This window comes from Micromonospora sp. NPDC127501 (genome assembly GCF_040302185.1).
Taxonomy (GTDB): Bacteria; Actinomycetota; Actinomycetes; order Mycobacteriales; family Micromonosporaceae; genus Micromonospora.
Genome location: NZ_JBEORJ010000004.1, coordinates 396,949 through 453,368, shown reverse-complemented (window position 1 = coordinate 453,368; position 56,420 = coordinate 396,949). Strand labels below are relative to the sequence as shown.

Annotated in this window: 52 protein-coding genes and 2 pseudogenes (2 of these 54 only partly in view); 20 read left to right on the top strand and 34 right to left on the bottom strand. The window is 70.6% G+C overall.

Translation table 11 applies throughout. The features are described 5' to 3' along the window. From ABTW72_RS12240 to ABTW72_RS12195, 10 genes are all read right to left on the bottom strand, one after another. Positions 1-1,161, bottom strand: partial view of a replication initiator gene (locus tag ABTW72_RS12240; protein WP_350857696.1) — the 5' portion only. The gene continues 639 nt to the left of window position 1, outside the view; only the first 1,161 of its 1,800 coding nucleotides appear in the window; the start codon lies at positions 1,159-1,161; the stop codon falls past the left edge of the window. Beyond that, the gene (locus tag ABTW72_RS12235) at positions 1,161-1,427 is read right to left on the bottom strand and encodes a hypothetical protein (RefSeq protein ID WP_350857693.1); all 267 of its coding nucleotides are present in this window, start codon (positions 1,425-1,427) and stop codon (positions 1,161-1,163) included. Before ABTW72_RS12235 ends, ABTW72_RS12240 begins: the two co-directional genes overlap by 1 nt. Continuing rightward, positions 1,424-2,143, bottom strand: coding sequence for a hypothetical protein (locus ABTW72_RS12230; protein ID WP_350857691.1), 720 nt, complete (start codon positions 2,141-2,143; stop codon positions 1,424-1,426). Before ABTW72_RS12230 ends, ABTW72_RS12235 begins: the two co-directional genes overlap by 4 nt. A 70-nt stretch (positions 2,144-2,213) precedes the next feature. Continuing rightward, a complete protein-coding gene (locus tag ABTW72_RS12225) occupies positions 2,214-2,594 on the bottom strand; it encodes an RRQRL motif-containing zinc-binding protein (RefSeq protein ID WP_350857901.1) in 381 nt (126 codons plus the stop codon). Between the two features lie 20 nt (positions 2,595-2,614). Further along, positions 2,615-2,917, bottom strand: a complete 303-nt coding sequence (locus ABTW72_RS12220) for a hypothetical protein (RefSeq protein WP_350857688.1) — start codon at positions 2,915-2,917, stop codon at positions 2,615-2,617. Further along, a complete protein-coding gene (locus ABTW72_RS12215; protein ID WP_350857685.1) occupies positions 2,914-3,354 on the bottom strand; it encodes a DUF6197 family protein in 441 nt (146 codons plus the stop codon). Before ABTW72_RS12215 ends, ABTW72_RS12220 begins: the two co-directional genes overlap by 4 nt. An 85-nt stretch (positions 3,355-3,439) precedes the next feature. After that, positions 3,440-3,649, bottom strand: a complete 210-nt coding sequence (locus ABTW72_RS12210) for a hypothetical protein (protein ID WP_350857682.1) — start codon at positions 3,647-3,649, stop codon at positions 3,440-3,442. Beyond that, complete coding sequence (locus ABTW72_RS12205) at positions 3,646-4,518, bottom strand: FtsK/SpoIIIE domain-containing protein (protein ID WP_350857679.1); 873 nt, start codon at positions 4,516-4,518, stop codon at positions 3,646-3,648. The genes ABTW72_RS12210 and ABTW72_RS12205 overlap by 4 nt, the downstream gene beginning before the upstream one ends. An 82-nt stretch (positions 4,519-4,600) precedes the next feature. Further along, the gene (locus tag ABTW72_RS12200) at positions 4,601-5,536 is read right to left on the bottom strand and encodes a hypothetical protein (protein WP_350857898.1); all 936 of its coding nucleotides are present in this window, start codon (positions 5,534-5,536) and stop codon (positions 4,601-4,603) included. 232 nt (positions 5,537-5,768) lie between these two features. Beyond that, complete coding sequence (locus tag ABTW72_RS12195) at positions 5,769-6,089, bottom strand: hypothetical protein (RefSeq protein WP_112681382.1); 321 nt, start codon at positions 6,087-6,089, stop codon at positions 5,769-5,771. A gap of 284 nt (positions 6,090-6,373) precedes the next feature. Between ABTW72_RS12195 and ABTW72_RS12190 the strand changes: the two genes are divergently transcribed. From ABTW72_RS12190 to ABTW72_RS12175, 4 genes are all read left to right on the top strand, one after another. Beyond that, positions 6,374-7,471 (top strand): NsdA family TPR-like regulatory protein, encoded by a 1,098-nt coding sequence (locus tag ABTW72_RS12190; RefSeq protein WP_350857676.1) that lies wholly within the window; start codon positions 6,374-6,376, stop codon positions 7,469-7,471. 18 nt (positions 7,472-7,489) lie between these two features. Beyond that, entirely contained in the window at positions 7,490-8,200 is a 711-nt protein-coding gene (locus tag ABTW72_RS12185) for a creatininase family protein (protein ID WP_350857895.1), read from the top strand. A 369-nt stretch (positions 8,201-8,569) separates the two neighbouring features. Further along, complete coding sequence (locus tag ABTW72_RS12180) at positions 8,570-9,088, top strand: hypothetical protein (protein WP_350857674.1); 519 nt, start codon at positions 8,570-8,572, stop codon at positions 9,086-9,088. Between the two features lie 832 nt (positions 9,089-9,920). Beyond that, complete coding sequence (locus ABTW72_RS12175) at positions 9,921-10,445, top strand: hypothetical protein (protein ID WP_350857671.1); 525 nt, start codon at positions 9,921-9,923, stop codon at positions 10,443-10,445. Positions 10,446-11,340: 895 nt separating this feature from the next. Here the strand turns inward: ABTW72_RS12175 and ABTW72_RS12170 are convergent. Next, positions 11,341-12,705, bottom strand: a complete 1,365-nt coding sequence (locus ABTW72_RS12170) for a TIR domain-containing protein (protein ID WP_350857668.1) — start codon at positions 12,703-12,705, stop codon at positions 11,341-11,343. A 183-nt stretch (positions 12,706-12,888) separates the two neighbouring features. On the opposite strand from ABTW72_RS12170, the gene ABTW72_RS12165 reads away from it, so the two are divergent. Then, a complete protein-coding gene (locus tag ABTW72_RS12165; protein WP_350857666.1) occupies positions 12,889-13,059 on the top strand; it encodes a hypothetical protein in 171 nt (56 codons plus the stop codon). Positions 13,060-13,429: 370 nt separating this feature from the next. Here the strand turns inward: ABTW72_RS12165 and ABTW72_RS12160 are convergent, their stop codons facing one another. The 3 genes from ABTW72_RS12160 to ABTW72_RS12150 form a co-directional block, all read right to left on the bottom strand. After that, entirely contained in the window at positions 13,430-13,684 is a 255-nt protein-coding gene (locus tag ABTW72_RS12160) for a Smr/MutS family protein (RefSeq protein WP_007465523.1), read from the bottom strand. 122 nt (positions 13,685-13,806) lie between these two features. Continuing rightward, on the bottom strand, positions 13,807-14,175 hold the full coding sequence (locus ABTW72_RS12155) for a tetratricopeptide repeat protein (protein ID WP_112584722.1): 369 nt from the start codon (positions 14,173-14,175) through the stop codon (positions 13,807-13,809). A gap of 139 nt (positions 14,176-14,314) precedes the next feature. Then, complete coding sequence (locus ABTW72_RS12150; RefSeq protein ID WP_350857661.1) at positions 14,315-15,085, bottom strand: ROK family protein; 771 nt, start codon at positions 15,083-15,085, stop codon at positions 14,315-14,317. A gap of 62 nt (positions 15,086-15,147) precedes the next feature. Here ABTW72_RS12150 and ABTW72_RS12145 point away from each other — a divergent pair, with 62 nt between their 5' ends. From ABTW72_RS12145 to ABTW72_RS12135, 3 genes are all read left to right on the top strand, one after another. Next, a complete protein-coding gene (locus ABTW72_RS12145; protein WP_350857658.1) occupies positions 15,148-16,785 on the top strand; it encodes an ABC-F family ATP-binding cassette domain-containing protein in 1,638 nt (545 codons plus the stop codon). Between the two features lie 38 nt (positions 16,786-16,823). Further along, on the top strand, positions 16,824-17,132 hold the full coding sequence (locus ABTW72_RS12140) for a hypothetical protein (RefSeq protein WP_091402668.1): 309 nt from the start codon (positions 16,824-16,826) through the stop codon (positions 17,130-17,132). A gap of 298 nt (positions 17,133-17,430) precedes the next feature. Beyond that, a complete protein-coding gene (locus ABTW72_RS12135) occupies positions 17,431-18,156 on the top strand; it encodes a methyltransferase domain-containing protein (protein ID WP_151497530.1) in 726 nt (241 codons plus the stop codon). On the opposite strand, the gene ABTW72_RS12130 is transcribed toward ABTW72_RS12135, so the two are convergent. Next, positions 18,153-19,160: a LacI family DNA-binding transcriptional regulator gene (locus tag ABTW72_RS12130; protein WP_350857654.1), complete on the bottom strand. Its 1,008-nt coding sequence runs from the start codon at positions 19,158-19,160 to the stop codon at positions 18,153-18,155. The genes ABTW72_RS12135 and ABTW72_RS12130 overlap by 4 nt on opposite strands. Positions 19,161-19,272: 112 nt before the next feature. Further along, entirely contained in the window at positions 19,273-20,775 is a 1,503-nt protein-coding gene (locus ABTW72_RS12125; protein WP_350857651.1) for an amino acid permease, read from the bottom strand. A gap of 202 nt (positions 20,776-20,977) precedes the next feature. On the opposite strand from ABTW72_RS12125, the gene ABTW72_RS12120 reads away from it, so the two are divergent. Both ABTW72_RS12120 and ABTW72_RS12115 read left to right on the top strand, forming a co-directional pair. Then, entirely contained in the window at positions 20,978-22,639 is a 1,662-nt protein-coding gene (locus ABTW72_RS12120) for a glycoside hydrolase family 10-like protein (RefSeq protein ID WP_350857648.1), read from the top strand. 179 nt (positions 22,640-22,818) lie between these two features. Continuing rightward, complete coding sequence (locus ABTW72_RS12115; RefSeq protein WP_350857646.1) at positions 22,819-23,358, top strand: phospholipase; 540 nt, start codon at positions 22,819-22,821, stop codon at positions 23,356-23,358. A gap of 152 nt (positions 23,359-23,510) precedes the next feature. Here ABTW72_RS12115 and ABTW72_RS12110 read toward each other — a convergent pair whose 3' ends face one another. Together ABTW72_RS12110 and ABTW72_RS12105 are read right to left on the bottom strand one after the other, a co-directional pair. Next, positions 23,511-26,351 carry an ATP-binding protein gene (locus ABTW72_RS12110; protein WP_350857643.1) on the bottom strand — a complete coding sequence of 947 codons (2,841 nt, stop codon included), beginning with the start codon at positions 26,349-26,351 and terminating at the stop codon, positions 23,511-23,513. 152 nt (positions 26,352-26,503) lie between these two features. Next, complete coding sequence (locus ABTW72_RS12105; protein ID WP_112674337.1) at positions 26,504-26,716, bottom strand: FmdB family zinc ribbon protein; 213 nt, start codon at positions 26,714-26,716, stop codon at positions 26,504-26,506. Positions 26,717-27,186: 470 nt separating this feature from the next. Between ABTW72_RS12105 and ABTW72_RS12100 the strand changes: the two are divergent. The 5 genes and pseudogenes from ABTW72_RS12100 to ABTW72_RS12080 all read left to right on the top strand — a co-directional run bounded on the left by ABTW72_RS12100 (position 27,187) and on the right by ABTW72_RS12080 (position 34,551). Beyond that, positions 27,187-28,418: pseudogene (locus ABTW72_RS12100) on the top strand (lytic transglycosylase domain-containing protein). A gap of 72 nt (positions 28,419-28,490) precedes the next feature. Beyond that, positions 28,491-29,507: a GNAT family N-acetyltransferase gene (locus ABTW72_RS12095; RefSeq protein ID WP_350857890.1), complete on the top strand. Its 1,017-nt coding sequence runs from the start codon at positions 28,491-28,493 to the stop codon at positions 29,505-29,507. 92 nt (positions 29,508-29,599) lie between these two features. Further along, positions 29,600-32,878 carry a lamin tail domain-containing protein gene (locus ABTW72_RS12090; protein WP_350857640.1) on the top strand — a complete coding sequence of 1,093 codons (3,279 nt, stop codon included), beginning with the start codon at positions 29,600-29,602 and terminating at the stop codon, positions 32,876-32,878. Positions 32,879-33,034: 156 nt separating this feature from the next. Next, positions 33,035-33,604, top strand: a complete 570-nt coding sequence (locus ABTW72_RS12085; RefSeq protein ID WP_220090045.1) for an RNA polymerase sigma factor — start codon at positions 33,035-33,037, stop codon at positions 33,602-33,604. Between the two features lie 17 nt (positions 33,605-33,621). Continuing rightward, positions 33,622-34,551, top strand: coding sequence for a CU044_5270 family protein (locus ABTW72_RS12080; protein WP_350857637.1), 930 nt, complete (start codon positions 33,622-33,624; stop codon positions 34,549-34,551). A gap of 123 nt (positions 34,552-34,674) precedes the next feature. On the opposite strand, the gene hemB is transcribed toward ABTW72_RS12080, so the two are convergent. From hemB to ABTW72_RS12055, 5 genes are read right to left on the bottom strand one after another with little or no spacing between them, the layout of a single operon-like run. Beyond that, on the bottom strand, positions 34,675-35,658 hold the full coding sequence (hemB, locus tag ABTW72_RS12075) for a porphobilinogen synthase (protein WP_196919917.1): 984 nt from the start codon (positions 35,656-35,658) through the stop codon (positions 34,675-34,677). Between the two features lie 20 nt (positions 35,659-35,678). Continuing rightward, the gene (locus ABTW72_RS12070) at positions 35,679-37,259 is read right to left on the bottom strand and encodes a bifunctional uroporphyrinogen-III C-methyltransferase/uroporphyrinogen-III synthase (protein ID WP_112584249.1); all 1,581 of its coding nucleotides are present in this window, start codon (positions 37,257-37,259) and stop codon (positions 35,679-35,681) included. After that, positions 37,256-38,224, bottom strand: coding sequence for a hydroxymethylbilane synthase (gene hemC, locus ABTW72_RS12065; protein ID WP_350857633.1), 969 nt, complete (start codon positions 38,222-38,224; stop codon positions 37,256-37,258). The genes ABTW72_RS12070 and hemC overlap by 4 nt, the downstream gene beginning before the upstream one ends. Then, positions 38,221-39,618 carry a glutamyl-tRNA reductase gene (locus tag ABTW72_RS12060; protein WP_350857630.1) on the bottom strand — a complete coding sequence of 466 codons (1,398 nt, stop codon included), beginning with the start codon at positions 39,616-39,618 and terminating at the stop codon, positions 38,221-38,223. The genes hemC and ABTW72_RS12060 overlap by 4 nt, the downstream gene beginning before the upstream one ends. Further along, positions 39,615-40,385 carry a redox-sensing transcriptional repressor Rex gene (locus ABTW72_RS12055; protein ID WP_350857627.1) on the bottom strand — a complete coding sequence of 257 codons (771 nt, stop codon included), beginning with the start codon at positions 40,383-40,385 and terminating at the stop codon, positions 39,615-39,617. The genes ABTW72_RS12060 and ABTW72_RS12055 overlap by 4 nt, the downstream gene beginning before the upstream one ends. A 391-nt stretch (positions 40,386-40,776) precedes the next feature. Here ABTW72_RS12055 and ABTW72_RS12050 point away from each other — a divergent pair, with 391 nt between their 5' ends. Both ABTW72_RS12050 and ABTW72_RS12045 read left to right on the top strand, forming a co-directional pair. Next, positions 40,777-42,081, top strand: a complete 1,305-nt coding sequence (locus tag ABTW72_RS12050; RefSeq protein ID WP_350857624.1) for a sensor histidine kinase — start codon at positions 40,777-40,779, stop codon at positions 42,079-42,081. A 58-nt stretch (positions 42,082-42,139) separates the two neighbouring features. Next, positions 42,140-42,793, top strand: coding sequence for a response regulator transcription factor (locus ABTW72_RS12045; protein WP_350857621.1), 654 nt, complete (start codon positions 42,140-42,142; stop codon positions 42,791-42,793). On the opposite strand, the gene ABTW72_RS12040 is transcribed toward ABTW72_RS12045, so the two are convergent. Genes ABTW72_RS12040 through ABTW72_RS12030 form a run of 3 tightly spaced genes read right to left on the bottom strand, consistent with a single transcriptional unit; the run spans position 42,774 to position 45,308 of the window. After that, positions 42,774-43,436, bottom strand: a complete 663-nt coding sequence (locus tag ABTW72_RS12040) for an HAD family hydrolase (protein ID WP_350857618.1) — start codon at positions 43,434-43,436, stop codon at positions 42,774-42,776. The genes ABTW72_RS12045 and ABTW72_RS12040 overlap by 20 nt on opposite strands. Before the next feature lie 20 nt (positions 43,437-43,456). Next, positions 43,457-43,711: a glutaredoxin family protein gene (locus ABTW72_RS12035; RefSeq protein ID WP_350857615.1), complete on the bottom strand. Its 255-nt coding sequence runs from the start codon at positions 43,709-43,711 to the stop codon at positions 43,457-43,459. After that, the gene (locus tag ABTW72_RS12030) at positions 43,701-45,308 is read right to left on the bottom strand and encodes an AMP-binding protein (protein WP_350857612.1); all 1,608 of its coding nucleotides are present in this window, start codon (positions 45,306-45,308) and stop codon (positions 43,701-43,703) included. The genes ABTW72_RS12035 and ABTW72_RS12030 overlap by 11 nt, the downstream gene beginning before the upstream one ends. 586 nt (positions 45,309-45,894) lie before the next feature. Between ABTW72_RS12030 and ABTW72_RS12025 the strand changes: the two genes are divergently transcribed. The 3 genes from ABTW72_RS12025 (at position 45,895) to ABTW72_RS12015 (ending at position 49,007) form a co-directional block, all read left to right on the top strand. After that, positions 45,895-46,851 (top strand): ECF subfamily RNA polymerase sigma factor, BldN family, encoded by a 957-nt coding sequence (locus ABTW72_RS12025; protein ID WP_350857609.1) that lies wholly within the window; start codon positions 45,895-45,897, stop codon positions 46,849-46,851. A 289-nt stretch (positions 46,852-47,140) separates the two neighbouring features. After that, positions 47,141-48,010: a DUF5667 domain-containing protein gene (locus tag ABTW72_RS12020; protein WP_350857606.1), complete on the top strand. Its 870-nt coding sequence runs from the start codon at positions 47,141-47,143 to the stop codon at positions 48,008-48,010. A gap of 127 nt (positions 48,011-48,137) precedes the next feature. Next, positions 48,138-49,007 carry an HAD family hydrolase gene (locus tag ABTW72_RS12015; protein ID WP_350857603.1) on the top strand — a complete coding sequence of 290 codons (870 nt, stop codon included), beginning with the start codon at positions 48,138-48,140 and terminating at the stop codon, positions 49,005-49,007. A 6-nt stretch (positions 49,008-49,013) separates the two neighbouring features. Here ABTW72_RS12015 and ABTW72_RS12010 read toward each other — a convergent pair whose 3' ends face one another. From ABTW72_RS12010 to ABTW72_RS11975, 8 genes and pseudogenes are all read right to left on the bottom strand, one after another. Then, on the bottom strand, positions 49,014-49,895 hold the full coding sequence (locus ABTW72_RS12010) for a lysophospholipid acyltransferase family protein (RefSeq protein WP_350857887.1): 882 nt from the start codon (positions 49,893-49,895) through the stop codon (positions 49,014-49,016). 274 nt (positions 49,896-50,169) lie between these two features. Then, on the bottom strand, positions 50,170-51,246 hold the full coding sequence (locus ABTW72_RS12005) for an NAD-dependent epimerase/dehydratase family protein (RefSeq protein ID WP_350857600.1): 1,077 nt from the start codon (positions 51,244-51,246) through the stop codon (positions 50,170-50,172). Between the two features lie 122 nt (positions 51,247-51,368). Continuing rightward, the gene (locus ABTW72_RS12000) at positions 51,369-51,470 is read right to left on the bottom strand and encodes a 30S ribosomal protein bS22 (protein ID WP_007465623.1); all 102 of its coding nucleotides are present in this window, start codon (positions 51,468-51,470) and stop codon (positions 51,369-51,371) included. Positions 51,471-51,740: 270 nt separating this feature from the next. Next, positions 51,741-51,950: a helix-turn-helix domain-containing protein gene (locus tag ABTW72_RS11995; protein WP_007465625.1), complete on the bottom strand. Its 210-nt coding sequence runs from the start codon at positions 51,948-51,950 to the stop codon at positions 51,741-51,743. Positions 51,951-52,162: 212 nt separating this feature from the next. After that, complete coding sequence (locus ABTW72_RS11990) at positions 52,163-53,347, bottom strand: ABC transporter permease (protein WP_091402733.1); 1,185 nt, start codon at positions 53,345-53,347, stop codon at positions 52,163-52,165. Positions 53,348-53,439: 92 nt separating this feature from the next. Continuing rightward, a pseudogene (locus ABTW72_RS11985) lies at positions 53,440-54,351 on the bottom strand (ABC transporter ATP-binding protein); the annotation flags it as partial. After that, on the bottom strand, positions 54,348-55,706 hold the full coding sequence (locus ABTW72_RS11980; RefSeq protein ID WP_350857884.1) for an efflux RND transporter periplasmic adaptor subunit: 1,359 nt from the start codon (positions 55,704-55,706) through the stop codon (positions 54,348-54,350). The pseudogene ABTW72_RS11985 and the gene ABTW72_RS11980, both read right to left, overlap by 4 nt. A gap of 79 nt (positions 55,707-55,785) precedes the next feature. Then, a protein-coding gene (locus ABTW72_RS11975) for a hypothetical protein (protein ID WP_350857597.1) crosses the window boundary here: on the bottom strand, positions 55,786-56,420 show its 3' portion. Its footprint extends 655 nt past the window's final position; only the last 635 of its 1,290 coding nucleotides appear in the window; its start codon lies beyond the right edge, outside the window; its stop codon occupies positions 55,786-55,788.

The window sequence follows — 56,420 nt, the reverse complement described above, 5'->3', positions numbered from 1 at the left end:
GAGCCTGACGGAGCGGTGCCCGGTTACCTCGGTGCTCTTGGTGGCGTACTTGGCAAGGTAACCCGCGACCATGCTGTCAGTGACCTCACCGTCTCCGGTCAGGCTGATGGGTCGAATGTCGAGGCCCTTACCCAGGTCACCCCACGCGATCGACCAACCACCGGCCCGGTCGGGGTGGGCCGGGGTGGTGAAGGCGACCTGCTCGACGGCGGCCCGGATCGCGTCGTCCAGGTCCGCGACGGTGAAGCCGGCCGGTGGTGGGATGACGGCGGTGGGGTCGTCGGGGTGGACGCCGTCGAGGCGCACCAGGGCGTGGAAGTGCACCGCCCCGCGTGCCTGAAACTCGGCCACCTTCCCGTGTGACAGCCGAACCGGCGGAACCTTGCGGGTGTTGCCGGAGGTGGTAACGACGTGGACGCGGGGGATCCCCCGGCGGCGGGCGAGTTTGGCGAGCCATCGTTCCGCGGCTTGCTTCGTGCGGTGCCACAGCTCCCCGGAGAACAGGTTCCACACGACTTGGTGGGTGTGGTCGTAGCAGTCCAGGCACAGCGGCTGCCCGAGCACCGCATCACCCGGTTCGTGTCGTGCCCAGCAGACGGCGGGTCGGCCGTGTTCGCAGAGTCCGGTGTCGCGGCGGGCGTGGCACGGGTCAGGCCGGCAGTCGCAGCGTTTGCGGTTGCCACAGGTGTGCCGCTTGACCGCGCGGGTGTGCACGGTCCCGAAGGACGGTGCGGTGAAGGTGGCGAACACCGCCGGATGCTGGGTGACCGTCTCGGGGACGCCTTTGCCGCCGATAAGGCCGGCGCGCAGGAGTTGGAAGGCATCGCGTTGGTAGGTGTGGGCGCAGGCCGGGCAGACCGTGGCGCGGCGGTTGCCGCACGCGGTGTAAATCGCCGCATCCGGCATCGCATCGGTGTGCCGTTGTTCCAACACGCGGCCGGTGGACTGCTCGACGGTGAGGAGTTGGCCGGCGAGGCGGATGGGTCGGGTGCAGCCGGCGGCGGCGCGGACGTGTTCCAGCCACCCGAAGTAGTCGGGCTTCGTGGCGCGGGTGAAGGCGGAACCAGTGGCGGTGTAGTCGTGGACGGGGATGGTGTCGGCGTTCGAGCCCACACCCCGGGCCAGAGCGGTCCGGGGTGTGAGGTCCAGCGTCGAGGCCATCAGCCGCCAACCTCGGTGAGGTGGCGGGTGGTGATGGTGTGTTCGGTGACGATGACCCGGCAGGCGCCGCACTGGCGCTTGACCGGTTCGTGCCGGCGGCACGGGATCAGGGCGGTGGTGTCACCGCAGCGGATGGTGACCGGTGCCCGGCAAGGGCCGCCGGGGATGACGTCGATGAGGGCTCGGCGGATGTCGAACGGGTGGGCGTCTGGGTAGGCGGGGCAGGTGTGGGTGACCTGCTCGATGTCGACCAAGACGATGGTCATCGCGCACCCCCGGGAATCGTGGCGAGCAGCTTCCCGGCGACGACCGTGCTGACGTCGAGTCGGTCGGCCAGCTCGGCGGGCGTGATGGGTGCTCCGGTGGCTTGTTCGTGCTGCACGGCCGCGAAACGGGCGGTAGGCAGCAGGTGGGCGGGGACATCGACCGGCTCCGAGGCCGGCACGGTGAGGGGTTCCGGCTGAACGGCCGGGGTCGGCTCGGGAGCCGGGGTGATGGCGGCCGGTGGTGCCGGCTCGGTGGCGACCTGCTCGGCCACCTGGACGCGGATCGGCTGCCCCGGCTCTGAGGGAGCCGTCATGGGTTGCGCGTTGGGTGCGGGGGCGAGGACGAGTTTGACCAGGGCCATGAACGCCAGCGCGGGGACCGCCGAGAGGAGCCACCCGGACGGGCCGGGCTTGGCAACCGCCAACTGTGCGGCGAGGGAGAGGCCGGCGGCGGCAATGAGCAGGACCATCGGGTAGCCGATGGGAGCGCCGGTGCGGCGACGTCGGCGGATGGTCAGGAGGGCGGCGATGGGGACAAGTTCGGAAATGACGGCGTTGGCCCAGCCGAACCATCCCGGGGTGTTGTCGGGGCTGTTGGCCATGGTCCAGTCGTGGACGTGGGTGAAGGACGCGGCTCCGGCGGAGCCGCCGACCGCGATGAGGATGAGGACCAGGACCAGGCCCTCAAGGCGGGTGCCGGCCGGTTCGCGGTTCATCGGATGCCGCCCAGGTAGGCCATGGCGATGCCGATGAGCAGGATGACGGCGAAGGTGATCAGGGCAGCCATTAGTGGCCTCCGTGGCAGTCGAGGCAGCAGCCGTAGCGGCGGGGGATGTAGTAGGGCTTCACCTGCCCGCAGCGCCGGCAGGTCCGGCGAGCGAGCAGGGCTTTGGCGATGGCCTCCCGCTGCGCGGGCGTAGCGACGCGCTTGGGTGCGGCGAGGTCGGTGCGGTAGAGGTAGGCGACCCGCCGGTTGGTGCGGTGTCGCCAATAGATTTGGGCAACCGGGTCGTGCCCTCCCGGGCGTAGGCCGGCGGCGCGGAGTTGCCGCAGGGTGGCCAGGCCAGTGGGGGCGCAGTGGTAGGGGAAGGTGGGGAACCCGTAGCGGGTGCCGAGCGGGTCGTAGAACTCGACCCGGATACCGGTGCGCTCGGCCAGGTTGTCCAAATCGACGGCGCGGAGGTCGGTCATGGCATGTCACCACCCCAGCGCTGTTGGGCGGCCTGGCGGGAGATGCCGAGGCGGGAGCCGATCTCGGCCCAGGAGTAGCCGAAGGCCCGCAGGCCGACCACGGCTTCCCCGATGGCGTCGTCGATGACGGAGGACAGGGCGACGAGGTCCCGGAGTGCTTCGACGTCTCCAGTAGCGACGCGGCGGCCGTGGGCGCGGATGATGCGCCGAGCGAACGAGGCGAAGGCGTCGTTCTCGACGACGTCCCGACGCCGCTGCCGGGGCAGGTTCGGAGTCAAGGACGCCTTGACGGTGTTCATGCGTTCTCACCTCCGGTGGTGCGGAGGTAGTCCCATTCGCTGGCAGCCGCTGTGAGGGCGGTGATGACCTGCTCGGCGGTGCGGGCCGGGTCGTCGTTCCACGAGTACGGGGACGTGTGCTCGTCGAGCAGATAGCCGTCCTCGTCGATGTGGAAGACCGGGGCGGTGGTGTCGAGGTAGTCGACGAACACGCCCAGGGCGGCGAGGTAGTCGGCGAGGGCGTCGGGGTCGAGCTGGGAGAAGTGCTCGACGGTGTATCCGGCGCAGGCGATGCCGATGGCCCCGGCGGCGCAGGCCGGCGGAGTCGGGTTGTCGGTGGTGTGGGCGTAGTAGGTGCCCTGGTGCCAGCCGTGCCGGCGCAGGTAGAGGGCAGCCATCCGCAGCAGATCAGCAGGTGTGGCCTGGATCTGTGTGGGTGGGTTTTGGGTAGCCTTCATGGCAACCACGTCCTTTCGGGGGCTGTTGGTGGAGGTCGGCAGGGCCAGCTCTGCTGGCAGGCGGTCGTCTGGTCCTGTCGGCCGATTAGTGGGTGCGCAGCCGCAGGTAACGGCGGTGGCGGGTGTCGTCGCCGCCCATCGGGCGCGGGGCGGAGACGTAGACGAGTCGCCCGGTCTGGCCGGCGGCGTGGAGCATCACGGCCAGGTCCTCGGGTGAGCCGACGATCCACATCTCGGTGAATTGCGCGGCGCGTTGGTTGTTGGCCTTGGCGTAGGTGCGCTCGCGGGTGGTCATGCCGCCATCTCCCACTCGGTGGGGTTGACCGTGGGGGTGCTGGTGCCGTTGGTAGGGCGGCGGGTCCAGGCGGCGTAGTCGGCGATGTTGTAGATGTCGGTGTCGGTGAGGTAGGCGGCCTTGATGCGGCGGGGAACGCCGCCTTCGGCCAGGAGGTAGGCCGCGCCCTGGTTGGTGGGTGAGATGTCGGAGGCGGTGTAGCCCTGCTCGGCCCAGCCCTGACCGAGGATGATGTTCGAGCTGTTCAGCGAGGTGCACCGGAACGCGGCCCGGTAGCCGAACAGGTCCCGCAGGCTGGCGGGGATGATGTCCCACGACGGGCGCTGAGTCGCGGCAACGACGGGCATGCCGCAGGCCCGGCCGAGGGAGACGAGCCCTCGCAGGAGGGTGGAGAACTCTTCCTGCTGTGCCTTGGTGCCGAGCACGGTGGAGAACATGGCGAGTTCGTCGATGATGGTGACGATGACGGACATGCCGTCGCCGTCGGCGAGCTTGCGGCGCCGGTTGGCCAGCAGCCAGGCGTAGCGGTTCGTGGCGACGACCAGGAGGCGACGCAGCACCTCGATGCCCTGGTCGATGTCGGGGCCGATGAACGCGTCGGCGAGGTCGCGCCAGGGGCCGAGTTCGACAAGTTTGGCGTCGAAGAGCACCAGGCGGGTGCTGTCGCACAGGGCGGCGTGGCCGCAGATGTTGTTGATCAGGCCGGACTTACCGCCGCCGGGTTCGCCTGCGGTAAGCAGGTTGCGGTAGACGACGTCCAGGTAGACGGGCTGGCCGAACTCGTCGATCCCGATGAAGATCGGGTCGAACATCGACAGGCCAGGACCCACCGGAACCGCCTCAGCAGTGGTGGGAATCGTGGTGGTCATCAGGTGCCCTCCTGGGCGTCGTGGGCGCGAGAAGCCACACGAACGAGCCGCCATGGCTCCTCGCGTCCGAGTTGGGATTGGGTCAGATCCAGTCGGAGACGTCGTCCGCTTCGGGCGACGCGGAAGCCGCGGGCTTGCTGCCGTTGGCCGTCGTTGCGGCCGGCTTCTTGCTGTCGGGCTTGCCCTGGGCGGGGATCCTGATCGTCGGAGCCTCGACGTCCGGCAGGTCCAGGGCGGTGGGGACCGTCAGCGGCGATGCCGAGACGGGGGCGGCAGGGTCGATCACGTCGACCAGTGGGGAACTCACGTGGGCGGTCAGCACCTCACGCCGCTTGATGTCGAACCGCAGATAGGCGGCGTTGTTCTCCGAAGCGTGCTCGATGAGCACCGTCGAGGCATGGCAGGTCACCGCGATCTTGTCGAGGCGGCCTTCCAGGTCCTTGGCGGACAGGCCGGGGCGCAGGTAGACCCAGACGCGTTCGCCGACCGGGGTGGGCTTGGCCCAGAGGATCAGCGGCAGGCTGCCGGACTGGTTGGCGATGATGAACTGCGCGAAGCACACGCGCAGCCGGTGCCGAACGATCAGGCACCACGTCCAGGCAATAACCTGACGGCGGACCGGGCGGATGGCGGCGGGAACGCCGACGACCAGGGCGACCACGAGCAGGGTCACCAGGGTCGGGGTGTGGTTGGCCAGCTGCACCCACGCGGTGAGCAGCAGGACACCGAGGATGGTTTCCGGGGTCCACCACCACAGCAGCCGGATCACCGGCCAGATCCGCACGAGCAGCCAGACGAGCCCGCCAACCGGAACGCCAATCAGCGCGCCGACGAAGACGGCGAGGATGGGGTGGATGTAGGAAGCGGCCACCACGGCCGCCAACAGGCCGACGATGACCGCCGTGAGGATGAACGCCATCTTGGCGTTGCGTGCGGAGGAGCGGTGGACTTTGGCCTCGATGACCGTCACCGTTCCGGTTGACCTGCCGCCGAAGCGGCGGGGGCTAGACTTGGACATGACGAGTCCTCCCAAGCACATTGGGTTGGATGAGTTGGAGGGCACGGGGTCGGCAGATGTAGGAGTCGGACCGACCCCGCGCCAGCTCTTGCGGGGATGCCACCACCACAGGTGATGACCAGGCCGGGAATGTAGGAGTCGGAACCACTCCCGGACCATGAATCTCAGCGGACCATCAGGCCGCTTTCCTGCGTCAGACACCAGGGCTCACACAGCGCGGTGAGCGAGGAACCTACTTAGCCGCCGAGTTACCAGCCTTCGGCTTCAACGTGATCGCACGGAACGCGACGCCGTTACGCCCGTTGGTCGCCCACGGAATAGCCTCCAACTGCTCGACAGCGACGAGCTGCCCCACCGTCACGCCCGGCTTCTCACCCGCCGTGGTGATGGTGATGATCTCGCCGCCAGTCTCGTCGAGCACGAAGACCTGGGTCGACCACATGAGCCGGCCAGTGTTCTTCTCCGACCGCTGATTGCCGTTCTGGTCGTTCTTCGGCTCCGGGTCCTTCGTCACCTGAACCTGCTTGCTCTGGGTGTCCACGTACAGCTTCACGAAGATCTCCTTCGTCTAGAGGATCCAAGGATCCTTTTCTTGTCTGGACCGATCGGCCCGTGACTCAAGGAGACGATGCGCCGGCTTCAGATGCCAGATGAGGCAAGTTAACAAGGCAACAGCAGGTGGTATTAACTTCTTCAAGTTGTCGCATCGACCAGACATAATGGCTTCCAAGTAGGTGTTACCAATCTTCGGGGAGAGCCATGACGGCTAGGCGAGTCGAGGAAGCAGCGACGCTGTTGCAACGAGTACGGCTCGACTTGGGCTGGAAGCAGTCAAAGGTGGTCGCGGCGCTGCTGGCGGCAGCCCGGAGGGAGGGCGTAACGATCGCTGGCCAGGCCAGCCTCAAGACCATGCTGTCTCGCTGGGAAAACGGCACCGGAAAACCCGACGTGGTCTACCGACAGCTCTTCTGCACTGTCTACGAGCGAGACGAGGACGAGCTGGGCTTCACCGAGGCGGGCCGGGGGAACCCGAGAGTGGCACCGTCCGTCGATCGGGAGACGATTGACTACTTCCGGTCAGTCTTCGACCAACACGTCAGGGCCGACAATCTGATGGGTCCGCATCATCTCGTCGATGTTGTCCGCGCGCAGGCAGCGCTTATCGACGACATCCTTCCCGGAGCTAAGAACGACGTGAGGAACGACTTGCTCTTGTGGGCATGCCGCTACAACGAATTCGCCGGGTGGCTCTACCAGGACGCGGGCGACCCCAAGAGCGCGATGCATTACTCTGATCGTGCCATGGATTACGCCATGGCCATTGGTGAGCCGACCGAGACGGCATACCTGCTCATGCGAAAATCGAACATCGCGAACGACCTTGGCGGGTTCGACCGTGCCATCGGCCTTGGCTCCGCAGCTCTACGCGAAGCCCGGCATGTCTCGCCGAGGGTTCGCGCTTTGGTACTTGCGCAGCAAGCACGGGCGTACTCGTTGCGCGGACTCGCGGAGGACGCCCGTCGGGCAATCGACGCTGCGACGCACGAGCTTGAGCGACCAGGAGCCGACGCCGACGATCTGGCGTCCTACTGCACCCCGGCATACATCGAGATGCAGGCAGCCAGTTGCTGGGCCGACCTTGACGCTCCGGACAGGGCGATTCCGGTATTCCGGCAAGCTCTGGCAACCATGCCTACCGGGATGCGCCGTGATCAAGGCTTGTGCGAGACGCGGCTTGCGCTGGCTCACGCGGCGGCAGGCGACAAGGCCACAGCCTGTCGAGTGGGACACCACGCGGTCCGTACCGTTCGGACGGCCACCTCAGCCCGCGCACTGTCGGAGCTGCGTCGGCTACGCGAGCGCCTGGCGCCATGGCGGCGCGATGAGGAAGTATCTGAACTGAGCCTTGCCATCAAGCAGTTGACGACAGCGTGAAGGAGCCAAACTCTGGTGATGGAGCTGGTTACGGCTGCCACGGCAGCCGACGAGAAGGAGCGAAACGCCAAGGTCGCGCTGCTGCCAGTCGGCAGCTTCGAACAACACGGCGACTTCCTGCCGCTGGTCACAGACACCGTCGTCGCTGCGGCGATAGCTCGCGATATCGCGACAGTCCACACGGTCATGCTTCTCCCGCCCATCACCATCTCCTGCTCCCACGAACACTCAAGCTGGCGGGGAACAGTGAGCATCAGCTCCCGTACCCTCTCCGCGATCGTCACCGATGTCGCGGACTCCCTGACGCGATCCGGCGTCGAGCACCTGGTCCTCATCAACGGACACGGCGGCAACTACGTCCTGTCGAACGTCGTTCAGGAGTACACCGCAGCCAACGGACCCAGGATGAGCCTCTACCCGCAAGGGCATGACTGGACCAAGGCCCGCACCGACGCTGGCATGGAAACCGGCAGTCACGAGGACATGCACGCAGGCGAGCTGGAGACTTCGCTACTCCTGCACGTAGCCCCCGAGCTGATCCGAGCGGGCAATGAAACCGCGGATTGGACGGCCGACCACCGGCCGCACCTGCTGACGCTCGGCATGGCTGCCTACACCACCAGCGGCGTCATCGGCCGACCCTCACTCGGCACCGCCGAGAAGGGCAAAGCCGCTCTCGACAGCCTCACCCGATCGTTCGGCGAGCATCAGGGAAGCCTCGGCCTCTGACCGGGCCGGCCGGACTGCCGCATGTCGTCCGACAAGAGATGCGCGACGGATCTCCGTCAGTTGATGTGCGACATGTGCCAGAGAACTAGGCAGCAGGCCGTTCGGCGCACGGATCTGCCGATGTGAGTTCACTTGATCATGCAGACGACGTCATGACCTCGTCGGTGACCGAGCTCTTAGGTCATCCACCGGTAGGTGGCTTTCATCGGCTTGCCACTTTCCGCCATCATGAAATCTCAGCTACGTACTCACTTTAGAGACGAGACAAGCATGCCAGCAGAGTGGGCGGCCGCGTCCGGCATAGCCAAGACCGGCGTAGCAGTGGTGAAAGCTATATCTAGATCGACCACGACTCCACAGTGGCCGAATATGCACGAGTCTCTCCTCGCACTATTTGCCGTACTGAACGAATGGTGCGTATCCGCCGCCGCCACCCAGAAGTTCCTGAATGACGAGCGAGAGCGCCGAGCCAAGCAGGCTAGCAATCGGTATTGGCAGATAGTGGAGTCTGGCGCGCCAATGAACGTGGGGCCGCCGGTGCTATACGGCTACACCGACGACATTAAGGCACTCCTTACCCCCAAGCCGCAACTAACTCGCCGCTGGAGCAAAGCCGAGCGACGGCGCGCCGCACGACGTGGCCTTGGAACGCTGTTGTCGGCATACTTCCCGGAATTCTATGTGCAGTTTAGTGAAGCTACAACGGGACGTGCGGAGTTGGCGTTGTCGATCGATCAAAAAAGCCTACGTGAGATGCCTCAGGGGGAACTCGAATCGATCTACGAAAGATCCACTGAAACTCTTAAGGATCTGGTCGCTGCAACGAATGCGCTGGGCGACATAATTGAGTCAAAGTTCCCAATTGACCCGCAATCTCCGGGGACGTAAGCCATGCAAAAGCCGGCAGCATCACTTCGCATATAATTTTGGTGCGAATTTGCGGCGTACTGACTTGCAACGCGAGTTGGCACGCCAACGTCTCATCAGCCGACGCTCTCGCCTCGGGGTCACGCCAGTAGGACGATCCGTTTCTTTATAGTCCAACGTCACTAAACATGACTGTGATGGGTTCTCTCATGCCGCGACAAGCGCAGTGAGGTGTCGCAGATCAGTTGACGGACGAGTGTCGCGCATCAGTCAACGGAGGACAGCCGGACTGCCGGCGGAGTGGTTCAAAGTTTCTGTACGTCTTCAAGGCGGCCCGCAGCGGGCCGCACGCGCCGCCGCCAGGGCGCGCGCCCCTCGCTCCGCTGGCGCTCCGACTCCGGCCACGCAACACGCCCGGCGGCTGGCGCGGATAGCGGGAAGCCCGGGGCCGCCGGAGGCGATAGCGCTGAGGATGGTTGATGCTGTTGGGCCGACAGCCGGCCGGGGCGCGGCGGCCGTCGCACCGCCGCGCCGTGGGGCGAGTCGCCGCCGGCCGTGGTGGGGATGCGGCGCGAAGGATGCGGGGCCGCCCCTCCGACCTCAAGGGTGCTTCGCATCGCTGGGCGACGGCCCTGCGGGCCGCCCTTGACCCCGGAGCCTCTGCGACCCCTCGGGCCGGCGTTGCCGGCAGGCGTGGGCCTGCCCGTGGACACGCGCCGCATCCCCACCACGGCCTCCCCCGTGCCCGGGCGGCAAGTGCTTGACGTCAACTCATACTTGACTGGTGGCGGGGAGTGGTAGCGAAAGTTACGACGTGCAGACAGCTTGGATCTGGGCGCGTCAGGAGCTTCGTGTGTGGCTAGCAGCGGCCCTGACGCAGGCCAAGCGCACCAAGGAATCAATGTGGAGCTACTTCTCCGTCGCGTCGTCAGTTGACGTCGCCCTCCAGGTGCAGGCTGGAGCCGAGGCTCGGCTATTTGTCGTCGCAGTGAATCAAGTTGGCCTCGCGGCTGCCCTGGTGGGAAAACTGGCACAGGATGTGGTTCGACCCAAGGCAGACGACATTCGACGGCTAGTAGTTTCCTTCGAGGCCGAGTGTCCCGGAATCAGGAAGCTCAGAAACGTCGTGGCTCACCACGACGAGTACATTCTTGGCATCGGACGTGAACAGCGAGGCAGCATCCCTGAGCTAAGCTATATCTTTGGAACCCATCAATTCGGGATAGCTTACGCTGAAGGCGAGCCGCCTTTGACTCTCGAAATCGACGCTATTGCTACTGCGATGGTGAAACTAGGCAACGGCATTGAGAGTCTGCTTAGCAGTCAGTCGGGCGCGCGGGCCGGTGAGAGTCGCCCGGACTCCTCTGTGAGGAGCTGACGGCGTCCGGCTTGGTTGCCATCAGGAAATCTTCCAGCAGCTCACCACGAAACCAAACATGCGCCGTCCGGCGTGGTGAATCTACCTCGAACCGCAAAGACAAATCGTTCAATGAATGTTCCCATGGCATCGAACTCACGACTTCTCTCGGGACTTGCCAAGTCGTCCGCGAATTCGACGAGATTCGGAGCGGAAGTCCGTCCGTGTCTGCCAGCTCCGCCCACTGGGCCAGCGCGATTCTAGAGAGAATATTTACATCTATATGCGCAGCGCCAAGGCGTCCCTTTCTGGAGACGGTCGTGCGCTCCAGCGTCAAGTCAACAGAATCGATCGTGATGTCTGACCGGCCGGTATTGGCAACGAAAACAGCTAGCTCATGGCGACTTTGATCGTATTGCCAACTCACATCCAATATGGGCCCTCCACTACGATACGAGACCGCAGCCAAGGCAAAGGACAGGGTGGAGAGGATCGCAGCATAAATTGCTATTGCAAGCGTCAAGACACTCTCCTTGTCCTCGGCTGGCCGGCGGGCCGGCTCGGTGGGGCTCGACTAGGTGACCCGTTCGGTTCTTTTGGAGGCTATCGGGGTGGCGCTAGCCAAGCACCGGCACGGCTGACTACTTGGGTGACGATCGCGGCGGACGCCAGCGGACCAACCCGGACGCTGAAGGAGCGTTCGAGGCAGCTCGGTGGTTTTGGAGCCGCAGGTCAGGCAGCATCCTTGGCGTCGAGATCAGCCTGGCTCACGTCAGGACCAACAGGCCACGTTCCCGAAGCCGCTTCGGTTCCCCTGCAACGAGGGCATGTCCTCACAGGCGGCAAGAGCTGCACCTTGAGACGAGCCGCTTGGGGAGGCAGAAGGGGACGCTTGACGACGTCAAACAAAAGAGATCTAGCCCCGTGCCAGCTGCGCCCAACCATTCAAGACCGTCTCGGCGTCGACAAAGTCGGTTAGCCCTTCGCGCATTTGAATAAGAGGAGCGCGAACGAAGCGAGATATAGCGTGGGCGTCCTCCAGGTCCACCATAACTTCTCGCAAAGCCTTCGCGGTGGTGGCAACCCCATGTGCCATCTCGCTCAGAGTTCTAAAGAACTCATCGACCTCGCCTCGCAAGTCTGCGGGCAATGCCTCGTCTCGCGCCTGTCGGATTAGCAGCTGAACGACGGGGTCGGCAGACCGAACGGAGTCGCCGAACTTTCGACCCAACTCTTCAATCTTTCGGCTTGGCTCCCGAATCTCCTCGGCGAATGCCGAAAGAGCTTGAAGAGCAAATCGACTAATTCGGGCCGTCCGCTTCCCGCCCTTGGCCAACTCTGCCGGGATCTTATCGGCCGCATCGGCTGCATGCCGTAGCTCAATAGTTAGATCGCTGAGGATCGGAAACCAGGACGCGACGGCTTCCTCGACGCTTGCCAACTGATCTAGAAAGCCTGGAAGAACTGTCTCCTCGGCCCAGATTTGAGGTGCGGGTTTCTTGGTTACGCTTGAAACAACTTCGACGAGGCGGGTAGCAAGCTCATGAACAGCAGTCCGGTACTGCTCTGAATTCTCATCGCTTAGCCGATTCTTGCGCCAGTCCATGTACGGCAACTCACGAATAAGCGCGGGGAGGCCGTCATCACTCTCGCCTCCGTCCGCAATAGCCGGGGTTTCGGCGTAGAGAATTGGTACCAGTAGTTCCATAGCATCGACTGAAGCGGCTCGCCCGGCGAAAGAGACGAATTCTCGTCGGCAAACCTCCGTCCGCAAATACAATGGAGTGATAACGGGGATGAAGATCGCCGTTTTTGCTAAAGCACCGCCAATAGCGTCTCGCCAGTTGTCGCCCCACGATACCTCCAGGTGATCGGAAAATATGTGCAGCGGCTCACCCGTTAAGAGCTCGTACTCGTTGGCGACGAGCCTGGAGAGTCGAACAATGCGCCCACTCTCCAGATCATTATCTCGCTTGGCGAAGCTCCAGAAACACACAAGCCCGGCATCGGCCTGCCCTCTTGGTATCGCGAGTCTGTCAATGTCAAGGTTATTGGATAGGCGATGAGCGCGTTCACTGAGCCCCCGCTGTTCAGCCCGGCTCAGGTCATACAGGGTTCGGAACTCACCGACGTCACCACCCAATGATTCGACAATGGCCTGCACGACTTGCCAGGACGGATTCGCATCCCTGGCTCGAAGTGCTGCATGGACTGTCGAAACGCTATGGCCAGTGGCATCTGCGATCTTCCGCAGCGCAGGTTCGCCCTTTTCCAGGTGCAACTCCCGCAACCTAACCAAAAGAGAATCTTTAGCAGAAACCTCTCGATATGGACTCACCGGACACTCATGCCCTTCGGACTTGCTGGGGCGCCATCGGGTACGCTAGCGTTCGTTCGCCGAATTTCGGCGATCACGGCCGAACCCTGCGCGGCGGCCCCGCTTACGGAAAACTGGAGGAGCCAGGTGCTCATCGACGCTCGCTGGGTCGCGCTGATCGCGGCCTGCCTCGCCATCCTGTTGATCGTGCGCAAGCGCAAGGAGTGGGCGGAGCCCCTCCTCGTCATGGCTGCGATCGCCACTCTGCTGATCACCCTCTTCTTCTTCGTGGGTGCTCCGATCGTTCGCCTTGCCTAGACGTTCACCGAACACCGCCGAACGTGATGATAGCCGCCGGCAGGACCAAAGGCCGGCGGCTCATCTCGCCTGATAACGGGCCGGCGAGCGCAGCGGGAAGACCGCTCGGGCCTGTTCGAGCTGATCCTCGGCACCCCGGAACCCGTCGGCTACACCTGGCCGTCGAGGCTAGGCGGCACGACCCGGCACCGGTCGACAGGTTGGGCTCACATCCCCGGACGGGAGTCGGCGACCCGCAGGTTCAGGCCGGGCACAAATCCGGCACAACCGAGCGTGAGCAACGGCGGAAAGTGCCGGAAACCACCGGAAGGTGTTTCGGCAGGTCAGGAGCCATGCCCGGGTGGCGTGGGAGGCCGGGAGGCCGGGGCTCTTACTTCCAGCGGAAGTGGACGAAAAGGCGGCCGAAGTTCTTCGAGTCCTTCTCCACGCGGTGGTAGAGCTGCTTGACGTCCTTCTGGTCGAGGAACCGCAGCACCCGCTTCTTGAGCTGGCCGGACCCCTTGCCGGGGATGATCTCGACGAGGGTGGCCTTCTTCGCCACCGCCTCGTCCATGATCCCGCGCAACGCCCGGTCGATGTCCTGGCCCTTGTTGAAGATCTCGTGCAGGTCCAGCTTGAGCTTCATGCCGCAGCCCCCGGCCGGTCAGGTCCCATGTCCGCCATCCTAGGCACGCCCGCCAGGTCGCCCGCCGGACGACGAAGGGGCGGCCCCGAAGGGCCGCCCCGCACGCGTCACCGGGTCCAGGCTCAGCGCCTGCCGCCGAGGCGGGTCTCCACCCGCTCCAGCGCGGTCCGGTAGTCGTCGTTGGCCGCGTACATCGCTGCGGCGATCCGCAGGTGCCGCAGCGCGTCGGTGTGTCGGTTCAGCCGCTCCAGCGTCCGGCCGAGCACGTGGTGCGCGTAGTGGTCGCTCGGGTCCCGCTCGACCAGCTCGCGCAGATGCTCCTCGGCCCGGTTGAGCTGGGCGGACTGGAAGTACGCCCGAGCCAGCAGTTGCCGGACCGCCGCGTTGCCGGGTTCGGCGTCGATGATCGGCTCCAGCAGTCGGGCTGCCCCGCTGGGGTCACCGGTTTCGAAGAACATGGTCGCCCGCCGGTAGTCCGCCAGAAGATCCATCTGCCACCTCCTCGGGTCGCACCGTCACCTGTTCCGACGCTGGCACAACACCGGACGTTTGGCGACTGTTCCCGGGGTCGAGATCGGGTCAGTTCGGGCCGCCGAACGCCGCCGACGGATGCCGACGGTCGCCGAAGGGTCAGGTGCGGGCGTCCCGGCGTCCGGCGGAAAGTTCCCAGGCGCGGACACCGCCGACGATTCCGGCGGTGTTCGGCACCACCACCACGTCGTCGCCCATCCGGGAAAGTTGCTCGGGCCGGATCAGTCGGGAGTTACCCCCACCCAGGTAGAGCCGGTCCCAGCGGAACACCGGGCGGAGGCCGTCCACCACCTGCCGGATCCGGCGGGACCAGAAGGCGTCGCCGAGCCGCCGCCGTTCCGGTTCGCCGACGTACGTGTCGTAGGTGGTGCCCCAGCGCACCGGCGCGTGCGACAGCTCCAGGTGCGGTGCGAGCACCCCGCCGTCGAAGAGCGCGCTGCCCAGCCCCGTCCCCAGGGTCAGCACCAGCTCGCAGCCGGTGCCGGCGACCACTCCGGCGCCGTGCACCTCGGCGTCGTTGAGCACCAGCGCCGGCACCCCGAACGCGTCGGCCAGCGCGCCGCGCGCGTCCCAGCCGGACCATTCGGCGACCAGGTCCGGGTCGACCCGGCTGCGGGGGCCGTTGCGGGTCACGTAGTGCGGCGTGCTCACTACCACTCCGTGCCGGATCATCCCGGGTACGCCGACCGTGAGCCGGTCCGCTGTTGGCAGACGCCCGCCGAGATCGCGCAGGGTCCGGACAAACAGCGCGGGCGGCAACGGGTACGGGGTGGGCACCCGCAGCGGCCGGGCCCGCATCGTTCCCGCCTCGTCGAGCACGGACGCCTTGATGCCCCCGCCGCCACAGTCGATCGCCAGTGTGGTCACCACGTCGTTGAGTCTGCCCGCTGCCGGCCGGTCGTATGCGGGCGGCCGGATAGGCTGCCGTCCTGATGAGCGCCACGATGATCGTCAAGGACCTGGCCGCCGGGCACGGCGACCGCCCGCTCTTCGCCGGATTGGACCTGGTGGTCGCCCCCGGCGACGTGGTCGGGCTGGTCGGGCCGAACGGGGCCGGCAAGTCGACGCTGCTGCGTACCCTCGCCGGGTTGTTGCCGGTCGAGGCCGGCAGCGTGCGGCTCAGCCCGCCCACCGCGAGCGTCGGCCACCTGCCGCAGGAGCCGGAACGACGGCCGGGTGAGACGGTACGGGACTTCCTGGCCCGCAGGACCGGGGTGACCGCCGCGCAGGCGGCGTTGGACGCGGCGACCGAGGCACTGACCGCCGGGGCGGCGGGCGCCGACGACGCGTACGGCGACGCGCTGGAGCGCTGGCTCGCCCTCGGCGGCGCGGACCTCGACGAACGCGCCGAGCAGGTGAGCGCCGACCTGGGTCTCGCAGTCGACCTGGATCACCCGACGACCGGGCTCTCCGGCGGTCAGGCGGCCCGGGCCGGGCTCGCGTCGCTGCTGCTCAGCCGGTACGACGTGTTCCTGCTCGACGAGCCGACCAACGACCTGGACCTGGCCGGGTTGGAGCGGCTGGAGGAGTTCGTCACCGGGCTGCGCGCCGGCACGGTGCTGGTCAGTCACGACCGGGAGTTCCTCACCCGCACGGTGACCCGGGTCGTGGAGCTGGACCTGCCGCAGCAGCAGGTGCACCACTACGGCGGCGGCTACGCGGCCTACCTGGAGGAGCGCGAGGTGGCCCGCCGGCACGCCCGCGCGGACTTCGAGGAGTACGCCGACACCAAGGCCGGTCTGGAGGCTCGGGCCCGCACCCAGCGTGGCTGGATGGAGAAGGGCGTGCGCAACGCCCGCCGAAAGGCCACCGACAACGACAAGATCGGCCGCAAGTTCCGCAGCGAGTCGAGCGAGAAGCAGGCCGCCAAGGCCAAGCAGACCGAACGGCTGATCGAACGGCTCGACGTGGTCGAGGAGCCCCGCAAGGAGTGGGAGCTGCGGATGGAGATCGCCGCCGCCCCCCGCGCCGGCGCCGTCGTGGCCACGCTGCGCGGAGCCGTGGTACGCCGTGGTGGCTTCACCCTCGGCCCGGTCGACCTCCAGATCGACTGGGCGGACCGGGTCGCGGTGACCGGGGCGAACGGCTCGGGCAAGTCCACCCTGTTGGCCGCGCTGCTGGGCCGGCTGCCGCTGGACGCCGGCACCGCCTCGCTCGGGCCCGGCGTGGTGGTCGGCGAGGTGGACCAGGCTCGCGGGCTGTTCCTCGGCGACGCGCCGCTGATCGACGCGTTCGAGGCGGCCGTACCCCACCTGTCGCCGGCGGACGCGCGGACCCTGCTGGCCAAGTTCGGACTGCGGGCGGCGCACGTGCCCCGACCGGCGGCCACCCTCTCCCCCGGTGAGCGGACCCGGGCCGCGCTGGCCCTGCTCCAGGGCCGTGGGGTCAACCTGCTGGTGCTGGACGAGCCCACCAACCACCTGGACCTGCCCGCCATCGAGCAGCTCGAATCGGCGCTGGCCAGCTACCCCGGAACGCTGCTGCTGGTCACCCACGACCGGCGGATGCTGGCCGCCATCGAGACCAACCGGCGACTGCGGGTCGACGCCGGGCGGATCGCCGAGGATTGATCCGTGCCCGCGGGTCCGCGCGGGGTGAGAATGACGCCATGCTCAAGTGGGAGTACGCCCTGCTGGTCCGCCGCCGCCAGGCTGCGACCAACGACCTCGGCTGGGAGGTCGTCTTCGTCTGGTACGGCCCGGACGGCTCGATGGTCGACGTGACGCCGTACGGCGACACCGCGCTGGCTCACCTGAACCGGGCCGGCGACCAGGGCTGGGAGTTGGTCGCGATGAGCGAGGACCCGTCCCTGCCCGGCAACAACGAACTGCACCGCTACCACCTCAAGCGGCCGAAGCCCGCCGACCCGCCGCCTCGCCAGCGGATGCGCGGCGGCCGCCGCACCCTCTCCGGCTGACCCGGCCGCTCGGCACCCAGGCGACCGGGCGCGTAGGCGTTCGGGCGCTTGGGCGCTTGGGCGCTTGGGCGCTTGGGCGTTCGGCGGCCAGCGAGCCGGGCCGAGCCTGGGGCCGGTGTCCCGCTTGAGCGGTATACCTGTGAGTCATATTTATGCCTCAGAGGTATAGCGCTCAACCCGGTCCTGTCCGGCAGGCTGCGACACGCCGCCGCACGGATGCGCGGGCCACGCCGACCAGGTGGACGAGCGGGGCATACCGGGCGCGATTGCGGGTATCGCGCGGCGGGAGGTGGCCCGAATGGTCGCTTTGGCACAGACTCCGCCCTCGGCCGACCGGCTGCGGGCGATCGACGATTCCCTCGCGCAGGCGTGGGCGGACCAGGTCCGCCATGATGACCGGTTGCGGGACCTGGCGGTCGAGGTGCGGTTCGACCGGGGGGTGGCCCATCTGAGCGGCGACGTGGCAGATCCCGCCCAGCTGAGGCTGGTGCGGGACCTGGTGGGGCGGCTGGCCGGTGTCTACGGCGTCTGGTGCCGGGTCGGCATCGGCGGGCGGGCGCCGGTGGTGGTGGACCTCGGTTGTGGGCCGACCAAGCAGTGGTCGAGCAACCTGGGGCTGGACATCTACCCGGCGCCCGGCGTGGATGCCGTGGCGGACCTCTCCGGCTCGCTGCCGCTCGCCGACAACTCGGTGGACGTCCTCTTCGCGGTGCACATCCTGGAGCACCTGATCGACTTCCTGCCGCTGGTCGACGAGTGTCATCGGGTGCTCCGCCCCGGTGGGGTGCTGCACGTGATGAGCCCCTGGTGGGGGCATGTGAACGCGGTGGCCGACCCGACCCACGTCCGGCTGATGGACGTGCAGACGTTCAAGGGAATCTGCCAGCTGCGGCCACCGGGCACGCCGCGCTGGTACCCACTGCACGCGGGCTGCGACGGCGCCTCGATCTTCGCCGACCTGACGCCCCTTCCCCCGGACGCCGACCCGGCACCCCAGTCCCACCTGGCCCGCTTCTTCGACTAGCGGGTCCGGGTGGACTCGCGGAACTCCAGGCGGTAGGGGGCGCGGAGTTCCCGGGCGGGGACGGTGGGGTCACCGCCCAGGCGGTTGGCGAGGAGCCGGATGGCCAGGCGGGCGACCTGCTCCTTGTCCGGGGCGACGGTGCTCAGGGTCGGGGTGGCGAACCTGCCGTCCTCGATGTCGTCGAAGCCGGCCACCGCCACGTCCTCGGGTACCCGCAGGCCGGCCTCGTGCAGCGCACGCAGGGCACCGAGGGCCAGCGTGTCGTTGAAGCAGAAGACGGCGTCGGGGCGTACGCCGGAGGTGAGCAGGCCCCGCATCGCGGCCGCGCCGTCGGCGCGGTGCCAGGCCGACGCGGACGCCACGAGGGCCTGGTCGTAGCCGAGGCCGGCGGCGCGCAGCGCGTCGCGGTAGCCGGCCAGGCGCAGCCGGGCGCTGGCACCCTCGTCGGTGCGCTGCGCGCCGACGGCCGCGATCCGGCGGCGACCCGACTGGATCAGGTGGCTGGTGATCTCCCGGGCCGCTGCCACGTTGTCGATCACCACACGATCCGCCGGGCAGTGTTCGACCCGCTCGCCGAGCAGCACCATCGGGGTGCCGTCCAGGCCGGCCAGGTCCGCCGCGGTGAGCGCCGACGGGCTGAGGATGAGCCCGTCGATCAGGTGGTCGGTGATACCGGGGGCGAGCACCCGTTCCTGGTCACACCGGCCGCCGGTCTGGTCGATCAGCACCGTCCAGCCGTGCTCGGCGGCGACCGTGACCACGTGGCGGGCCAGCTCGGCGAAGTACGGGATGTCCAGTTCCGGAACGGCCAGCGCGATCACGCCGGTGCGCCCCTTGCGGAGGTGACGTGCGGAGAGGTTGGGCCGGTAGTTGAGCTCGGCAATCGCCTCCTCGACCCGGGCACGGGTGTCCGGCCGCACGTGCAGGTGGCCGTTCACGACGTTCGAGACGGTCTTGACGGAGACGCCGGCCCGTTCGGCCACGTCCTTGAGTCTGTGTCGCACGCCACAACCTCCCCGAGATGACGGGCGCACCATACCGTCAGCGACCCTCTGTGCAACGGCGACGGGGAAGGGCCCCTCGCAGTCGCAAGGGGCCCTTCCCGCATCCCGTCGATCAGCTGTCGGCGCTCGGCTCCCGGGGAGCCGGGGCGACGGCGGGCTCGTGCTGGGCCAGCCGGTTACGGCGGTGGCCGTAACCGAAGTAGATCACCGCGCCGAGCAGCATCCAGGCCAGGAACCGCAGCCAGGTCTCCACCGACAGGTTGAGCATCAGGTAGAAGCAGGCCAACGCCGAGACGATCGGCAGCACCGGTGAGAACGGCACCCGGAACGGCCGCTCCAGGTCGGGCCGCTTGCGGCGCAGGATCGGCACCGCCACCGACACGAGGACGAACGCGCAGAGCGCGCCGATGCTGACCAGGTCGGCCAGCGCGGACAGCGGCAGGAAGCCGGCCAGCAGCGCGACCGCCACCGTCATGATCGCCGAGATCCGGTACGGGGTGCCCCAGCGCGGGTGCACCTTCGCGATCGAGGGCGGGATCAACCCGTCCCGGGCGATGGCGAAGCCGATCCGGCCCATCGCCACCAGGTCGACCAGGATGACGCTGGTCAGGCCCGCGACAGCGGCGATGGAGACCAGCACGGCGGCCCAGCCCGCGCCGACCGACTCGAAGGCCGACGCGATCGGGGCGCCCCGGTCGATCTCGGTGTACGGCACCATCCCGACCACCACCAGCGAGACGCCGATGTAGAGCACGGTGGAGATCAGCAGCGTGCCGAGCAGACCCAGGGTGAGGTCCCGCTTGGGCTTCCTCGTCTCCTCGCCCAGGTTGGCCACGGCCTCGAAGCCGGTGTACGCGAAGAAGACCACGGCGGCGGCGCTGAGCACCCCGACGAAGCCGAAGACCGACGGCTCCAGCCCGAAGAGCGCCTGCGTGACCGGCTGCTTGATGCCGTCGTCGCCGCTCCCGGCGGGCTCGGCCGGCGGGATGAACGGGGTGAGGTTGGCGGCCTTGACGAAGAACAGCCCGGCCACCACCACGAAGACGCAGATGGCCACCTTGACCAGCACCAGCAGGTTGGTGATCCGGGCGGATTCCCGGATGCCGACGATCGCCACCATGCCGAGGATCAGCACGATGGCGATGGCGCCCACGTTGACAGTGCTGCCCTCCTCACCGAACCAGCGGGTCGGCAGGTCGAGCAGTTCGGCGAGGTAGCCGGACCAACCTCGGGCCACCACGGCGGCGCCGAGCGCGAACTCCAGCAGCAGGTCCCAGCCGATGATCCAGGCGACGATCTCGCCCATCGTGGCGTACGCGTAGGTGTAGGCGCTGCCGGCGGTCGGCACGCTGGAGGCCAGCTCGGCGTAGCAGAGGGCGGCGAGCAGGGCCACCACGCCGGCGATGGCGAAGGAGATCACCACGCCCGGCCCGGCGCTGTCCCGGGCCTCGATCCCGGTGAGCGTGAAGATGCCGGTGCCGATCACGATCCCGATGCCGAAGCCGGTGAGGTCGATCGCGCCGAGCCGTCGCTTCAGCCCCAACTGGCCGTCGCTGCCGTCCGCCTCACCCTGGGCTATCACGTCCTTGATTGGTTTTGTGCGCAGCACGGACACCCGGTCACCCCTCCCACCGTGCGACCACCTCCGTGGCGGCCGGTGACCGCCGTTGCTACCCAGCGGCGCGATTGGTCAACCACGAACTCTTGCGGCGACGGCCAGACTGTGAAAATTTCCTACCAGCAACGCGGACATCGACGGCGAATCTTGCCGCGCACCGCGCGAAACATCCGGGAGCCCCAACGAAGGGACAGACCGCATGAAAGCCACCCGACTCGGAGTCGCCGGGCTGGTCGCAGCCCTGCTCGGCACGTTCGTCAGCGCCACCCCCGCGAGCGCCGCACCCGGCGCGGCCGACACCACCAGCGCCGCCACCTGCGTCACCGACCCGGCCACCCCGAAACGGCAGTTCCGGGCCATGTGGATCTCGTCGGTGGTCAACATCGACTGGCCCAGCAAGGCGTCCCAGACCAACCCGGACCGGATCGCGGCCCAGCAGGCCGAGTACCGCGAGCTGCTCGACCTGGCCGGGCGACTGCACCACAACGCCGTCGTGGTGCAGGTCCGGCCCACCGCCGACGCGCTCTGGCCCTCGCCGTACGAGCCCTGGTCGGAATACCTGACCGGGGTACGCGGCCAGGACCCGGGCTGGGACCCACTGGCCTTCCTCGTCGACGAGTCGCACAAGCGGAACCTGGAGTTCCACGCCTGGTTCAACCCGTACCGCGTCTCCATGCCGGCCCCCGGTGGCGCCGGCGCCGACCTGACCCAGCTCGCCCCGGGCCACCCGGTCCGGCAGCACCCCGACTGGACCTTCGCCTACCCACCGGCCGGCGTGGCCGGTAGCCGGCTCTACTACAACCCCGGGATTCCCGAGGTCCGCGAGTTCGTCCAGACCGCCATGATGGACGCCGTCAAGCGGTACGACATCGACGGCGTCCACTTCGACGACTACTTCTACCCCTACCCCAGCGGCACCTACCAGGTGCCGGACGACGCGGCCTTCGAGGCGCACAACCGGGGCTTCACCGACCGGGCCGACTGGCGGCGGGACAACATCAACCTGCTGATCCAGGAGATGAACGGCAAGATCAAGGCGGCCAAGCCGTGGGTGAAGTTCGGCGTCAGCCCGTTCGGCATCTGGCGCAACAAGAGCGCCGACCCGCTCGGTTCGGACACCACCGGCAGCCAGTCGTACGACATCATCTCCGCCGACACCCGCAAGTGGATCAAGCAGGAGTGGATCGACTACGTGGTGCCGCAGCTCTACTGGTACATCGGCCAGTACCCGGCCGCCGACTACGCGCGCCTCGTGCCGTGGTGGGCCGAGACGGTGCGCGGCACCCGCGTGCAGCTCTACATCGGCCAGGCCGACTACAAGAGCGGCGATCCGGCGTACGGGCCGTACTGGCAGAACCCGCGTGAGCTGTCCGACCACCTGACGCTCAACCGGTCGTACCCGGAGGTGCAGGGCAACGTGCACTTCTCCGCGGTGCAGGTGCGGGCCAACCGGCTCGGCGCCACCGACATCTACGCGGCCGAGCACTACTCCCGCCCGGCGCTGGTGCCGGCCATGCCCCACCTGCCGGCCCGGCCGCTGCTCTTCCCGGTGGTCAGCAAGGCGACCCGGCAGGCCGACGGTGTCCGGCTCACCTGGCGCCAGCCCGCCGACGGCGTCGGCCCGCTCGGCACCGTCACCTCGTACGCGATCTACCGGTTCGACGGCACCACGCTGCCCGGCCGGTGCGCCACGGCCGACGCCGCGCACCTGGTCGACACCGTCCGGGCCACGCCCGGCAACACCCAGTCCTGGGTGGACACCACGGCCGAGCCTGGTCGGCGCTACACCTACCAGCTGACCGCCCTGGACCGGTCGGCCAACGAGAGCCCCGCCAGCCCGCCGGCATTCGTCCTGCGCTGACCGCCTCTCTGGATGCCCCGGACGCCTCGCGCGTCCGGGGCATTCGTCTGTTTCAACGTATGTCACCAATAGTTGGCGAGGCGCATACCGCCTAGTTGATCAGCTGATCGACACTCATCGACATCCGGTAACCCGCCGGTAACTTCCGTCCCACCCGCTCACCCCCGCGGAGGTAACCCGTGCCCCGACGTCTCGCCACCCTGATCGCCTCGGGCGCGTTAGCGCTGCTCGCCACCCTCGCCATCGCCTCTCCCGCCGCCGCCGTCACCCCCGCCCAACGGCTCTCCGTGCTCTCCAGTTGGACCCAGACCAGCGCGTCCAGCTACAACTCGTGGAACAGCGCCCGGGTCAACCGGGCGCCCTGGGCCGAGTACAACTTCAACTGGTCCACCGACTACTGCTCGTCCAGCCCGGACAACCCGCTCGGCTTCACCTTCAACCTCGGCTGCTACCGGCACGACTTCGGCTACCGCAACTACAAGGCGGTCGGCCAGTTCCCCGCCAACAAGTCCCGCCTCGACAGCGCCTTCTACGAGGACCTGAAGCGCGTCTGCACCACGTACAACTCGGTCGTCCGGCCGGCCTGCTACAGCCTGGCCTGGACCTACTACCAGGCGGTCAGCATCTTCGGCTCGGTAGCTGCCGTCCAGCAGGCCGACATCGACCGCGCCGCCCGAATGAAGGCCCAAGCCGAAGCCAACGCCGCCGCCCGCCGCTAACCCCCACCCCCCACCCCCACCCCCCACCCCCACCCCTAGACGGCGTTGATCAAGAGGTTCCGGTCACCGGAAGCGTGTTTCCTGACGCAAACCTCTTGATCAACACGGCCAGACCGGGGGTGGGGGTGGGTGTGGTGGGAGGGCAGGTGGGGTTAGGCGCGTTCGGTTCGGGTGGCGGGGTGGCGGTCGGGGTCGGCGGGACGACGGGGGGTTGGTTGGGACAGGCCGGTGCTGAAGCGGGTCGAGTCCGCCGCCAGGTCCGGATGTTCCACGTCGAGTGCCAGCGCCGCGGCCTCGTCCAGCCCCAGCTCCGCACCCTCGCCGTACGCGTCGTCGAAGGCCGCGTCGCCCAGCACCGCGCGCAACTCCCCCTGCTGCTCGGCCCAGTAACCGCCGAAGATGCCGGGGGTGGCACGCATGCTCGCCCGGGTGGCCTGCGCGGCCCCGAACAGGCGGGCGGCGGTCGACCGCTCCCCACCGATCGCGCAGCGCACCGCTACCGCGTTCAAGGTGTCGCACGCCCGCCCGTGGTAGCCGTGGCCCATCCGGGAACGCAGCGCCACCAGCAGATGCTCGTGTGCGGCGATCACGTCGCCGCGGGCCAACGCGACCATGCCGAGCAGCATGTCCACCGAACGTCGGCCCCGCTCCACGGGCCGGGCCGCCTCCACCGGACGCACGGCGCCCAGCAACTCCGCCGCCTCCTCCAGGGCACCCCGCCGCCAGAGCAGCTCGGCCAGGCTGAACACCGCGAACAGCGCCTCGCCGATGACGTTCTGCCCGTGCGCCCAGTCGATGACCTCCCGGCACACCCGCTCGGCCTCGACGAACTGCCCCATGTCCACGAGTGGCGCGGCCCTGCCGGCGAGTACCCGGGCCAGCAACCCGGCGTCGCCGGCCTGCCGCGCCGCCGCCTCCGCCCGCTGGGAGTAGCGCAGCTCCTCGGCGAACTCGCCGTCGGCGCTGGCATGCAGCGAATGCATGTGGTACGCCGCCGCCATCTCCGCCTCCGGGATCCGCTCCCCCGTCTCCGCGATCCGTCCGTACAGCCGGAACAGCCACAGCCGCCCCTCGCGGGCCAGGCCCCGCTCCAGCCACCACTGGTCCAGCCCACCCGCCAGACCGAGACCGGCTCGGGCGCTGCCTCCGGTGGCGCACCACCGCAGCGCGGCGCGCAGCTCCCCGGCCAGTGGATCGAGGGCATACAACGACAGCGTCACCGGCCGGCCGTCCTGGCCCAGGTGGGCCCGGTCCAACGCGTGCGCCGACCAGGCCACGTGCCGGTCCCGAGCGGCCTGCTCCTCGCCCGCCTCGGCCAACCGCCGCGCCGCGTACGCCCGGATGGGGTCGAGCATCCGGTAGGTGCTGCCGGAGGCGCGCGGCTCGGCCAACACCATCGACTTGTCGACCAGGACCGAGAGCGGGTCCAGCGGATCGTCACCCAGCAGCCACTCCACCGTCGCCAGATCCACCGGGCCGGCGAAGACCGCGAGCCACCGCAACAGGCGGGCGGCCCGGGGCCCCAGCGTCCGGTAGGACCAGGTGACGGTGGCCTGCATGGTCAGATGCCGTTCGGTGGCCGAGCGCTGGACCGCTCGGCTCGCCGGCGTGGGCGGTGACGCACCGGCCGCCGCGGCGACCAGGTCCACGGTGTCCTGCTGGTTGCCGGACCAGCCTCGCTCCACCGGCGGCGGATCCGGGTCCTCCCGGCCGGCGTCCAGGGTGCCGAGGACATCGTCCAGCCGCTCGGCGAGCTGGCCGACGGAGAGCACCCGCAGCCGGGCGGCGGCCAACTCGATGGCGAGTGGCAGACCGTCCAACCGCTGCACGACCCGACGCAGGTCGGCGGACTCGGCCGGGTCGGGCTGCCGACCACCGCGCGCCGCCGCCGTACGGTCCAGCAGCAGCGCCACCGCGTCGCTCTCCGCACCGTCCGCGCGCGGGTCGACCGAGAGCGGCGGAATCCGCCACACCACCTCGCCGGGCAGGCTGAACGACTCACGACTGGTGGCCAGCACCCGTACACCGCCCCCGCCGGACAGCAGCCGCGCGATCACCTCGGCGCAGGCGGCCGGTTGGGTGTCGCAGGTGTCCAGTACGACCAGCATCCGGCGGCCGGCCGCGTACTCGACGAGGGTGTCCAGCATCGGCCGACCCGGCTCGGGACGCAGGCCGAGCACGGCGGCGATGGCGAACGCCACCAGCCCCGGGTCGGTCACCGAGGCGATGTCGACGAACCAGACCCCGTCCGGGTACGCCTCGACAACTCCGCTGGCCAACTCCACAGCGAGCCGGGTCTTGCCCGCGCCGCCGGCGCCCAGCACGGTGACCAGGCGGTGCTGACGCACCAGCAGGCCCAACTCGATGCGCTCGGCCTGCCGGCCGACGAACGAGGTCACCTGGGTGGGCAGGTTGTGCGCCACCGCGTCAGCGGTGCGGGGCCGGGGGAACTGCCGCTCCAGACCCGGGGCGACCAGTTGGAACAGTCGTTCCCGGTCATCGAAGCCGCGCAGTCGGTGCAGGCCCAGGTCGAGCAGGGTCGCACCCGGCGGCATCGGCTCGGCCCGACGTGCGGTGGACGCCGTACAGAGCACCTGCCCGCCGTGCGCGGCGGCCGCCACCCGGGCAGCCCGGTGCACCTCGGGGCTGGCGTACTCGCCGTCGCGTGGCTCGGCATAGCCGGTGTGCAGGCCCATCCGCACCCGGGGCGCGGCCTCGGAGGTGGGCCAGTCGTGGCTGGACAGTGCCCGCTGGGCGGTCAGGCACGCGGTCATCGCCGCTGTCGCTTCCTCGAAGGCCAGGAAGAACGAGTCGCCCTCGGTCAGCAGCTCCGCGCCGCCCGTGCTGGCCAGCGTGCAGCGCAGCAGCCGTCGATGCTCGGCGAGCACCGGGCGGTAGTCCGGGCCGAGCAGCTGAGCCAGCCGGGTCGAGCCCTCGATATCGGTGAATACGAAGGTCACCCAACCGCTCGGGAGCTGGATCCGTGGCGACATGCGAGGAACCTCCGCCCGTGACGTCGGGTTCATGCTGCCTGAGTCCGAGCGATCACACATCGTGAGAACGGCCGGGCAAGTGCCGCCTCAACGTGCCACTCGGACCCGCTCCCGGCAAGGCTGGCCCACCAGGCGGCAGCGAATTGGCCCGATCAGCAGCCGCAGGCGCCGCCGCAACAGCCACCACCACCAGCGGCGGGTGCCGGGGCACCACCACTGCGGCCGGTGACCGCGACCGCGGAAAGAAGCTTGACCGTGTCGGCGTGTCCCTGAGGGCAGCTGGCCGGCTCACCGGCCGCCGCCATCGAACGGTTGACCTCGAAGGTGTCGCCGCAGGCGCGGCAGCGGAACTCGTACCGGGGCATGGCATCCAGGGTACGTGGATCTGGCGGTTCGCGGCGCATGGGTGATACTCGACAGGTGGTGGACGGCGAGGACGACACGCGTGTGCAACCGTTACGACCGGCCGCGCCGCTGGACGGGCCGCTCGAAGGCTCAGGGGCCGCGCCCGACCCGGTGCGCAAGGTGCCCCGCCCCCGCCGCCCCTGGCTGAGTGGGCGTTCCCCGGGTGCGCGGACCACGCCACCGCCCACCCCGTCAGCGGCGGCCACGCCACCGGCCACCACGCCGGCTCCGCCAGCGGCCAAGCCCCCCGCAGCCGACTCCGCGGGGTCCGAACCGGACGCGAGCGCCACCGGCACGAAAATTCCAGCCGAACCCGTCCCGACCGCCGGCCCGGCGACGGCCCCCCGGACCGAGGCACCCAAGACCGAGACCGGTAAAGCCGAGACCGGCAAGGCCGAGACCGGTAAAGCCGAGGACCTCAAGACCGACGCTGCGAAACCCGAGGACCAGAAGACCGACACCCTCAAGGCCGACGGCGCGAAGGCCGACACCACGAAGGCCGGCGCTCCCCAGGCCGAGGACGGGAAGGCCGACGCCTCGAAAGCCAGCGCCGTGAAAGCCGAGGACCCGAAGGCGGACGGCAGCGTCAGTGACCCGGGTGCGCACAAGTCAGCCGGCACGTCGAGCGCCGACACGCCAGCCGACGAGGCGAAGGCCGGTGCCGCGGGTCCGGCGAAGACCACTGTGGATGAGATTCCGGCCGTGCCGGCGTCCGACCCGGCCCGTCGGCGGCGGGTGCAGTTCGCGCACGCGGTACGTCTGCCGCCGCGCCGGGCAGCGGCCGCCGCGGCCCAGGCGACCCGCGCCTGGGCGCGCCGGCCGAGTGGTCGGCTGACCCTGCCGGGCGTCTTCCTGCTGGCGCTGGTGGCCGCGACCGCCGCGGCGGGAGCGCTGCTCGTGCCGGCCGCGATCCGCTCACCGCGCCCGGTCGCGGTCGACGCCTCGGCCTCGCCGACCGGGGTCGCACCGCCGGGGCTGCCGTCCGGCCTGCCGACCGGCCCGCTGCCCACCGGGCCGCTGCCGACCTTCCCGTTGCCCACCGGCGGTTTGCCCGGCAACGGGCTGCCGACCGGGTCGGTGATCGGTGGCCGACCGTCGGACGCCCTGGCCGGCTGGGCGCAGCAGGTCGGTGCCAAGGTCGACGTCCCGGCGGTCGCCATGCAGGCGTACGGCTACGCCGAGCTGGTGCTCGCCCAGACCAACCGCAGCTGTGCGCTGAGCTGGACCACGCTGGCCGCGATCGGAAAGGTCGAATCGGATCACGGCTCGACCAACGGGGCGCGGTTGGGGCAGGACGGCAAGGCGGTGCCCAACATCTTCGGGCTGCCGCTGGACGGGAAGGAGGGTCGGATGCGGATCATCGACACCGACCGTGGGGCGCTCGACGGGGACGCGACCCTCGACCGCGCCATCGGGCCGATGCAGTTCATCCCGACCACCTGGCAGGAGATCGGCGCGGACGCGGACAACGACGGCCGCAAGGACCCGCACGACCTGGACGACGCCGCCCTGGCAGCGGGAAACTACCTCTGCAAGGGCGGCCGAAACCTGAGCATTGCGGGCGACTGGTGGAACGCGATCCTCTCCTACAACGACGTACGGCGGTACGCCCAGGACGTCTACGACACCGCGAACCGGTACGGACGGGCCAGTCGGTCATGAAGTGATCGTCTCGATACGTTGGAGAACTGGACACTTCCCCCGGGCCTCTGTTAGCGGCAAGCTAGACAGGTGATGGTGCGCGAGTGGGACCCCAGGACCGCGTCGTCCGCCGAGATCGCGTCGCTGTTGGCCACGCTGAACGCGGTCCTGGCGGCCGATCTGCCGCAGGACCCGCCCTGGCGGGAGGCTTCGCTGCGGGAGTACCTCGCCGAGGTGATGCCCGGCGAGCGGCGGATCTCCTGGATCGCCCAGGCCGAGCCGACCGCCCCGGGCGACACGGGCGCGGTCCTCGGCCAGGTGCACGTACTCCTTCTGGGTGACATCGGCGTCCTCGAGGTGCTGGTGCACCCGTCCGTCCGGCGCACCGGCCTCGGCCGTGACCTGGTGCTGCGCGCCGCGCGCCGGGTCTACCAGGAGGGCTTCCGGTCGATCGGGGTCGAGGTCGTCGGCGACACTCCGGCGGTCGGGTTCTACGAGTCGCTCGGCTTCAACCGGGAGTACGTGGAGACGCGCAGCGTGCTCGACCTGACCGCTGTGGACTGGGCCGAGCTGGCCGAGATGGCCACCGGCATCAGCGCGGGCTACCAGCTGGAGTTCTTCCCGGGCGGGCCGCCGGACGACCTGATCGAGGCGTACGCGCGGGCCAAGGCCGAGGTGCGCGACGTCGACGACGGTGAGCTGCGCCCCAGCTCCTACGACCCGGAGCGGCTGCGGGACAGCCTCGACACGCTGCACCGGCGGGGCATGAAGCCGTACATCGTGCTCGCCCGGCACGAGCAGAGCGGCGAGGTGGCCGGCCTGACCGAGGTGGTGGTGCCGGCGCAGCACCCGACCCGCGCCGACCAGTACGACACGATCGTCGCGCAGGATCACCGGGGCTACGGCATCGATCGGGCGATCAAGGCCCGGATGCTGCTGGAGTTGCGCTCCGCCGAGCCGGAGCTGATCGAGGTGCAGACCTGGAACGCGCAGGCCAACGAGGCGATGTTGAAGGTCAACGCGGAGCTGGGCTACCGCCCCGACCGGGACTGGTGCGAATACAGCGTCGACGTCGCTGAGCTGGTGCACCGCTCCGATCCGCCGCGCTGAGAAATTCACGAAACTGTCCATTGGGGGATGGACGGTGGACAGTCGCGCACCTTAACGTGCGTTGACCCCCATCCACCCATCGTGGAGGCCTTATGCGCCCGCGCCGCTCAATCGCCGCGCTCGCGACCGCCACCGCCGCCGTGACCGTCACGGCGCTCGGCGTCGCACCCACCGCGGCCAGCGCCGCACCCACCGACCTGTTCATCTCGGAGTACGTCGAGGGTTCGTCGAACAACAAGGCGATCGAGCTCTTCAACGGCACGGGCGCCGCCGTCGACCTGGCGGCCGGTGGCTACCAGTTGCAGCTCCACTTCAACGGCTCCACCACGGCCACCACGATCGCCCTGACCGGCAGCGTGGCGGCCGGCGACGCGTTCGTGTTCGCCAGCGCCTCGGCCGGGGCCGCCATCCTCGCCCAGGCCGACCAGACCACCGGGGCCAGCCTCTTCAACGGTGACGACGCGATCGTGCTGCGCCGGGGCACCACGGTGCTCGACTCGATCGGCCAGGTGGGCGTCGACCCGGGCACCGAGTGGGGCGCCGGCGTCACCAGCACCGCGGACAACACCCTTCGCCGACTGCCGAACGTGGCCGCCGGTGACACCGACCCGTCGGACGCGTTCGACCCCGCCGCACAGTGGGCCGGCTTCCCCGTCGACACGTTCGACGGGTTGGGCGCGCACACCGTGGACGGCGGTGGCCCGGTCGACGTGCCGGCCACGCTGACCTGTGGCGGGCCGCTGGTCACCGCCGCCGGCACGGCCGCGAGCCGCGAGGTGACCGCCGCCGACCCCGACGACACGATCGTCGACCTGGCGGTGACCGCGATCAGCCCCAGCCCGGCCTCCGGCTCGATCACCCGTACCGCGTTCACCCCCGCCGACGGGGTGGGTGGCACCGCCCGCGCCACGGTCGGCGTGAGCGCCGACCTCGCCGCCGGGGCGTACACCGTCACCCTCACCGCGACCGACGCGGGCGGTGGCACCGCGAGCTGCGCGCTGGCCGTGCAGGTGACCCGGGAGCTGACCGTCGGCGAGGTGCAGGGTCCGACCACCGACACCGAGTCCGGTCCGAACGACCGGTCACCGCTCGCACCGGCGAGCGGCAACGGCACGAGCAGCACGCTGTACGACGTACGCGGCGTGATCACCCAGTTGACCCTGGCCCGTACGTCGGCCGGGGCGGAGCAGCACGGCTTCTTCCTGCAGAGCCGCGTTGGTGACACCGACGGCGACCCGACCAGCTCTGACGGCATCTTCGTGTTCATGGGCACGTTCACCTCGCTGATCGGCGGTTACGTGCCGACGGTCGGCGACGAGGTCGTGCTGCGGGCCCGCGTGTCGGAGTACTACAACTTCACCCAGCTCTCCGGCGCGTCGCTGGTCCGCCGGATCGGCGGCGGGCTGGTCGTGGACACCGCGGTCGCGGTGACCGACGCGGTGCCGCCGACCGTGCTGACCGACGCGCAGCGCTTCTGGGAGCGGCACGAGGGCTCCCGGATGCGCGTACGCGCGGGCAGCGGCGCGGTGAGCGGCCGGGACGTCTTCTCCTCCACGGCCGACGCGGAGCTGTGGGTGGTCGACCGCGACGACCCGCTGCTGGACCGCGCCGACCCGTACTCCCGGCGGGTCTTCCGTGATTCGCACCCGCTGGACAACGACCCGACCCGCCGCTTCGACGACGGCAACGGCCAACGGACGCTGCTGGGCAGCATGGGCGTGAAGGCCACCGCCGGGGACAGCGCCGCGCTGCTCCCGCCGGCGCACACCTTCGACACGCTGCGGGCGGACGCGGTGGGCGGGGTCTACTACTCGTTCGAGAAGTACGGCGTCCAGGTCGAGCGGGCGGAGTTCGCCGCCGGGGCCGACCCGTCGAAGAACAACCCGCCCAAGCCGGCCGACCGGTCGCAGGAGGTGGCCGTGGCCACCTACAACGTGGAGAACCTGTACGACTACCGCGACGACCCGTTCGACGGCTGCGACTTCGCCGGTAACGCCGGCTGTGTGGGCGTCGACCCGCCGTTCGACTACGTTCCCGGCAGCGAGGCGGAATACCGCGAGCAACTGGCCGCGCTCGCCGACCAGATCGTCAAGGACCTGCACGCACCGGACCTGATCCTGGTGCAGGAGGCCGAGGACCAGGACATCTGCACGATCTCCGGGGCGGCGCTGAGCTGCGGCGACACCAACAACGCCGATGGTGCTCCGGACAGCATCCAGGAGTTGGCGCTCACCGTGGCGGCGGCCGGTGGGCCCGCGTACGCCGCCGCCTATGACCGGACCGGCGCGGACGCCCGCGGGATCACCGCCGCCTTCCTGTACCGCACGGACCGGCTGTCGCTGGCGGCTGCGACGGCGAACGACCCGCTGCTGGGCTCGGCACCGACCGTCCAGTACCGGGCTGCGGGGCTGCCGACCAACGCCGACGTGCAGAACCCGAAGGCCCTCAACGCGGTGCTACCGGCGGATGTGGACACCTCGACCGGCCGGGACGGGAGCAACGTCTTCACCCGTGCTCCCCAGTTGGGCAAGTTCAGCGTGGCCGCGGCACCCGGCTCGACCGAGCGGTTCACCCTGTACGCGCTCAGCAACCACTACTCCTCCGGCCCGGACAGCCGGGTCGGGCAGCGGCGGGAGCAGGCGCGTTACGGCGCGGCGATCGTCACCGCGATCGAGGCGGCCGACCAGACCGCCCGGGTGGTCTACGGCGGGGACCTGAACGTGTTCCCCCGCCCGGACGACCCGATCGCCACCGGTGACCAGCCCACGCCGTCGGACCAGCTCGCCCCGCTCTACGAGGCGGGCCTGCACAACCTGTGGGACAACCTCGTCGCGGACGTGCCGGCCTCGGCCTACTCGTACAGCTTCGAGGGGCAGGCGCAGACTCTCGACCACCTGTTCGTGAACGACGCGTTCTACGGCGACCTGGTGCAGGTGCGGGCGGCGCACATCAACGCCGACTGGCCGGCCGAGTTCGCCGGTGACGGGTCGCGGGGTTCCAGTGACCACGACCCGCAGGTGGCCCGGTTCCGATCCCGGGCTTCGTTGAGCGTGGCCGACACGGCGGTGGCCGAGGGCAACCAGGGCACCCGGCAGCTCACCTTCACCGCCACCGTGTCTCGGCCGCTGTCCCAGTCGGTGCTGCTCTGCGCCGCCACCGTCGGCCTCACGGCGCAGGCCGGCTCCGACTTCGACCCGTACGCCGGCTGCAAGGTGTTGGCCGCCGGGCAGACGTCGGTGGCGTTCCCGGTGTCGGTGCGCGGTGACCGCAAGCGGGAGACGGACGAGAAGTTGACGCTGCTGGTGGCCGGCGTGCCCGGCCTGCGGCTGGTTGATCCACTCGCGGCCGGAACGATCACCAACGACGACTGAGGTTCGCCTCGATCGCGCTCGACCCAGGATGTGGTGGCCTCCTCCGACCAGGAGGCCACCACATCCTGCTTCAGCATGATCTTGCCCCGGGACGTAACACCGTGCCGCCGCCGAGCCAATGAAGGGGTGTAAGGACGGCCAACGAGAGGACGGCCTGTGACTATCCCGAGCCCAGGCGGGGATGGCCTGGCGGCCATCGGCGCGGACCCCGAGGCGTTCGAGCGGTTCTACCGGCGGCACGTCGAGACGATCAGCCGGTTCGTCGCCCGTCGTGTCGACGACCCCCACACCGCGGCCGATCTCACGGCCGAGGTGTTCCTCGCGGTGATCGACAGTGCGACCAGTTACCGGCCGGAGCGGGGCAGCGAGTTGGGCTGGCTCTTCGGCGTGGCTCGCAACGTCATAGCGGCCGAACATCGGCGGGCGACCCGACTCCTGCGGGCCAGCGGTCGCATAGCGGGACGACGGCTGCTCGACGCCGACGACATCGCCCGGATCGAGGAGCGCATCGACGCCGAGGCGCTGGCCCGCCGCACGTACCAGGCACTGCGCGGCCTGCCGGAGCGCACCCGCGCCCTGTTGGAACTCGTCGCCGTCGACGGCCTGTCCGTGGCGGACGCCGCCGACGCGCTCGGCATCTCCCCGGTCGCCGCCCGGGTCCGTGTGCACCGGGCACGTCGCGCGGTACGCCTCGCGCTCGCACAGTCCGAATCCGCACTCGTCTGATCGGAGGGATGATCACCATGACCCACACCCCACTGGGCAACTTCGAGGAACGACTCCTCGGCGAGTTGCGGGACCACGTCACGAACCAGACCTCCGACCCGGCGCCGACCGCGCCTCCCGTTCGTGCGGCCCGCCGAGGCCCGCGGTGGCGTACGCCGGGCTGGCGCCTGGCCGGGGTCGGTGGGCTGGTCGCCCTGCTGACCATCGGCGGGTTGGTGGTGCAGACGGTGGACGACGCGCCACCCACGGCGAGCGCGGCCGAGATCCTGACCGAGGCCGCGGATACGGCCCGGCAGCAGCCCGACCTGGTGGCGCGCCCCGGCCAGTTCCTCTTCATCGAACTGCGACTCACGTGGCGGGATCGGCCGGATGCCGGCCCGTATACCGAGGAACGGCTCCAGCGCTGGGTGCCGGTCGGCGACGACCCCACCTGGCAGCAGCGGCGGAGGCTGGAGAGCCGCCCGGACGAGTGGCGGACCGACAACGTCTCGCACCTGGCGCCGCCGCCCGGCTACTTCCAGGGCCTGCCCACCGAGCCGGAGCAGATGGCGCAGTACCTGCGGGATCACCCGATCCCCCTGGACCTGCCCGCCGGCGGGGACCTGGAGGCCATCAGGAACGACCCTACGACGATCTTCGGCGACGGAATGTGGATGCTTGAGGGGTACGTGCCGCCGCAGTCGCTCGGCGCGCTGTTCCAGGCGATGGCCCAGGTGCCCGGGGCCACCGTGTTGCCCGGCGAGGTGCGGGACGCGGCGGGCCGGCGGGGGGTGGCACTGCGGACGCCGGGCGTGGTGGGGGCCCACATCGACCTGATCTTCGACCGGGAGACCCACACCTACCTCGGCACCCGCCGTCTTGTCGTGCGGGATGGCAAGGAGTCGCCCTACACGAGCACCGCCGTCACCCAGATGGCGATCGTCGACCGCCCGGGGCAGCTGCCCTGATCCTCAGGGCGCGGCGATGATCGCGCTCGATCCTGGAAATAGTGGCCTCCCACGAGGACGAGGCCACTATTTCCGTGTTTCAGCGCGATCGGGCCGCCGTGGCCCGCGTGCGGGCGGGGCCGCTCAGTAACGCTGCCGGAGCAGGCCAGCGGCCTCGACGGCCCAGTAGGTGAGGATGACCTGCGCACCGGCCCGCTTGATCGAGGTGAGCGTCTCCAGCATCACCCGCTCGCGGTCGATCCAGCCGTTCGCGGCGGCCGCCTCGACCATCGCGTACTCGCCGGAGACCTGGTAGGCGGCGACCGGGACGTCCACCGCGGCCCGCACCGCCGACACCACGTCGAGGTAGGGCAGTGCCGGCTTGACCATCACCAGGTCGGCGCCCTCGGCGACGTCGAGCGCGACCTCACGCAGCGACTCCCGCAGATTGGCCGGGTCCTGCTGGTAGGTGCGCCGGTCGCCCTCCAGCGCCGACTCCACCGCCTCCCGGAACGGGCCGTAGAAGGCGGAGGCGTACTTCACGGCGTACGCCAGCACGGAGACGTCCTGGTAGCCGGCGGCGTCGAGCGCTCGGCGTACCACGCCGACCTGGCCGTCCATCATCCCGGACGGCCCGACCATGCCGACCCCGGCGGCGGCCTGGGCCACCGCCATCTCGGCGTACGCGGCCAGGGTGGAGTCGTTGTCGACCTCACCGTCGGGGGTGAGCAGCCCACAGTGCCCGTGCGAGGTGAACTCGTCGAGGCACAGGTCGCTCATCACCACCGTGGCGTCGCCCACCTCGGCCACCACGTCGCGGATGGCGACGTTGAGGATGCCGTTCGGGTCGATGCCGCCGGAGCCGGTCGGGTCCCGCTGCTCCGGCACGCCGAAGAGCATGATCCCGCCGACACCGGCCTGGACCGCCTCGACCGCCGCCTTGCGCAGCGAGTCCCGGGAGTGCTGGAGCACCCCCGGGAGCGACCCGATGGCGCGGGGCTCGGTCAGCCCCTCCTTGACGAACATCGGCACGACCAGCTCGGCCGGGTCGACCCGGGTCTCGGACACCAGCCGGCGGACCGCCGGATTGCGGCGCAGCCGGCGGGGCCGGATCTCGGGGTACGACATGGCAGGCCCTCCTCGAACGACTACCGGAAGCGCAAGGCGGTCGGGCCCTGCACCTTCGAGCCACGGCGCTGCTTGGCCGGCATGGCGGCCAGCTTCTCCCGCAGCTCGACGGCGTAGGCGGCGAGCGCCTCCACCAGGTCGGGCACCGAGGCGTGCGGCGGCTGGACGTCGACGCGCAGGCCGAACTCCGTCGCGGTCTCCGCCGTCTTGGGCCCAATGACGGCAACAACGGTCCGGGCGTGCGGCTTCCCGGCGATGCCGACCAGGTTGCGCACGGTGGAGGACGAGGTGAAGAGCACCGCGTCGAACCCGCCCGACTTGATCGCGTCGCGGATCTCGGCGGGCGGCGGAGCGGCCCGCACCGTCCGGTACGCGGTCACGTCGTCGACCTCCCAGCCGCGCTCGGTGAGCCCGGCGGCGAGCGTCTCGGTGGCGATGTCGGCGCGCGGCAGCAGCACCCGGCCCACCGGGTCGAGGATCTCGTCGTGCGGCGAGAACTCGGCCAGCAGACCCTCCGAGGACTGCTCCCCGGCGGGGATCAGCTCCGGCTGGATGCCGAACGCGCGGACGGCGTCCGCGGTGGCCTCACCGATGCAGGCGATCTTGACGCCGCCGAAGTGCCGGGCGTCGAGACCGTGCTCGGCGAACTTCTCCCAGACCGCGCGGACCGCGTTCACGGACGTGAAGATCACCCAGGCGTACCGGCCGTCGACCAGGCCCTTGACCGCCCGCTCCATCTGCGCCGGGGTACGCGGCGGCTCGACCGCGATGGTCGGCACCTCGCACGGGATCGCCCCGTACGCGCGCAGCCGGGCGCTCATCGCGCCGGCCTGCTCCTTGGTGCGGGGTACGAGCACCTTCCAGCCGTACAGCGGGCGGTTCTCCCACCAGCTCAGCTTGTCGCGCTGCCCCACGCCGACACCGACGGTGAGCACCACCCGGCCGGTGAAACCGAGCGCGGCGGCCACGAAGCTGTCCACGGTCGACGTGGTCGTGTACTGGGTCTCGCCGGTGCCGTCGCCGGTCACCCCGACGCCGGTGGTGCCGTCGACCCCGGCGGCGAGCAGTCCGTCGCGGACGGCGGCGAGGTCACCGGCGTCCACGGCGAGCGCGAGCGAACCCCGGCCGACGGCCGTGGCCAACGCCTCGAAGTCCAGCGCGCTGACGTCCTCGACGTCGGCGGCCGTACGCACACCCGGCAGCGGGACCCCGGCGTAGGTGGCCACACCCTCGGCCTGGCCGACACCGGGCACCACCTCGAAGTGGGCGGCGGTGCGGGCCACCGCCTGCACCTCCTTGACCACCGAGTCGTGCCCGAACGGGTCGCCGGCGACCAGGTGCACCGCGTTGAGCCCGGAGCGGGCCGCGGAGATCAGCACCTTCGCCACGTCCCCCGGCGCGCCCTCGGCCGGGGTGAACTCGGCATCGTCCCTGGCCTCGGCGCGAACGACGGTGAGCAACGACTCGGGGACTCCCCGGTCGTAGATCACCTGGTCGGCGTCGACCAGGGCGTCGTGGGCCCGACGGGTCAGCAGGCCCGGGTCACCGGGGCCAGCCCCGACGAACGCGATACGGCCGACGGGCTTACGGGTGCGGGTCATTCTGTGCTCCCAAATTGCTGGGTCCCCGGGCCGGTGTGTCCTTCGTGGCCGAGGATCGAGTCGGCGCCGAGGTCGAGGAGTTCGGCGGCGAGTGCCTTACCGATCTCCGCCGCGTCGGCGGGCGTTCCGGTGCGGGACAGCCGGAGGTCACGAGTGCCGTCCGGGCTGATCACCGCCCCGCGCAGGTAGATCTCATCGCCGGTCTCGCCTTCGGCGAGTTCGGCATAGGCGGCGACGGGTGCGCTGCACCCGGCCTCCAGGGTTGCCAGAAACGCACGTTCCGCGGTGACCGCGGCACGCGACGGTGCGTGGTCGAGCACGGCGAGCAGCTCGACCAGGTCCTGGTCGTCGACCCGGCACTCCACCGCCAACGCACCCTGAGCGGGAGCGGGCAGCATGAGCATCGGGTCCAGCGACTCGGTGATCACGTCGAGCCGGCCGAGTCGGGCCAGACCGGCCCGGGCCAGGACGACGGCGTCGAGGTCGGCCTCGGGGCCGAGCACCCGCCCCAGGCGGGTGTCGACGTTGCCGCGGATCGGGGTGACCTCCAGTTGCAGGCCGAGAGCGTGCAACTGGGCGATCCGACGCAGCGCTCCGGTGCCCACGGTGGCCCCGGGCGGCAGCTCGGCGAGCGTCCGGCCGTCGCGGGCCACCAACGCGTCGCGCGGGTCCTGCCGGGCCGGTACCGCCGCGATGTGCAGCCCACCGGCGCCAGCCGTGGGCAGATCCTTGTACGAGTGCACCGCGAAGTCGATCGTCCGGGCGGTCAGCGCGTCACGCAGGGCGGAGACGAACACCCCGACGCCCAGCCGGTGCACCGGCGCGTTGGAGCGGTCGCCCGCGGTGACCACCTCGACCAGCTCGACGGGGCGGCCGGTGGCGGCGGTCACCGCCTCGGCGACCTGGCCGGACTGGGCCATCGCCAGGGCGCTGCCCCGGGTGCCGAGGCGCAGGGGGGCGGTCATCGCGCACCTCCGGTGGGTGGGGTGGGCTCGGCGGCGTCGGCTCCGGACACCGGGTCGGTGCCGGGGAGCGCCGTGCCGAGGTCGGGGGTCAGCACGTCCGGGACGGTGTCCACCGGCGAGGTCTGCGGCACCTCGAGGTCGAACAGCTCGCGCAGCAGTGCCGCGTACTGGTCGCCGCCGGGTTCCGCGGCCAACTGGCGGACCTTGACGGTGGGCTGGTGCAGCAGCCGCTGCACGACCCGGTGCACAGTGCGGGCCACCTCGGCCCGCAGGTCGTCGCCGAGGTCGGGGCGACGCTGGGCCAGTCGGCGCAGCTCGGCGGTGACCACGTCGTCGGCCCGGCCGCGCAGCGCGGCCACGGTGGGTGCCACGTCGGCGCCGCGCAGCCAGGTGAGGAAGCCCTCCACCTCGCCGAGGACGATGCGTTCGACGGCTGCGGCGTCGGCAGCCGCCGGACCGTCGGCGAGCAGCGCCGCCATCCGGTCGATGTCGATCACCTCGACGCCGGGCAGCTCGGCGACGCCCTCCTCGACGTCGCGCGGAACGGCCAGGTCGAGCAGGACGAGCGGGCCCCGGGACCTGTCGCGTTCGGCCAGCGCCGCGGTGACCACCGACCGGGTGAGGACCGGTTCGGTGGACGCGGTGGCGGCCACTACGATGTCCACTGTGGAGAGGGTGTCGGCCAGCTCGGTCATCGGCGCGGCAGTCGCCCCGTACGACTCGGCGAGCCGGACGGCCCGGTCGGCGCCCCGGTTGCTGACGGTGAGCGGCCCGGCGCCCAGCCGGGACAGCGTGGCCACCCCGAGCGAACCCATCGCACCGGCGCCGACCACCAGGGCCGGGTGGCCGACGAGGTCGCCGTCGAGGTGCCCGGCGGCCAGCTCCAGGGCGGCGGTGACGACGCTCTGGCCGGCCCGGTCGATGCCGGTCTCGGCGTGGGCCCGCTTGCCGACCCGCAACGCCTGCTGCATCAGCTCGTGCAGCAGCCGGCCGGCCGAGTCGGCGCCGGTGGCCCAGTGGTACGCGTCACGCAGCTGGCCGAGGATCTGCGCCTCGCCCACCACCATCGAGTCCAGTCCGGTGGCGACCCGGAAGACGTGATCCACGGCCGCGGTGTCGTAGTGCACGTACAGGTGGCTGGCGAGCGCGGTCGGCGAGCTGCCGGCCTGCTCGGCCAGCACGGCGCAGACGTCACCGAGCCCACCGTGGAAACCGGACACGGCGGCGTAGACCTCCACCCGGTTGCAGGTGGAGACGATCACCGCCTCGGCCACGTACGGCTGGGCGACCAGGCGGTCCAGTGTGCGGGTCAGGTCGGCGGGGGGCACGGCCAGCTGCTCCAGCGTGGCGACCGGGGCGGTCCGGTAGGACGCGCCGACGACGAGCAGTTTCACGTGCCTATCGCCTCCTGGGTGTCGGTGGCCGCGAACCCGCCCGGCAGGGCGGTGAGAGCGGTGCCGCCGGTGGCGGGCAGCGCGGTCAGCGACGCCTTGCGGTGCTCGTGGAAGGACAGAATCTGCAGCTCGATGGCGAGGTCGACCTTGCGCACGTCGACCCCCTCCGGAACCGAGAGTACGCACGGCGCGAAGTTGAGGATGCTCGTCACGCCGACGGCGACCAGTTGGTCGGCGACCTGCTGGGCGGCGGCGGCCGGGGTGGCGATCACGCCGATCGCGAGGGATTCCTCCGCGGCGACCGTCGGCAGGTCGTCGACATGCCGGACTACCAGGCCGTTGATCTCCTCACCGACCCGGGAGGGATCGGCGTCGAGCAGTGCGGCGATCCGGAAGCCCCGGCTGGCGAAGCCGTCGTAGCCGGCCAGAGCGTGACCGAGATTACCCACGCCGACCAGGGCGACCGCCCGGCGTTGGGTGAGCCCGAGCACATACTCGATCTGCTCGATCAGCAGCGCGACGTCGTAGCCGACGCCCCGGGTGCCGTACGAGCCGAGGTGGGAGAGGTCCTTGCGGAGCTTGGCGGAGTTGACCCCGGCGGCGGCGGAGAGACCCTCGCTGGAGACCGTCTCGTGCCCGGTGTCGGCGAGGTTGTGCAGCGCGCGCAGGTACTCGGGGAGCCGAGCGACGGTCGCCTCGGGCAGATCCGGGAGCGCCGGTACGGCACCGGCGCGGCCGGGCGCGCCTGGGTGACGGTGCTGACTCATGAGACTCCGTGCGGTGCGATCCTCGGCCAACTCCGCTGGTCGGCCGTTTGTGGACTCCCGCTGGCGACCGAGATTGCCGGCTGTGCTAGCAGGGCGCGTCGGAGTCACAGCGTAGGCGCTTGTGAAGACGTGCACAAATCGCGATCTTGTCGCTGCGTGGCGCGACCTCACCAGCCCCTCCATTCCACAAGATCGATTGAACGGCCTGGTCCGCTCACCGCCCGGGCGATTATTGCTCAATCCCGACTTCTCTGACCAATCCCGCGCCGACCCTGCCGGGGGGCGTCCCGGCGGTGGTGGAGGCGACGCCGGCGGTGGTAGGGACAGCACTACGGCGGAGAGGCGGGGTTTCGGGATGGGGACACCGAGCCCAGATGCCTAGCCTTTGAGCATGACCGCCGTTGCCGCCACCAGCGACCGACCGACGCTGGCACCGAGCATCCCCCGCCAGCTCTTCGTCGACTCCGGGTACGTGCTGCTCGGCCTGCCCCTGGCGGTGGCCAGCTTCGTCGTCCTCATCGTCGGCCTCGCGGTCGGCATCGGCCTGGTGGTCACGGTGATCGGCCTGCCGATCCTCAGCGGCACCCTCTACACCGCCCGGGGGCTGGCCGACATCGAGCGGCTGCGGCTGCCCGCGGTGCTCCACCAGCCCCGGATCCGGCCGCACTACCGGCTGCCCGAGACGGGCGCGAACGCCTGGCGGCGGATCTTCGTGCCGATGCGGGACGCCCAGTCCTGGCTCGACCTGGCGCACGGCATCCTGCGGCTGATCGCGGCGGCGGGCACCTTCGTGGTGACGCTGTCCTGGTGGGCCGCGGCGATCGCCGGCTCGCTCTACTGGGCCTACGACTGGGCCCTGCCCCGGGCCGACGGCGAAGGTGATCAGGACCTGGCACAGCTGCTCGGCCTGGGCGACTCGACCACCGCCCGGATCGGCCTGTACACCGCGCTCGGGGTGTTCTTCCTGATCACCCTGCCGATCGTGGTGCGGGGCTGCGCGCTGCTCCAGGCCAGCTTCGCCAAGGCGATGCTGACCGGGGTGGCCGAGATGCGCGACCGGATCACGGTGCTGGAGGAGCAGAAGCGGGCCGCCGTGTCCGCCGAGGCCTCCGCGCTACGCCGGCTGGAACGTGACATCCACGACGGCCCCCAGCAGCGCCTGGTCCGGCTGGCGATGGACCTCAGCCGGGCCCGGATGCAGCTCGCCTCGGACCCGGAGGCGGCCGGCCGCACCATCGACGAGGCGGTCACCCAGACCCGGGACACGCTGGCCGAGCTGCGGGCACTGTCCCGTGGCATCGCGCCGCCGATCCTGGTCGACCGGGGCCTGCCCAGCGCGCTGGCCGCCATCGCCGGCCGCGGGCTGATCCCGATCGAGCTCCAGGTGGACCCGCAGCTCGGCACCCCGGCCGGGCGGCTCGACCCGGCGGTGGAGAACACCGCGTACTTCGTGGTGTCCGAGGCGCTGACCAACGTCGCCAAGCACAGCCGGGCCACCGAGGCCACCGTGGCCGTGGCCCGGCAGGGCACCCACCTGCAGGTGCTGGTGGGCGACGACGGGCAGGGCGGCGCGCACCTGGCGAAGGGGCACGGGCTCGCCGGCATCGCCGACCGGGTCCGGGCCGCCGGTGGCGAACTGGTGGTGGTCAGCCCGACCGGTGGCCCCACCGAGATCCGCGCCGAGCTGCCGCTGTGAGCGGTCCGACACCGCGCCGAGCCCGTACGGCGGGCCGGACGTGGTAGACAACACAGCCATGCGCATCGTGATCGCCGACGACGCCGTCCTGCTCCGGGAGGGGCTGGTCCGGCTGCTGACCGAGAGCGGGCACCAGGTGGTGGCCGCCGTCGGGGACGGCGACGCCCTGGTCGAGGCGGTGGTCGCGCACCGGCCCGACGTGTCGATCGTCGACGTCCGGATGCCGCCGTCGCACACCGACGAGGGGTTGCGGGCTGCGGTGGAGGCCCGCCGGCTGGTGCCACGTACGCCGATCCTGGTGCTCTCCCAGTACGTCGAGGTGTCGTACGCCGACGATCTGCTCGCCACCACCGGCGGCGCCGGCGGCGGGATCGGCTACCTGCTCAAGGACCGGGTCGCCGCGATCGACGAGTTCCTGGACGCGCTGCGCAGGGTGGCGGGCGGCGGCACGGTGCTCGACCCGGAGGTGGTCGGTCAGCTCTTCGCCCGGCGTCGCCGGGACGACCCGCTGCGCGAGCTGACCCCCCGCGAGCGCGAGGTGCTCGCCCTGATGGCCGAGGGGCGTTCGAACACCGCCATCGCGCGCGCCCTGGTGGTCAGCGACGGCGCGGTGGAGAAGCACGTGCGCAACATCTTCACCAAGCTCACCCTGCCGCCGGACACCGAACAGCACCGGCGCGTGCTGGCCGTCCTCACCTATCTGCGGAACTGACCTCCCGGGCCAGGGCCACCGCGTCGGTGAGGGTGTCGGCCACCGGGTGACCGGAGGCGCGCAGCCGGGCCGGGTCGGTGAACCCGCCGGTGTAGAGCACGGCACGGCCACCCACCGCGAGCGCCGCGTCCGCGTCGTCGATGGAGTCGCCGATCAGCACCACCGAGGCGCCGTCCATGCCCAGTTCGGCAAGGTGCTGCTGGAGCGACTCAGCCTTGTGGCCGCCGCCGACAGTGGCCCGCAGCCCGTCGACGCGGGTGAAGTGGCCGGTCAACCCGTACGTGTGCACGGTCGGGACCAGTTCCTCGTGGAACCACATGGAGAGCAGGCTCTGGCTGCCCGGCCAGGCGGCCATGGCGGCGCGCGCGTCGGCGGCCAGCTCGCAGGTGGTCAGCCCGGTGCGGTACGCGTCGTGGAAGATCTTGTCCAGTCGACCGAACTCGTCGTCGTCCACTGCCTGCCCGAGCACCTCGGCGTAGTACTCGGCGATCGGCCTGCGGAACCGCACCCGGTGCTCGTCCGGGGTGACCGTCGGCCCGCCCAGGCTCGCGAACACGACGTTGGTGGCGGACACCACCAGGCTGAGGTCGTTGAGCAGGGTGCCGTTCCAGTCCCAGACGAGGTGCGGGAGTGCAGAGGTCATCAGAGCACCATAGGCACCCGTCAGAGCTGCGGCGTGGTCAGGTCCCGCAGCAGCCGGTCCTCCTCGACCCGCCAGTAGCCGTGCTCCTTGCCGTCGAGCATCACCACCGGCAGCCGGTCCCCGTACTCCCGCTCCAGCCCCTCGTCGCCGGTGACGTCCCACTCGACCCACTTGTCGCCGGTGACCGCGACCACCCGGTCGAGCGCCGCCTTGGCGTCCTCGCACAGGTGACAGCCGGGTCGGGTGATCAGGGCGAGTCGGGCGTCACTGGCCATCGGTTACCTCCGTGCGGTCGGTCGGCGTCGCCGACCGGAGTTGGGTCTTGCGTACCTTGCCGATCGCCGAGTGCGGCAGGGCGTCGACGAACTCGACAGCGGTCGGGCACTTGAACCGGGCCAGGTTCCGTGCGCAGTGGGCGAGCAACTCCTCGCTGGTCACCGGTCGGCCCTGCACCGGCACCACGTACGCCCGCACAGTCTCGCCGGTCCGCGGGTGCGGCACACCCAGTACCGCCGACTCGACCACCCCGGGATGCCCGGCGAGCACCAGCTCGACCTCGTGCGGATAGACGTTGAACCCGTTGACCAGGATCAACTCGCCGAGCCGGTCGACCAGGAAGAGGTCGCCGTCCTCGTCGGCGTACGCGATGTCACCGGTGCCCCACCAACCCTCGGCGTCCGGGCCGCCCCGACCGTCGGGCCAGTAGCCGGTGAAGAGGTTGGGGCCGGACACCACGATCTGCCCCGGGTCGGTGCCCGGCGCCACGTCGGAGATGTCCAGCTCGTCCGGGTCGTCGTCGGGGACGGTCAGCCCGTCGCGCCACAGGTCCGTCCCGTCGGCGCCGACCAGGCGTAGCCGCACCCCGGGCAGCGGCCGGCCGATCGAACCCGGCTTGGCCACGCCGCCGACCAGGGTGGAGGTGAGCACCGGCGCGGTCTCGGTGAGGCCGTACCCGATGTGCACCCGATGCCCGGTGACCTCCGTGAAGCGCGCCGCGACCGCGGGTTCGAGCGGTGCCGCGCCGCAGACCGCAATCCGCACCGACGCGGTCGCCGCGCGGGCCGTGGCCGCGCCGGCCCAGGTCAGGAACATCGACGGTACGCCGACCAGCACGCTGACCCGGTGCCGCGCGATCTCGTCCAGCCCCGCCGTCGGGCCTGGCTCGTCGAGCAGCACACCGGTCGCGCCGTGGTGCACGACCGCGCCGAGCCCCGAGTTGAGTCCGTACGCGTGGAACAGCGGCAACGCCAGAAGAACAGTGTCGGTCGGCCCGACCACCGGCGGTTCGATCTCCGCGACCTGTTCGTGGTTGGCGAGCAGCGCCTGGTGCGAGAGCATCGCCCCCTTGGGCCGCCCCTCGGTGCCGGACGTGTAGAGCAGTACAGCCAGGTCGGTGCCGCCGCGTCGAGGGCGGGGTGCCGGTCCGGGCGCCTCGGCGGTCGGTGGCGTGCCGTGCACCGAGGCGAGCGCGGGCAGCTCGGCGGCCACGTCGGCGACCAGGCCTCGAACGTGGTCGGTGGCGATGAGCACCGACGCGCCGGAGTCGGCCAGCACGTGCCGTAGCTCCGGGGCGGTGAGGCCGGGGTTGACCGGCACGGTGACCAGCCCGGCGCGGAGGGCGCCGAGCCAGGCGATCACGAAGTCCGGTGTGTTGGGCAGCGCGATGGCGACGCGTGGCGGCGTACCGCCGGGGTCGGTGGGTGGCGCGGCGGCGGACAGGCCGCGGGCGGCGGCGTCCACCGCGGCGTCCAGTTCGGACCAGCTCACCGTGTGCTCACGCCAGTGCAGCGCGGGCCGGTCGGCGCGGTCGAGAGCCGCCCGGCGGACCCGGTCGGCGAGGTTCGGCGCGGGGCTTTCCGAGGCGTCCTGCACGGTGATCGAGTCTGGCACAGCGCACGGCGGCGGGCCACGCCCGATGATGGGGGCCACGCCCGGAGGACGACACGGCGGCAGTCCCGTTCACGGGACTGTCCGGTGTGCCACCGGCGATCCGATCAGGTCCTGTCGATGGGACGTGCGACGCCGACCACGGGCAGGTCTGCCGCCCCCGTCCGGTCGGCCGGAGCGGCGGGTCAGCCGGACGGGCGGCGCACCTCCGACCTGGGGATCCACCCTGGAACACCGGGCCGACGGAAAGTCAATCGCACACGACGGACAACCGGTCCGCCACCGGTGCGGCGGAGCGGGAAATACTTCCGCCTTGTGTAACGGACTTGCCACGCGCGGGTGACGTTGGCCCTATCATCACTCGGGTCGGCTCACCCCATTTGCCGTGAGTCGACACCCCTCAGCCCGAGGAGGCCCCCGTGCCTGTGAGCGCATTGGACCAGCACCTCCAGGGGAATTGCCGCCCGTCGGCAACTCCCGTGACCGTCCTGCCCGACCGGTCACCCGGTCGGTCCGCCCCGACGAGACCCAGACCGGCCCGCCCGGCGACCGACGGGACGGGGGCAACGCGGTGACCACCTTCGGTTACGCGGAACGCCCGGTCGGCCTGACCGGTCAACCCGCCCGCTCCCACGTCAACGAGCGGCCAGCGGCCCGTGCCCCATCGGACGAACAGCACGGCGGCGTCGTGCGGGGGGACGGCGCGTCGCAACGGATCCGCAGCCGGCCACACCACAACGAGCCACCGCCGCGACCCGCGGTGCCCGGTGGAAACGCGAAGCCGGCCGGCGGCCGGGTCGCCGTACCGTCCCGACCCACCATGCCTGTGCAGGGTCGTCGGATAAGCGACACACCGGCGGTCACCACCGACCCGGCTGCGGGTGAGACAGCGGTGATCCCGGCGGTGCCGGCCACCACCGCGACCACCCCGACCGGTTTCCCGAGCCGCCCGGACCCGTCCGACCCGGCGACCGAGGTCTGGACGCTGATCGAGCGGGCCCAGGCCGGCGAGTCCGAGGCGTTCGGTCTGATCTACGACCGCTACGTGGACACCGTCTTCCGGTTCGTCTACTTCCGGGTCGGCAACCGGCAGCTCGCCGAGGATCTCACCTCGGACACCTTCCTGCGCGCGCTCAAGCGGATCGGCAGCTTCACCTGGCAGGGCCGCGACCTCGGCGCCTGGCTGGTGACGATCGCCCGCAACCTCGTCGCGGACCACTTCAAGTCGGGCCGGTACCGGCTGGAGGTCACCACCGGCGACGTGCTCGACGCCGACCGGGAGGACCGGGGCCCGGAGGGCAGCCCGGAGGCGGCGGTGGTGGAGCACATCACCAACGTCGCGCTCCTCACCGCCGTGAAGCAGCTCAACCCGGAGCAGCAGGAGTGCATCGTGCTCCGCTTCCTCCAGGGCTTCTCGGTCGCCGAGACGGCCCGCGCGATGGGCAAGAACGAGGGAGCCATCAAGGCCCTCCAGTACCGTGCCGTCCGCGCCCTGGCCCGGCTGCTGCCCGACGGCTTCCAGCCGTAGTTTGTCACGGCGGGACCGACGGGCGTCGATCAACGTCCGCGCAGCTCAGAGTCGGTCCCGCCCGGTGATGACCATCACTTTCTGTAATTTCCGCTCCGCCAGGCCCGTAACCCGTGCCCCGTCCGCCGCGTTTCTCCGGGTGCGACCGGTGGATGTCCCGGCAGGCCCGGGTCACCGAGGTCCGACCGGCATGCCGGCGGCACCTCACCTCCGTGGTGTCACACTGCCGCCCGGTCGCTGGCAACGACGGCGGCCGACCGGCCGTGACCAGCGAGAGGAGGTGCCTGCGGTGGACAACACCCTCTTCTCCCGCCGGCGCGCGGAGCGCTTCGCGCAGCTTCTCGACGAGGCCAACGGCGCTCGACGACACCACGTGCGATCCCGGGTGGACGGCCAACTGGCGCCGCTCGTCGCAGTGGGCCAGCGGCTCAGCGTCGACCCCCCGGCTGTCGAGGTGGACCAGGACTTCCGTACCGGCCTGCGGGCGATGCTGCTCGCCACCGCCGAGCGGGAAGGGCTGGGCAGCACACCAGCGGCGGTCAGCGAACCGGCCGCCACGACCACCCGCGGGCGGCTACTGCCGGCGGTCACCGCACGGCGGGCCCGAGCCCGGGGCGCGATCCTGGTCGGCGTCGCCGCCGGGGCCATCGCCGTCTCCGGGATCTCCGCCGCCAGCGAGAACGCGGTGCCCGGTGACGCGCTGTACGGCATGAAGCGCTCCACCGAACGGGCACAGCTCGCCCTGGCCAGCTCCGACATCAGCCGAGGCCAACTCTTCCTGGACTTCGCCCGGACCAGAGTCGGCGAAGCCGCCAAGCTGCGCGGTGACCGGATCGGCTACAGCGCGGTCCTCGACGACATGGACGCCGACAGCCGGCAGGGAGTTCGCCTGCTGACCTCGGCCGCTGTGCAGCGGGCCGAGCCGGGCAGCCTGGACACTCTCAACACCTTCGTGTCGAGCCAGCGCCGGGCGGTACGCGGTCTGCTCGACGGGAGCACCCGGGTCGACCGGGAACGGACCCAGCGGTCGCTGGTGTTGCTGGACAGCATCCGGGAACGCTCGGACGACCTGCGCGCGGCGATCGCCTGCGGCCTGCCGGCACCGACCGCCAGCGACGCCCTCGGGCCGAACCCGAGCACCTGCCCCGGGGCCCGCTGACCCGCGCCCCCCATACCGCACATCCGACCGGCCGCGCCACAGTTCGCTGTGTGCCCGGCCGGTTGCCCGTCTACGGCGGATACCCTCGCAGGGGATCATCCGTCGTACCGGTGAGGAAGGGATTCGCGTGGCGCGTAGCCGTAAGGTGACGGTCAGCACCGACGCCGAGGGGCACACCGCAGCCTGGGCGGAGACCGACCTGGCCCCGGTCAGCGCACCCGACCCGACCGCCGCGGCGTTCTTCGACGTGGACAACACGATGATGCAGGGCGCGTCGATCTACTGGTTCGCCCGTGGTCTCGCCTCCCGGAACTACGTGACAACCGCCGACCTGGCCCGATTCGCCTGGCAGCAGCTCCGCTTCCGGCTACTGGCCCGGGAGCACGCCGGTGACATGTCAGTGGCCAAGGAGGCGGCGCTGGCCTTCGTCCAGGGCTGGCGGGTCAACGAGGTCGAACACCTCGCCGAGGAGATCTTCGACGAGATGATGGCCCCCCGGATCTGGGCCGGCACCCACCAGCTCGCTCAGCGTCACCTGGACGCCGGTCAGCGGGTCTGGCTGGTCAGCGCCGCCCCCGTCGAGATCGGCCGGGTGATCGCCGCCCGGCTCGGCCTGACCGGTGCCATCGGCACTGTGGCCGAGGTGCTGGACGGTGCGTACACCGGGCGGTTGGTGGGTGATCTGATGCACGGGCCGGCCAAGGCTGAGGCGGTCACCCAGCTCGCCGCCGTGGAAGGGCTCGACCTGTTCCGCTGCGCGGCCTACAGCGATTCGGCGAACGACCTGCCGCTGCTCTGCGCGGTGGGCCGGGCGGTGGCCGTCAACCCGGACGGCGCCCTGCTGCGCCAGGCCCGCCAGCACGGCTGGGAGGTACGGGACTTCCGCACCGGTCGCCGAGCGGTCAAGATCGCCGTACCGTCGACCGCGGCCGCCGGGCTGGTCGCCGGCGCGGTCACCGCCGGCCTGGCGCTACAGCGCCGCCGCCGTGCCGGCTGAGAGACCCTAGGGGCCGAACGGGTCGGGCCGTCGTTCCAGCAGCGTGTGCAGGGTCTGTTGGATGGTCTCCCGCACCTGGTCGGCGAGGTTGAAGACCACCAGCGGGTCGTCCGCCGAGTCGGTCAGGTGGGCGGTGGGGATCGGCGGGCAGAACTCGATCAGCCACTTGCTGGGCAGCGGCACCATGCCCAGCGGGCCGAGCAGCGGGAACGTCGGCGTGACCGGGAAGTAGGGCAGCTTGAGCAGCCGCGCCAGGGGCTTGATGTCGGCGAGCATCGGGTAGATCTCCTCGCCGCCGACGATGGCGACGGGCACGATCGGGGTGCCGGTGCGCAGCGCCGCGGAGACGAACCCTCCCCGCCCGAAGCGTTGCAGTTTGTAGCGGTCGGCGTAGAGCTTGCCGATGCCCTTGAAGCCCTCGGGGAACACACCGACCAGATCGCCGCCGCTGAGCAGCCGCTCGGCGTCCGGGTTGCAGGCCACCGTGCCGCCGGTCTTACGGGCCAACTCGGAGACCACCGGCATCCGGAAGACCAGGTCGGCGCCGAGCAGCCGCAGATAGCGGTGGGCGGGATGCTTGTCGTGCAGCGCCGCCGAGAGGATCAGGGCGTCCAGTGCCACCGTCCCGGAGTGGTTGCCGACCACCAGGGCGGGCCCGTCCACGGGGACGTGCTCCACTCCACTGACCTCGGTGCGGAACCAGTCCCGGTAGAGCAGCCGCAGCAGCGGGTGGAAGACCGCGTCGGTCAACTCCGAGTCGAAACCGAACTCGTCGACCTCGTAGTCACCGGAGAGCCGCCGGCGCAGGAACGCCAACCCGTTCGCGACCTTGCGGTCCCAGTGGTCCCCGGGCCGGTCCGACACCGCCGGCTCGGTGCCGCCGGGCAACCCGGCGTCGACCTCGTCCGCCGGCGTCGAGGTCGAGGTCGAGGCCTGCGGTTCGGCCGGGGCCGGCGGTGTGTTCGAGGCCGTCGGCGTCGGCGCGACCTGCGCGGCAGGTCGGTATCCGTTGCGCCGTGCCGGCTCCGCGTCCGGTGCGGGCACCTGCTGCGGTACGTCGAAACGCCCGACCGACTGCGGGTCGCGCCCCTCCTCGGGCCCACTCATGATGCCGCCTCGGTTCGCGACTGCGGGGCTCGCAGGACCGGCTGACTCCTCGCGCTCACGATGACCGCTCCCGGACCGCTGAACGGACCTGCCGGATGCCGTCCAGGACGAGTTGCTCGGCGGCGGCCAGCTGACCCCGGGTGACCACCATCCCACCGTGGTGAGCCCGGATGAAGTCCTCGAACGCCTCGGCGGTCGACCGGGGAGTGAAGCCGTACTCCTGCTCGAGCCGGCTGGTGTCGACCACCCGGCCGTGCACGAAGAGGTCGACCTGGTCCAGGCCGTAGCTGCCGAATCCCATGGTGCGGGCCAGCGCGGCGGCCCCGGACAGACCCGGCTCCAGCACCGGCACGGCGACCCGGCCGGCGCGCCGGATCGCCTGGGACAGCGACAGCACCCCGGGGCCGGCGACGTTGTACGTGCCGGGATGGTCCTCCACGATCGACCGGTGCAGCACTTCCAACGCGTCGTCGAAGTGCAGGAACTGGAGGCGGGGGTCACGGCCGAAGACGGTCGGCACGAACGGCTGCGAGAAGTAGCGGGTCAACGTGGTGTCGGCGGTCGAACCGATGAACGGGGCGAAGCGCAGCACCGTGGCGGTGACGTCGGATCGGCGGCGGCGGAAGCCGCGCACGTACCCCTCAAGGTCGAGGATGTCGCGGCCGAAACCGCCGCGCGGCACCTCGCGGGGTTCGGTCTCCTCGGTGAAGACCGCCGGATCCCGGAACGACACCCCGTACGCGGCGGTCGACGAGCGGACCACGAGCTTGCGCAGTCGGGGTGCCCGCTGACAGGCGGCGAGCATCTGCATGCTGCCGATGACGTTCTGGTCCTTCATCGCGGACCTGCCGCCGTGCTGCGGGTCGGGTGAGGTGACCAGCGCGAGATGCACCACCGCGTCGACGTCCAGGTCGGCGAGGAGGCCACCGAGGGACCCGCTGTCGACGCGGATGCGTTCGACCCGGTCCAGCAGGTCGGTGAACTCGGTGCCGGAGTCAGGTGCGTCGACCCCGATGACCCGTTCGATGCGCGGGTCGGCGGCCAGCCGGGCCGCCACGTGGGCGCCCAGGTAACGGCCCACTCCGGTGACGACGACGACCCCCGGAGCACCTGAGGTGCCACCGGGGGTCATCTGACGCACCTACGCCGGCAGGATGGACCGAGCCGGGACGACCACGGCCTGATCACCTGAGCCTCCGGAGGTCGACAGTTTGGCAAGTGACGCCGAACGCCGGGCACCGAGCCCGGCGGCGATCACTTGCCGAGACGGCGACGCTGGACGCGGGTCTTGCGCAGCAGCTTGCGGTGCTTCTTCTTAGCCATGCGCTTACGGCGCTTCTTGACCACCGAGCCCATACGACAGCCTTTCGATACAACGTGCGGGGCGGACCGGATGACACCACGCAGGTGGCGACGGCGACCGCTTGCGGACAACGGACCGGACCAGTCTGGGCGGCGGGGCGCACCGGTGGGGTCTCGGTCGGGCTCCAGGGTAGCCGCAGGGCGTCAGCCGGACCAACGCGCCCCCGCCGCGACCACCTCTGGTTCGCGACCGCGGGGCCCGCGAGCTCACTCCTCACGCCCACCGATGCCGTTCAGCCGGCGGTCGGAGGGCGGGGCGGTGGCTCAGGCGGTCTCCTGAAAGGCACCCCGGAGATATTCGTGCACCGCATGCTCGGGCACCCGGAATGACCGGCCGACCCGGACGGCGGTGAGCTCACCGCTGTGCACCAGGCGATAGACCGTCATCTTTGACACCCGCATGACCGTCGCCACCTCCGCGACGGTCAGGAACTTGACCTCCGACAGCCGCCCGTCGGACTGTGACCCGGCCATGGCTCACCGACCCATCCCATGCCCGGCGCGTGCCAACCCGACGGATGCTCCGGGCCGGGCCGGCGACGCGCGTGTTACCAGTACGGTAGCGGGGCGGTTGTGACCGGCGCGATCCCTTCCTGCAACTGATCATGCTTCGGTGGCCGGTTCACCCGATCCGTGCTCCCGGTATCTGCCTGTCCGCGTCCGTCGTCCGGTTGTCGCGGCTCTGCTCATTCGGTGCGCAGGGCGACCACCGGGTCGAGACGGCCGGCGCGCTGCGCGGGAACCACCCCGAACACGATGCCCACCACCGCCGAAACGCCGAAGGCGAGCGCCAACGACCACCAGGTGATCGCCGCCGGAATTGGCGACAGCGCGTCGACCAGCAGGGCGGTTCCCACGCCCAGCGCCATCCCGGTGAGCCCGCCGATCGTGGTGAGCAGCACCGCCTCCAGCAGGAACTGCACGCCGATGTCGCGGGGACGCGCGCCGACGGCCTTGCGCAGCCCGATCTCCCGGGTCCGCTCCCGGACGCTGACCAGCATGATGTTGGAGACGCCGACGCCGCCGACGAGCAGCGAGATGCCGGCGATGGCCGCCAGTACGCCGGTGAGGACACCGAGGATGTCGCCGAGCACGCCGAGGATCTGCTGCTGGGTTACGGCGCTGAACTCGGTGTCCGGGTGGCGGCGGTTCAGCTCGGCGACGATCCGTTCGCCCAGCTCGTCGATCCGCTCCCGGTCCGGCGCCTTCACCGCGATGCCGTCGACCCGCTGGGTGCCCCAGAGTCGTTGCGCGGCGGTCACCGGCACGTGCACCTCGTCGTCCCGGTCGACGCCGAGGCTCTGCCCGAGGGGTGCGAAGACTCCGATCACCCGGAACCGCACCCCGGCCAGCGCCACCTGCTGACCGAGCGGGTCCCGGTCGGGGAAGAGCGCACGGGCGACCGAGTCACCGAGCACCGCCACCCGTCGGCTGGTGTCCACGTCGGTGCCGGTGAGGTAGCGTCCCCGCGCCAGCGAGCGGGTGAACACCGCCGGGGTCGTCTCCAGGACGCCCTGCACGGTGGTGAAGTCGGAACGGGCGCCGGCCCGCGCGGTCGCCCCGGAGGCGACGGTGACCGCCACCCGATCGGGGTCGCCGACCACCCGGGTGACGGCGTCCACGTCCTTGAGGGTCAGCGGCGAGACGACCGGAGCGTTGCCCACCTCGATCCGGCCGGGGACGACCAGCAGCAGGTTGGAGCCGAGGCCCTCGACCTGTTGCTCGACCTTCTGTTTGGTGCCGGTGCCGATGGCCACCAGCAGCACCACCGAGGCCACCCCGATGATCACCCCGAGCATGGTCAGCGCGCTACGCAGCCGGTTGGCCCGCAGGGCGTCCAGCGCCACCCGCCACGCCTCGGCGACTCTCACGCCGTACCTCCGGGCCGCTCGACCTCGTGCGCGACCGCAGCGCCCTCGCGGGCAACGGCATCGCCCGGGGCGGCGTCGCGTGGGTGGGCTTCGGGCCGCTCGACCTCGTGCGGAAGGCGCCCGGTGGCTCCGGCGGCGCCACCGGAGCCACCGGACGGGTGCCCCGGACCGCTTCCGGACGCGGACCGGGGCTCCGCGCTGGGAGCGGGGACCAGTGTCGCAGGTCGACCGTGATCAACGGACGGCGGTCGATCATGAGCGGAGCGCGGGTCGGCGCTGTCCGCCACGACCACCCCGTCGCGCATGGTGATCCGGCGGTGGGCGCGGGCCGCCACCTCCTGGTCGTGGGTGACCATCACCAGCGCCACCCCCGACTCCGCGTTCAGTTGCTCCAACAGCTCCAGCACCGCGGCGCCGGTGACGCTGTCCAGGTTGCCGGTGGGTTCGTCGGCCAGCAGCACCGTCGGCTCGGTGACCAGCGCGCGGGCGATCGCCACCCGCTGCTGCTCACCGCCGGACATCTGGTTGGGCCGGTGATCCAGCCGGTGCCCGAGGCCGACCCGGCCCAGCATCGCCGCCGCCCGCTCCCGCCGCTGTCGGGCCGACACCCCCCGGTAGACCAGGGGCAACGCCACGTTCTCCACCGCCGAGGTACGCGGCAACAGGTGGAACGCCTGGAAGACGAAGCCGATCGTCTCGTTGCGCAGGGTCGCCATCTCCGGTGGCGCGAGGGCGTTGACGTCCCGCCCGCCGATCACCAGGCGGCCACCGGTGGGCCGGTCCAGCCCGCCGAGGAGGTGCATGAGGGTGGACTTGCCCGAGCCGGACGGGCCGACCAGGGCCACGTAGTCCCCCGTCTGCACGATGAGCGACACCCCGCGCAGCGCCTCCACCGACACCCCGTCGAGCTGGTACGTCCGGGACACGTCCACCGCCTCGATGGCCGGAACCCGCTCCCCTGCCGGCGGATCGCCGCGCGGATCTGCGGCGGCCGATCCGGTCACCGGACTTCCTGGCCGTCGCGGACCTGGTCGGCGCCGCGCACCACGATCCGGTCGCCGGGCTGCACGCCGTTGAGGATCTGCACGAGGTCGGACCCCTGGACGCCCACGGTCACCGGCGCCCGGCCCGCCTTGCCGTCACGGACCACCCAGACGGCGTCCCGGCCGTCGGCGGAGAACACCGCCGACGCGGGGACGGTTACCGCGTCGACGGCCTCGCGTACCCGCAGGTGCACGATCGCGTTCATGCCGGGGCGGGGCGTCGGGGCCGGCTCGTCCTCGGCCAGCTTCCCGGTGCCCAGCGCGAGGCGGACCCGGTAGGTGACCCCGCCCTGCGCGGAGCTGGTGGGCAGCACGTCGACCGAGCGGACTGTGGCGTCGTAGCTGGCGCCGGTGACGGCGTCCAACTCGACAGTGGCCGGCACGCCGGCCTTGACCAGCAGCACGTCGGTCTCGTCCACCTCGGCGAGCAGACCCAACTGCCCGGTGTCCACCACGGTCAGCACCGGGGTTCCGGCGGTGACCTGACCACCGACCGCGACCGCGTCGTCCACGCCGGCCGGCGGCCCGCCCTGACCGGCGGGAGCCAGCACGGACGGGTCGAGGCCGGCCGCCTGCGCGCCACCGGCCTGCTCCAACAGCCCGGCCAGACCGGCATTCGCACCACCGCCGGCCCGGGTGCCGCCGGGCTGCACCACCCCGGCGATCGGGGCGCGCAGGGTCAGCGCGTCGACTGTCGCCTTTGCCAGGTCGTACGCCTGCTGGGCCTGGAGCCGCTGCGCCGCGGAGAGCGCGCCGACGGCGGAACTCAACCCGTTGATCCCCCGCTGCACCGCCCGGACCGCCTGGTCGGCGCTGCGCGCGGCGGCCGCGTACTGGCGTTGCGCGGACGTCACCTGGGTGAGCAGCGCGTCGCGCAGTTGCGGGTCGGCGATCTTCTCGGCGGCCTTCCGGGCCGCGTCGAACGCCTCGTCGGCGGCCCTGTCGGTGCCACGCCGGCTGCTGGTCAGGCTGCCCGCTCCGACGCCTCGGCCGGCGCGCTTCGCGGCGGTCAGCGCCTCCGTGGCCTGACGGAGGCGCTGTTGCGCGCTCGGCGAGTCGACCACCGCCAGCACCTGACCGCGCTTGACCCGCTGTCCAGGTTGGACGCGCAGGCTGGACAGGGTGCCGTCGGCGGGAGCGGTGAGGGTGGCGGCGGCGCGGGCGGTCACCGTGGCGGGTGCGTCGATCACCTCGGTGACCGGGTTGCGGGCGGCCGACGCCAGCGCGAGATCGGGGCCTTCGTCGCCGCAGGAGGCGGCGGTGGTAGCGGTGAGGACGACGACGGCGGTCAGGGCGATGAGCAGGCGGGGCCGCATGGTGCTGGCGGGCCGTGACGACTGAGGACGGCGCACCCATCGATGGTACGGCGCACCTCCGCACCGCCTCCGGGCTGCGTCAGGCGGCGGTGGCGCGGACGTACGCCACGCATTCGTCGTGCAGCGTCGACCACTGCTCACCGAACGCCTTCTCGGAGGCCGCGTCGATGGTCCTGCCGTCGTGCACCACGGTCTTGAAGAAGGTGAGCAGCCGCAGCGGCCCGTACCGGTCGACGAGGTGCCGGACGGCCAGGTAGCCGATGCCGTAGCTGGCGGCTACCCGTTCGGCGGAGGCGTCGTCGGCGGGGTTGACGCCCTCCAACTTGCCGTCCCAGCCGCCCCGGACCATCTTGCGCACGTCGGCGATCCCCTCGTACCGGTCGACCGCCTGGCCGCCGGCACCGGCGAACTCGGCCAGGCCCTCGACCAACCACCAGGTGAGCTTGCCCGGGTAGCCGCGCTCCGGCAACGACGCCGCGTGGGTCAGCTCGTGCCGCAGCAGGTCGTCGGTGCCGCTGTTGGAGAGTCCTTCGGCGTTGAGCACCACCTCGTGGTGACCGCCGCCCACGGTGACCGCGTAACCGCCGGTCCATTCCGGGCGTTCCCCGCCGTACCAACGCTGCCACTCGGTGCGCCCGGCGTAGAAGATCCGGTATCGGTCCGGCGGTGAGCCGGTCACCGCGTACCCGTCGGCGACCCTCGCCGCCGCCTCGG

What these genes read in the sequence shown, in the direction of transcription:
- ABTW72_RS11995 (WP_007465625.1), bottom strand. Translation starts at nt 51,950, where the DNA reads ATGGCCGGGTCACAGTCCGACGGGCGGCTGTCGGAGGTCAAGTTCCTG.
- ABTW72_RS12005 (WP_350857600.1), bottom strand. Translation starts at nt 51,246, where the DNA reads ATGACCCCCGGTGGCACCTCAGGTGCTCCGGGGGTCGTCGTCGTCACC.
- ABTW72_RS12090 (WP_350857640.1), top strand. Translation starts at nt 29,600, where the DNA reads ATGCGCCCGCGCCGCTCAATCGCCGCGCTCGCGACCGCCACCGCCGCC.
- hemC (WP_350857633.1), bottom strand. Translation starts at nt 38,224, where the DNA reads ATGACCGCCCCCCTGCGCCTCGGCACCCGGGGCAGCGCCCTGGCGATG.
- ABTW72_RS12215 (WP_350857685.1), bottom strand. Translation starts at nt 3,354, where the DNA reads ATGAAGGCTACCCAAAACCCACCCACACAGATCCAGGCCACACCTGCT.
- ABTW72_RS12180 (WP_350857674.1), top strand. Translation starts at nt 8,570, where the DNA reads ATGCACGAGTCTCTCCTCGCACTATTTGCCGTACTGAACGAATGGTGC.
- ABTW72_RS12145 (WP_350857658.1), top strand. Translation starts at nt 15,148, where the DNA reads ATGAGCGCCACGATGATCGTCAAGGACCTGGCCGCCGGGCACGGCGAC.
- ABTW72_RS12050 (WP_350857624.1), top strand. Translation starts at nt 40,777, where the DNA reads ATGACCGCCGTTGCCGCCACCAGCGACCGACCGACGCTGGCACCGAGC.
- ABTW72_RS12220 (WP_350857688.1), bottom strand. Translation starts at nt 2,917, where the DNA reads ATGAACACCGTCAAGGCGTCCTTGACTCCGAACCTGCCCCGGCAGCGG.
- ABTW72_RS12000 (WP_007465623.1), bottom strand. Translation starts at nt 51,470, where the DNA reads ATGGGCTCGGTGGTCAAGAAGCGCCGTAAGCGCATGGCTAAGAAGAAG.
- ABTW72_RS12105 (WP_112674337.1), bottom strand. Translation starts at nt 26,716, where the DNA reads ATGCCCCGGTACGAGTTCCGCTGCCGCGCCTGCGGCGACACCTTCGAG.
- ABTW72_RS12135 (WP_151497530.1), top strand. Translation starts at nt 17,431, where the DNA reads ATGGTCGCTTTGGCACAGACTCCGCCCTCGGCCGACCGGCTGCGGGCG.
- ABTW72_RS12055 (WP_350857627.1), bottom strand. Translation starts at nt 40,385, where the DNA reads ATGAGTCAGCACCGTCACCCAGGCGCGCCCGGCCGCGCCGGTGCCGTA.
- hemB (WP_196919917.1), bottom strand. Translation starts at nt 35,658, where the DNA reads ATGTCGTACCCCGAGATCCGGCCCCGCCGGCTGCGCCGCAATCCGGCG.
- ABTW72_RS12040 (WP_350857618.1), bottom strand. Translation starts at nt 43,436, where the DNA reads ATGACCTCTGCACTCCCGCACCTCGTCTGGGACTGGAACGGCACCCTG.
- ABTW72_RS12235 (WP_350857693.1), bottom strand. Translation starts at nt 1,427, where the DNA reads ATGACCATCGTCTTGGTCGACATCGAGCAGGTCACCCACACCTGCCCC.
- ABTW72_RS11980 (WP_350857884.1), bottom strand. Translation starts at nt 55,706, where the DNA reads ATGCGGCCCCGCCTGCTCATCGCCCTGACCGCCGTCGTCGTCCTCACC.
- ABTW72_RS12095 (WP_350857890.1), top strand. Translation starts at nt 28,491, where the DNA reads ATGGTGCGCGAGTGGGACCCCAGGACCGCGTCGTCCGCCGAGATCGCG.
- ABTW72_RS12110 (WP_350857643.1), bottom strand. Translation starts at nt 26,351, where the DNA reads ATGTCGCCACGGATCCAGCTCCCGAGCGGTTGGGTGACCTTCGTATTC.
- ABTW72_RS12230 (WP_350857691.1), bottom strand. Translation starts at nt 2,143, where the DNA reads ATGAACCGCGAACCGGCCGGCACCCGCCTTGAGGGCCTGGTCCTGGTC.
- ABTW72_RS12185 (WP_350857895.1), top strand. Translation starts at nt 7,490, where the DNA reads ATGGAGCTGGTTACGGCTGCCACGGCAGCCGACGAGAAGGAGCGAAAC.
- ABTW72_RS12140 (WP_091402668.1), top strand. Translation starts at nt 16,824, where the DNA reads ATGCTCAAGTGGGAGTACGCCCTGCTGGTCCGCCGCCGCCAGGCTGCG.
- ABTW72_RS12045 (WP_350857621.1), top strand. Translation starts at nt 42,140, where the DNA reads ATGCGCATCGTGATCGCCGACGACGCCGTCCTGCTCCGGGAGGGGCTG.
- ABTW72_RS12070 (WP_112584249.1), bottom strand. Translation starts at nt 37,259, where the DNA reads ATGACCCGCACCCGTAAGCCCGTCGGCCGTATCGCGTTCGTCGGGGCT.
- ABTW72_RS12080 (WP_350857637.1), top strand. Translation starts at nt 33,622, where the DNA reads ATGACCCACACCCCACTGGGCAACTTCGAGGAACGACTCCTCGGCGAG.
- ABTW72_RS12210 (WP_350857682.1), bottom strand. Translation starts at nt 3,649, where the DNA reads ATGACCACCCGCGAGCGCACCTACGCCAAGGCCAACAACCAACGCGCC.
- ABTW72_RS12205 (WP_350857679.1), bottom strand. Translation starts at nt 4,518, where the DNA reads ATGACCACCACGATTCCCACCACTGCTGAGGCGGTTCCGGTGGGTCCT.
- ABTW72_RS12155 (WP_112584722.1), bottom strand. Translation starts at nt 14,175, where the DNA reads ATGGATCTTCTGGCGGACTACCGGCGGGCGACCATGTTCTTCGAAACC.
- ABTW72_RS12035 (WP_350857615.1), bottom strand. Translation starts at nt 43,711, where the DNA reads ATGGCCAGTGACGCCCGACTCGCCCTGATCACCCGACCCGGCTGTCAC.
- ABTW72_RS12120 (WP_350857648.1), top strand. Translation starts at nt 20,978, where the DNA reads ATGAAAGCCACCCGACTCGGAGTCGCCGGGCTGGTCGCAGCCCTGCTC.
- ABTW72_RS12160 (WP_007465523.1), bottom strand. Translation starts at nt 13,684, where the DNA reads ATGAAGCTCAAGCTGGACCTGCACGAGATCTTCAACAAGGGCCAGGAC.
- ABTW72_RS12200 (WP_350857898.1), bottom strand. Translation starts at nt 5,536, where the DNA reads ATGTCCAAGTCTAGCCCCCGCCGCTTCGGCGGCAGGTCAACCGGAACG.